Genomic DNA, 45,267 nt, shown 5'->3' on the forward strand with positions numbered 1-45,267 from the left:
TTACGCATATCTATTTGCTTATTAGCCATTGTCTTTTTAACAAAAAAAGACCTTTGACTTTTTACAAATAGAATCGACTTTTTTAGTGGTTCACTTTCACCCGTTTTAGGTGGCTCACTTTAGTCCGTTTTGGGTGGTTCACTTTAATCCGTTTTTAGTGGTATACTATGACCGTTTTTTGCAATACTATTATTGTAATGAAACCAAATAAAACGAACAAGTACTTCCATGGTACTAGGTCCACAATAAACTTTCCAAATGTAGGTGAAACAGTTGGAGTTAAAATATAGACTACCATAATATATGACACTATTTTTGCCATACTGTTTCCTGAGAACTTATCCCTTACTATTGATAAGGTAAGTACCCTGGGGGCTCCCAGTCCCAAGCCTTGAATTATCTGTCCAATCAACAAAAAGTTGAACTTTGTCGCTAATGTAGAAATCAAGCATCCGAATAAGAACGTAAGGAGCCCTAAAGCCATAACTTTTTTCCTTCCCCAAGCATCTGAAAGAGGACCTAAAAAAAGTTGACCAATAGCCAATCCTAAGTAAAGAAATGAAACTACTTTATGTACTTCACTAGAGTCAGACAGATTAAAGGACTGTTTTATTTTTATGTAGGCAGGAAGCATCATATTAATCACTAATGAAACGAGGGCCATCAACATCGATATTATTACTATAAAAGACGCTTTTTTCATAGAATTATAAGACATGGCACAATATTATTGTTACCATGAACAATAGTTCTTGATGTAGATTAAGAAATTAGTTTTTTAGTAGATTTTTCTTTATTCTACTCAGATGTTCGGGAGTAATACTTAGGTATGATGCTATAATGTATTGAGGTACTTTTGATTCAATATCTCCATATTTTACCTTAAATTCAATATAGCGACTTTCCGCTGTGCTATTAATTTGATTTAAGGTACGATCTTGTAGTGCCAGATAAGCCCGCTCTATTTTCAACCTGAAAAAAGTCTCCATACTTCCTATCGTCTCATAAAGTCTTTCTAGTTGTCTTTTCTGTATTAAGTATATTGTAGAGTTTTCAAGTGCTTGGATGTAAACATTAGAAGGTTTTTCTGAAATAAATGCGTACAAGTTATTTACCCACATATCATCCATACCAATATGAATGGTAATCTCTATACCCTGGTTGTCCAAATAATAAACTCTGACCAAACCATTTTCAATAAAAAGCAGGTCTAAGGATTTTGTCCCGGAATATTGAATGAACTCGTTTTTTGAAAAGTTTCTACACTTGAAAGAAGTGATGACAGTTCTCAATTCTTCAGGTGAGAGTTCAATATGACTTTGTATATGATTTTTTAATCGTTCCAAGAATCAGGGCTGAAATTAAATACAGTATAAATTATAATTTATGAATCTTTATTAATCTGGATTAAGATTTTTTTCTAAAATGAAGATTTACTTTGAAAAATGGATATAGTGTATAATGATATTGGCAAATCATACAATAATACAAGGAAACCCGACCGGGAAATATTCAAACAACTTAGTGAATTGCTAGAACCTGAAGTTGATAAATATTACTTGGATATTGGTTGCGGAACTGGAAATTACACTGGTCTGTTCTTAAAAGAAAATTTAAATATAATAGGAATGGACCCATCAGTACTTATGATAAATGAAGCCAAAAACTTGTATCCGAAAGGAGTTTGGAAAACTGGTTATGCGGAAAGTACAGGTTTAGAAAAAGAATCAATACATGGAATCGTTGCCACTTTGACCATACACCATTGGGAAGATTTAAATTTATCCTTTAACGAACTAAGCCGGGTATTGAAAGTAGGTGGAAAGCTTGTAATCTTTACATCCACTCCTTTTCAAATGAAAAAATATTGGTTGAACCATTATTTTCCCAAAATGATGGAAAAATCAATACTTCAAATGCCTTCTCTTGATGCTATTGTAAATGCTTTATCGGAGACAAACTTAAGAGTTAATCAATTGGAAAAGTATTTTGTGACTCCTGATTTACAAGATTATTTTCTGTATTCTGGTAAGCAAAGGCCGGCCCTATACCTAAATCCCAATGTTAGGAGTGGTATTTCTTCGTTCTCATTGTTAAGTTTAAGACAAGAAGTTGAAGAAGGCCTTTCAACTTTAAAAAGTGATATTGCCAACGGTAACATTCAACAGATTATTGATGACTATAAAAATGATTATGGCGACTATCTTTTTATTGTATTGTCTAAAGATCAATAGCTAAAGGGAATGAAATACTTGTTCGAGTATAATTGGAAAGTTAGAGATGAATGGCTGAATTATTTAATTCAAGTGCCAAAAGAAGAATTAATTAAAAAGAGAATTGGCGGTTTAGGGAGTATTCAAGAAACCTTGTTTCATATTGTCAAAGTTGAGCACAATTGGATTCGAGATTTAAAGAACGAACCCATAAGCAGTTTAACTTATGATGCTAAAACCTATGATCTAGATACTTTAAAAAAACTATCCGAAGAGTTTCGACAAGAGGTGAAGGGTTATATTGACTCTTGGGATGGGAGCAAAGAATTTAAATCGTTACATTTGTTAGTAGGCGCAAATGAAATAAGATGTACCTATGGGGAAGCTTTAATGCATATCATTGCACATGAAATACATCATATGGGGCAGTTATCTATTTGGTCAAGAGAACTGGGTTTGCGACCAATCTCTAGTAACCTAATTCATAAAAACATAATGCTAAAGCATTGATTTAAAATAGGATGGAAAGTGATAAAAAAGTGAAATCAACAATGACGTTTAAGATAGGTAGAATTTTGGCTCTTTATTTAATTGTAACCGGGAGTGGATTCTTGTTATCTCCCGATTTTTTCACGAGTTTAATTGTAAAAGAAGGGTCAGATCCGGTACTTATCAACTTGTCAGGTATGGTTCATTTTTTTATTGGGGCTACAATACTTGTCAATCACTTTTTTTGGAAGGGCTTACATCAAATTTTGGTTTCTGTTGTTGGGGTATTATTTTTCCTTAAGGGAGTATTTTTAATTGCATTACCGGAGTTGACATTGCAATCAGGAAATAATGAGCTGCAAGTACCAATGGCTATGGGAATAGGATTTGTATCCTTAGGTTTATTAATTGGGATATTATGCTTTAAAGTAAGCGGATGAAGGGTAATTGAAAAGGTGTGTTTCGAACTAATTTAAAGAATTAGGTAAGATTCAGTTTTAAAATTAGTATAATCTTTTGTTTTTAGAATTATTTAATACATATTTTTAGATATCAGAAAGTAAGTCATCTTACTCTAAGTTCATTTAAAATACCGTCAACAAATCGGTCAACAGTTAAGTTTTTGAATTCGTAACTAATTGATATATAATTGATTATGTGGTAAGGTTGTAATCCTGCCACCCCGACAAAAAGGGTATCAAATTAAAATTTTTGACACCTAAACAAACGAAAACCAGTAAAATACATTTTTACTGGTTTTTTTGTGTGTATTTGAGAACATTTAGCTTAGCTCAAAACATCTGTAACTCCTGGTGTAGGAATAGGATATGATCCATCGGGTCCTGGAACGCTAGGCGGAGTCGAATCCCAAGTGATCTCACTAGGCATCAGTAATTTTTCCGAAGCTAAGGCATCGTCCCATGAAATAACTTTTCCGGAGTACGTTGCCATTCGTCCCATAATTGCTGTCATGGTACTTTTTGCACCGTTTTCGGTATCACTGATAACCTCATTGTTTCGTATGGAAGCAAAAAGACGATCATGCTCCACTTGATATGGGTTAGGGTCATTTCGGTTGCGATAATCGAACAGTTTCTCCCCGTTCAAACCGGTAATGCTTGCAGCACCGGCATCGTTCATTTCAATACTGCCCTTTGTACCTTGAAAATTCTCGCCCACTTTGGACCAAGTGTCCGGTTGGTGACGGCATTGACTGGCGATGACCGCCCCACTAGGGTAGGTGAACTCGACAAAATGATGGTCAAAGATCTCGCCATGGTCCTTGCCGGTTCGTACCAGTCTGCCCCCCATTCCTTGTGCAGAAACTGGATACTCACCAATAAACCAGTTGGCCACATCGATATTGTGTATATGTTGTTCCAAAATATGGTCCCCGCAGAGCCAGTTGAAATAATACCAATTTCGCATTTGGTATTCCAGTTCTGTTTGTCCTTCTTTACGTGGACGTACCCAAACCCCGGCACTGTTCCAATAAACCTGGCCAGAAACTATCTTGCCCACGCTACCTTCTTTTATTTTATCGGCAATCGCTAAATAATTGTTTTGATAGTGACGCTGTAGTCCCACGACCACGTTCAATTTTTTTTCTTTGGCAACCTTGGCCATTTCCAAGACCTTACGGATTCCTGGGGCATCAACCGCCACCGGTTTCTCCATAAATACATGTTTACCCGCATTTATGGCATACTCAAAGTGGTATGGCCTAAAGCCTGGCGTCGTTGCCAAAATGACCACATCTGCCATGTCTATTGCCTTTTTATAGGCATCCAGACCCACATATTTATGGGCTTCCTTAACATTCACTTTTTTGGTGCCTTCAAATTCTTTTTGAAGGTTCATCAGGCTATTGTCCAATTGGTCCTGGAAGGCATCGGCCATAGCAACCAATTCTATATTTTCATCGGCCTTTAAGGCTTGGTTGGCAGCACCGGTGCCACGTCCGCCACAGCCGACCACGGCAAGTTTTAACTTCTTATCGTTTAAAACGTTTACCATAGCACTCATTTCCAATACGGGTAGGAGCATGCCTGCGCCCACCAGCGCTGTGTTTTTACAAAACCCCCTTCTGGAGGTATTCGTGTTTACATCGGTTTTGTTCTTTGAACTTTTCATGAATCATTTATTTAATTTATGGGCTATTGGCCCCAATAGTTATTTATTTCATTTTTATTGGGCACGTTGGGATCACGAACTATACGGAAGCCTACAAAAGGGGCATCGGTATTCCACCACTTACTTTTTGGAAATTGAGGGTCGCGCATTTTCCAATTTTCATTGGATCCCAAACGGGCGGCACTTCTTAGATAATCTGGATCGTCATTATAGGACCCTCCCCTTACGGAACGAGGGTAGGTTTTTATGGCCATTTCAAAGGGTGATGTGGTGGTCCCTTTCCTGTCTTCATAAGCATCGGGTAAATATTGGTCCAAGGTCCATTCCGCAACGTTGCCATACATATCATATAATCCCCAGGGATTTGGTTTTTTTTGCCCAACTTGATGATACGTATTCCCACTATTTTCATAGTACCAGGCGTAGTCATTCAATGCGTTGGGATCATCCCCAAAATGATAGGCGGTTGATGTACCGGCACGGGCGCAGTATTCCCATTCTGCCTCTGTGGGTAATCTATAAAAATGGCCGGTTTTTGCGGAAAGCCATTTACAGAATTGCGATGCCGCATGGTGGGTAACATTGCCCACGGGCAAACCTTCACTGGTTCCCATGCCCAAACTCATATCTACATAGGGAATGGTGGCCCCGGAAATGGCGTCAATATCAATATCAACCTCTTTGGAGGTGGTAGGATTTTCTGCATCATCGATGGCCCGATTCACAAAAAGGTTGTATACCTCCCAGGTAATTTCATATTTCGAAATCCAAAAGGAGTTAAGGGCTACCTCATGAACGGGCCCTTCATCAGTATTTCTATTTTTTTCAGATTCTGGGCTACCCATGCGAAAACTGCCCGATGGTATCGCAGCCATTTCTATTTCCAATTTGGAACCTCCAATGGTCTGTGTGAAGTCTTCCAATGCCTCTTCTTGTGCGCCTACGGGAGTACTTACTACAATCGTAATGAAAAAAAGTAATAAAAGATTGAATTTATCCATGAACTAAAAAAATAAGGAAACGCCCGATTCTCAAACCACCCAATACATGGCTTAAATTCATCATCGTGTTGGTTTGCTTTGTCCAACATAGAAATTAAATATAAGCAAAACAAAAATTAGTGAAAGTTCTGTAATTCCCAAAGTATTTGATAAACATCAATTTTTACTGCAATGAACCAATGAAGTTGAATAGGTCATTCTTATTATTTTCAAGAAATTCCTTACGTTGGTTGCATATATCTTATCATGTATTTCTTTTGGCAAGGAATGCCCTACGTTGGCTTGTCCCTGGATAAAAAACGTAGAATACTGAACCTTACCGATGATTCAGAAAACCCTTTGGGAGCATGGAATCAAATGGTAATTGAATGTCTCAATAATGAAATCAAAGTGTGGGAAAACGGCGATTTGGTCAATTACGGATATAACGCTACCGCCAGTAGTGGACAAATTGCCTTACAGGCAGAAGGTGCAGAAGTGGAATTTAGAAAAGTAGTTCTTACCCCCATACGTTCGTTTTCCGAGTAGGGTAAGGCAGATGAAGCACACCTCTTCACGATAGTGCCACATGAATAGGTAATTCCTCTTTTTTACCCTCATGTGGATCGTAGTTCGAAGACCCGGTATGAGGTACCTTTTTGAAATTGTAAAGCGCTGAGGTATAATTATGGAGTTAGGATATTAAATTGCAAAGGCAACGTAAACAATTTTGAGCTGATAGTCCATTGATTATAAGCTTCTTGATTTCTGAATACTAAATGAAAACAGATATGGATTTAATGTAGACCTTTTATCCTCTTGGGGTGCCTTGTAATTGCATAATGAAATCACCCAAAATATATAATGATTGTCAACTACTGAACTACCAAAATGACCCTTTGATATCTGGTCAATGCAGGAAAACCGGTATCCGTACCTTCAATGATTATATGGAATTGATTTCCTTTTTTCGCAGCTGAAGGTATTTCTACGGTAGCCATATCCTGTTTTATTTCTACCCGTGCATGTCCGTCCCCGGCTTCATCATAGCACCAAGCTTTTATGTAAACAGGATGATCGTCAATATCATTTGAAGAAACTTGAAGGTTAACTATTTCACCGGCTTTGGCAGTAATGGAAAGCCCTTCTTTTACAATAATTTCCGGGGCATGGTTGGCCTCCTCGAAGGGTTTTATACACCAATCTGCACGCGCTGCAAAATCCAATTGCATGGCCTTTATCCATCGGGTTTGAGGGTAGCTTTTATCCATTTTTCCAGTTTCAGGGTTGAGGTCGGAAGCATTTTCTCCATCCTCATAACGAAATGGGTTTTCTTCGGAAAGCACAAATCGCCCGCTCCATCCACCTCTAGAGGGATCTTCATAATTGTTCAGCCCAACATCCACCAAATGAAGAAAAGCGGGACTGTCCCCTTCGGATATAAAATCATATTTTGAAAAACTTCCTCTTTCAGTATTGATTATTTTAGAGATATCGCCTTCAAAATGGTTGGGGTCTCCTTCTTGTTTTTGTCCATCGCCATAGGAATAATATTTTTTGAGTAGTGGTCCATGGTCGTTAATAATGTTAGCGCCCATAAAACTTCCCTCTAGAAAAGGTTGCTGAGTTTTGGGAACCACTTGTTTCCAAGGATAGGCAAAACACCAGAATTGGTTGGCGTTGTAGAAAACCCTAATCTCCGGCCAATTGGGACCGATATACTTTTTGTAGGTAGCATCCTGGTCCATTATGGTGTAGATGATGGCTTTTTTGGAAACTTTTTCCTTAACGGCTTTCCAATCCTTGGTTCCTTTGTAGTCTTCCTCAATGGATTTAAGGGCCCTGGCTATAGTATTGGTGCCTCCCCATGCTTGTAAAAATAGCTCTCTATCGTCATCATCAAGCAACTTTTCTTGTATCAATTTTGAACCTTCTGTGCGTTGGGCCATTTCCCCTTCAAAATCAATATTTCCTACTTTGACCAAACCCAATAGCTTCTGGGGCGCTGGGTAGTTCTTATCATGTACGATCAAGTTTGGGTAGACCTTGGCATATTCTTCAAGCAATTCCTCTATCCATTGGGTTCCTGGCCATCGTAGGTCCGTAAGATCCTTCCCGTAGATTTTTTTGGTCATTTCCATTTCCGAGGTAAATTTGGTACCCTTGCCGTCACCCTTCCAATGCCACATGGAGCTGGAATATACCAAACCCTGGGTTTCGAACTCATTGGAGTAGAGAAGGTACCTGATGAAGGTATCTACGTCATCTATCTCACCATCGGTAGTCACGATGGTGCGTTTAGGGAGGTCTTGGGATACTATAGGAGCAAGTATCGGTAGAAATAATATAATTGTTAAAAGTCGTTTCATTTTTAAAAATTTGAAAGCTTAGATTACGAAAGCGGTATCGCATTAATTTATTCAAGTTTAAGCATAACTTTTTAAATATAACCCGATAAGATAAACCAATAAACCAAGGGGATGGGAACTTAGCTGTATCCAATATTGTATCTTAGTTTAAAAATTGACCCATGCCTACTTCAGACAAAATCTATAAGGCTTTTGAACTGTTTGATGAAGCGAACAAAAAAGACCCCAACAGGGAAACCTATCTTGGCAAGGAATATCCCAAGGAGGTTTTGTATGCGATTCGCATGACCGAAAAGCTGAACGAATTTGCCCCGGATGCCTCCGAAGCCTTACGTTTAACGGTAAGGGCGCAACACATTTGTAGATGGGAAATTCCTAGGGAATCCTGTGAAATGAATCGGACAGGTTATTTGAAGTGGAGACAGGACCTTAAAAAGTTTCATGCCGAAAAAGCCTCGAAAATACTGGAGAAAGTTGGGTATGATTCGGAGACGATCGACAAGGTGAAATTTCTGTTGGAAAAAAGGCAACTGAAACGAAACGCCGAAACCCAAACCTTGGAGGATGTCATTTGTTTGGTCTTTTTGGAATTTTACTTTGAACCGTTCGCCAAGGAACATCCGCAGGAAAAGGTGGTGGATATTTTACAAAAGACCTGGCGAAAAATGTCCAAAAAAGGACAGGAGGCCGCATTGAAACTCCCTTTGTCACAAACATCCAAGGAGTTCGTGGAAAAGGCCTTGTTATAAAAAGGAATTTAATCTTTGTTTAAATGAAATGTCAGGTCGAGCTGTCTTATCGTTTATTTCGGCTTCGCTCAACATACACTAATATCGAGATGCGAGACCTAAATTTGTTTTTTCAATTCTAAAACCTCTCGACTCCGCTCGAGGAGACAGAAAAGTTGGATTGAAGTCAACATTAAAAATGAATATAGAAAACCGAACAACATAGAACACATGGAGCGAAATGAACTATATCCTATTTTTTTAAAAGTTTCCAACCTCAAAATACTGATTGTAGGTGGAGGCAATGTCGCCTTGGAGAAATTGACCTTTTTGCTGAAATCGAGCCCCAATGCGCAGGTGGAAATGGTTTCCCCCATGTTTAGGGAGGAAACCGTACAATTGGCCAAAAGTGCAAACATAATCATGCATGAGGACAGTTATAATCCCAATTATTTGAAGGGCAAGCATTTGGTCGTTGCTACGACGGATAATGTTGCCGTGAACGAGCAAGTATACCATGATTGCCGTGAACGAAGTATCTTGGTGAATGTGGCGGACAATCCGCCGTTTTGTGATTTTTATATGGGAGGTATTGTCACCAAGGGGAACGTAAAAGTGGCGATTTCCACGAATGGAAAATCCCCCACGACCGCCAAAAGACTCCGACAGTTTTTTGAGGACGTCATCCCCGAGAATATTGATGATTTGGTCAAGAACCTCAATGAATTCAGAAAGACCATCAAAGGCGATTTTGAGGAGAAAGTGGAGACCTTAAATGAATTCACCAAAGGATTGGTTGAAAAGAAGAATAAATGAACACATGAAAATTAGAATCAAAGGGAATACGGTGCGTTACCGACTCACAAAAAGTGAAGTCGAAACCTTGGCACAAACGGGATATTACAAAGAGGAGACCCCTTTTGGCAAAAGGACCTTTGTATACGCGATTAAGGTGGACGCGGCCACACCGGAATTGCATGCGGACTTTGTAAACGACACCATTACCCTGTACCTGAACGAGCGAAAAGCCGTGTCATGGGCAAACAATGACCTAGTAGGTTTCAGCTCTGAAATAAAAATGGCAAAGGGCACCACCTTGTCGCTTTTGCTGGAAAAGGATTTTGTCTGTATGGACAATACCGATGAGGACCAATCGGACAATTATCCAAACCCGAAATTGTCAAAATAAGACTTGATTACCTATTTTTACCCCCGCTAGACCGTCAAGCGGACAGTCAATTCAATTACGTTATGAGCGAACAGACCTGGGTAACCAATAACATTCCCTATTTGGAGGTACCAACCATTGCCATTGATATAGAGAGAGAAGTAGGGGCAAAGGGTGTCAATTATCTGAAATCCAAAATTGCTTTGGGGCAGCACCCGGTAAAGGTCACCGAACGCCTACAATATTGGGCACATACAACACCCGATGCCATTTTCTTGGCGCAGCGCGCAGAAGATGGAGACTGGAGAACGCTTACCTATGTGGAAGCCTGGCAGAAAATTCAGGGAATCGCGCAGTATCTATTGGATACCGTGACTTCAAAACACAGGCCGATTGCCCTGCTTTCCGGCAATAGTATTGAACATGGACTATTGGCAACGGCCGCTATGCATATTGGTATTCCTTATGCGCCCATTAGTCCCGCGTACTCCTTGAAATCGGATAGTTTTGAAAAACTGAAGCATTGTTTGGATGTTCTGGACCCCGAATTGATTTTTGTTCAGGATGGAAATGCCTATAAAAAGGCACTGGAAGGCGTGGCCAGAAATACCAAGAATACCCGATTTATTTTTGTTGAAAATGGGATGCCGGATACGGACCGTTTCGAGGATATCGTAAAAACCAAACCGACACCTAACGTTGCCGAAGCCTACGATAAAATAGGTAGGGAAACCTTGGCAAAGGTATTGTTCACAAGTGGTTCCACTGGGCTGCCCAAGGGGGTCATGAATACCCATGGAAACCTTACGGCCAATTGGCAACAGATTACCCAGACCTTTCCTTTTGTAGAAAATGGTGCCTTGCAGTTAATGGATTGGTTGCCTTGGAACCATACCTTTGGTAGCAACCATAATTTTGGGTTGGTCATGTACAATGGAGGCTCCCTGTATATTGATGAGGGCAGCCCAACCCCAACGGGAATGGTGCAATCCATTAAAAATCTAAAGGAGTTTGCCCCAACGGTTTATTTCAACGTACCTAAAGGGTTTGAGGAGCTCATTCCCTTTTTAAATACCGATGAAGGTTTGCGCCGGACATTCTTCTCCAGACTGAAGATGCTTTTTTATGCCGGAGCCAGTATTTCACAAAAAGTCTGGGACCAACTTGAAAGACTTTCCATACGGACTACGGGCAAGCGGATATTGATTTCATCCGGTTTTGGGATGACGGAATCTAGCCCGTCTGCCATGTTCTGCACCGCCTATGACAGCAAGGCCGGATTTTTGGGGGTCCCGGTTCCGGGCTTGGAAATGAAACTGGTCCCTATGGGGGATAGGTGGGAAGCCAGGTTCAAGGGCCCCAATATCACGCCGGGGTATTGGAAAAATGAGGTAGCCACTGCCAATGCTTTTGACCGGGAAGGGTTTTATAAAACCTCGGAAGCTTTAAAATTCATAGATGAGCATGACCCCAATATAGGCATGCGGTACGATGGTAGGATAGCCGAAGATTTTAAATTAAGTACGGGAACCTGGGTAAATGTGGGGAATCTTCGCAATAACATTATAGCCCAAGGCAATGGTTTGGTAAAGGATGTTGTCATCACGGGGCATGACCAGGATTTTGTGGGGGCCGTTTTATTTCTGAATCTTGGATATTGTGCGGATTTCTTGGGTGGCGGACTTCAAACGACCGACTTTAATGCCGCACATTCCCTCCCCATACGGGACTGTTTACAGGAAATGCTGGATACCCTTGCCCAAAATAGTACCGGCAGTTCCACAAAGGTTAAGCGTGCCCTCATTGCCGACTTTGAACTTTCACCCGAAAAGGGAGAAGTAACGGAAAAGGGATCCATCAATCAGTATGCCTTCTTAAAGCACAGAAGTTCCTTGGTGGCCAAACTGTATGGGCACCACTTGGAACCCGGTATTTTTGAAACGAACTACTAGTGGGCCAAGAATGTACCGTAGGTCCTTTATGCCACCCCAAAGTTTTTGGTATGGCCGTTCGCATGGTTTTCGATAGCAAATTTGTATCGGGAACCGCCTGCTGAAACGTAACATTTGATTCTCAATACTTGCCCGAAAGGAGGGCTAATTTTACGGGCCGGACCCACAAAATTCACTCGAATTGACAAATGTTACGTTTAACAACCAACAACTGCACACTGAGCGTGGACACTGAGCGGCTAGTGCTGAGCGTAGCCGAAGCAAGCCGAAGTGTAGCCGAAGGGAACAACCAAGAACCAAAAGTCAAAGTCAAAATCCCCCTAGTGCAATACCCAAACGCTTTTCAGGTAAAGAAACAGTAACGAGGTTACTTCAGTTTTGTTAACTTTAGCATCCATTGATAAAAACTAGACCAACTTAATCAAGACAAAAATGGTGTGCATTTTCACGTGCTACACCGTTAACCTTAATCCTATGAAGACATTTTTATACTTAATTTCCCTTTGTTTGCTTGTCAGCAATTCATCCCTCGCCCAAACACCTCAAAAACAAAGAGTTGTCATCTTAACAGATATTGAGGCCGATCCAGATGATACGCAGTCCTTGGTGCGCTTGCTGCTCTATGCCAATCAAATCGATATCCAAGGACTGGTGGCCACCACCTCGTGCTGGATGCAAAACAAAATAAATCCGGAGTCCATTGCAAGAGTACTTCGCGCGTATGGCAAAGTACAACCCAACCTTTTAAAACACGAATCCGGCTATCCGGAATCGGCAGCCTTGTTGTCCCTGATCAAAAAGGGACTTCCGGTGTACGGCATGGACGGTGTAGGCGACGGTAAAGATTCCGAAGGTTCGGATTGGATCATTAAGGTCTTGGAAGAAAAGGATGATCGTCCGTTGTGGATTTCGGTCTGGGGCGGGGTAAATACCTTGGCGCAATCCCTCCATAAAATAAAACAGACGAAAAGTAAAAGCGAAGCCAAGCGATTGATCTCCAAACTACGGGTGCATACCATTTCTGATCAGGATGACAGCGGCCTTTGGATACGCAATACGTTTCCGGAGCTATTCTATATCGTTTCCCCGGGAGATCACTATGCCTCGGCCACTTGGACAGGAATCAATACGTATATCAACGGAATCGATAACAGTACCATTAGCAATACGTGGATCGCTAAAAATATTCAGCAGGACCATGGGCCCTTAGGTGCGGAATATCCCGATGTGGCTTGGGGCGTAGAAGGGGATACCCCAGCATTTTTGTCCCTGATACCCAACGGACTCAACGCACCCCAACATCCGGACTGGGGTGCTTGGGGCGGCCGATACGCCCTCTACAAACCGGAATTTGACAAGACCAAAAAAGGAAGTTCCATCGTAACCATAGGGCCGGAAACCCGAGCTATTTGGACGAATGTTGATGATGCATACACCCCTTATGTGCCCCAAGAATATGGGCGGAACGTAAAAAGGGACACCCTAACCTTCAAGGATAACAAGGCCACCTTATGGCGGTGGCGGGATGATTTTCAAAATGATTTTGCCGCCCGTATGGACTGGTGTTTCATGACCTATGAAGAGGCGAACCACCCACCGGTGCCCGGGTTGACGCATCCGGAGGAGTTTATGGTGAAATCGGGCGAAGCTTTTAGTCTGGATGCTTTTAATTCCACCGACCCTGATGGGGATAACCTGAGTTATCTATGGTTTTACTATCCGGAGGAAAGTACGTATAAAAACGAAGTCAATTTGGGCGCGGAGAACGTTCATATCGTAAACCTTACGGCACCCAAAGTCGATAAAAAGGAGACCCTGCATTTTATTTTGAAGCTCACGGATAAAGGCAGCCCTTCCTTAACTAGATACAAGCGGGTTATCGTTACGGTGGTGCCTAAATAGCAGATGCGGCCACCTTGGCAATGGAGTAGGAGGTGTTCAAAAGGTATTTTTGCCTCTGTTGTCATGTAAAGCATGTACAATTATGGATACCTAGTGATGTGTTACGTCTTACCAATGAAACATAAAACTAGTATTGTCTCATATTTTTGAATAGTTGAGAAACAAATTTAGTTGTAATGCATACACAGTACGATAGATGAAAATCGCAAAGCAATAAACCAAAAATTAAGTTCTGGAATTGACAAAAAAAATTCCTTTTGGTCAAACCAAGGTACATTGGATTTTATTTCAACCGATACAAATTTATACATGAGGATTGTTTTATTTTTTTAAAATTTTAATGCATCCATTTGTTAAAATATAGAAGTTAAGCACGCATATTTCCCATGCTATTTGTCAGTAATTTAGTGGTCTAGCCTATCCTATCTTTTGGACGTCTTTAGATCTTGTTTCTTTCTTGAGGTTCAGGATATTGATGAACCAAAAAGAAGTACCAAAAGATAATTCATAACTTTATTTGTTGAATTTCAAATAACTGTAATACAGCTAATTGTGTGTTTATTTTTAATTTTGGATTTTAGCTTGAATTTTTCATTGTTGATAAAACTGTTGAAAAACTAAAACGTTCGACCTACCATTTAAGGGCTAAAAATTTGACCTTTATACCTCTCGAAAACAGTTTCATTTTTAACCTTTTATTAACATGGAGATAACGGAAGTCATCAAAAGGGACTTTACTACCAAACCCTTTCAATTAGAGAAGATCACGAATGCAATTTTGAAGGCCATGACCGCTGTGGAATTGGGTGGCCCTGGTGATGCCGAAAAAATTTCCGAAATGGTCTACTCGGCATTGTTGGAACGGAAACAGGCGGATGACGCTTACAAGCCTACCGTAGAGGAAGTCCAGGACTTTGTGGAGAAGAAATTAATGGAGGGTGGCTTTTTTGAAGTGGCCAAGGCCTACATCCTGTATAGGAACGAACAGGCGCAAAAAAGGAAATCAAATATTTTCGAGAAGCGTATCAATCTAAAGCCCTATGAATATCCTGCTTTGTACGAATATGTGCCGGCAATCAGACATTCGTATTGGATCCATACGGAATTTAATTTTACAAGTGATATTCAGGATTTTAAGACCCGTCTTACGGATACGGAGCGCAGTGCCATAAAGAATACCATGCTGGCCATTTCCCAAATTGAAGTTGCCGTAAAAAGTTTTTGGGGCGATATCTACCACAAGATGCCCAAACCTGAAATTGGTTCCGTAGGGGCCACTTTTGCCGAAAGTGAGGTAAGACACCACGATGCTTATTCCCATCTTTTGGAAATCCTTGGCTTGAACCAAGAGTTCAAGAACCTAAAGAAAAAGCCGGTCATCATGAAGCGCGTCCATTATTTGGAAACCGCCTTGAAAAATGCAAAAAGTGAGGATAATAAGGAGTATGCGGAGTCCATATTGCTTTTCTCCCTATTTATTGAGCATGTATCCTTGTTTTCGCAGTTCTTGATCATCATGGCCTTCAACAAATACAAGAACATGCTGAAAGGTATTTCCAATGTAGTGGAGGCTACCTCCAAGGAGGAGCAGATCCACGGGGATTTTGGTATCGATATCATCAACATCATCAAAGATGAGAACCCAGATTGGTTCGATGTGGAATATCATTCTACCGTACAGGACATGTGCAAGGATGCCTTTGAGGCCGAAAGCGATATCATCGATTGGATTTTTGAAGCTGGAGAAATTGACTTTTTACCGAAGGTTCTGGTAAAAGAGTTCATTAAAAAGAGATTTAACGATTCCTTGGACAGTATAGGCATCGACAAAATATTTGAGGTAGACGAAAGTTTGTTGGCTCAGACCGAGTGGTTTGACGATGAGATTATCGGTACCAAACATGGGGACTTTTTTGTAAAGAGATCCATTAACTACAGTAAAAGAACACAAAGTATAACCAGCGACGACTTATTTTAACATGAACGAGACAAAACTAAACCTACAAAACGAAGTAGTACAAGAAGGAAAAGTATTAAAGGGTTCTGACCAACTGGTGCAAGCCAGAAAGGAGGCAATAAAGAACTTGGCCGAAGGTAAGGGGCAAGGAAAGGGATTTGCCTGGTTGAACGACCATAGCCGAAATTTCTTGGCATCGGGTTACCTGACTAAAGGAGTTACCCCGGAGGAACGAATCCGTGAAATTGCGGATAGGGCAGAGGCTATCTTGAAGATTCCAGGATTTTCCGATAAGTTCTACGGCTACATGAGCGAAGGCTTTTTCTCGTTGGCCTCCCCGGTGTGGTCGAACTTTGGAAAACAGAGAGGCCTTCCCATTAGTTGCTTTGGGTCGCACATCGATGACGATATGGGCAACATCCTTTACACCCAGTCAGAAGTGGGCATGATGTCCAAATTAGGTGGAGGAACTTCAGGTTATTTTGGAAAAATAAGACATCGTGGTGCGGAGGTGAAGAATAACGGTCAGGCTTCGGGTGCCGTTCATATCATGCAGCTTTTTGAGAGTATGGTGGATGTGGTAAGCCAAGGGTCCGTGCGTCGCGGTAGGTTCTCCCCGTATTTACCTGTGGAACATCCGGATATTAAGGAATTTTTGGAAATAGGAACGGAAGGAAACCCCATTCAAGAGTTGACCCACGGTGTAACGGTCACCAACGAATGGATGCAGGAGATGGTAGACGGTGATACCGATAAACGCGCCATATGGGCTAAAGTACTGCAACGTAGGGGAGAAATGGGATATCCCTATATTTTCTTCAAGGACAACGCCAACAATGGTGCAGCGGATGTATTCAAGGATAAAAACCTACCGATCTACGCCAGTAACCTATGTACGGAAATCATGTTGCCATCCAATGACAATTGGTCCTTTGTATGTGTATTGTCCTCAGTGAACCTATTACACTATGATCAATGGAAAAATACCGATGCCGTGGAAACCATGGTGTATTTCTTGGATGCCGTGATTACGGAGTTCTGTGAAAAATTGGAGGTATACCGAGATTCCGATAGTAGGGAAGACCGTCAAACATTTCTGTTTATGGAACGTGCCTATAACTTTGCCAAGGAGAACCGTGCCTTGGGTCTTGGGGTGTTAGGCTGGCACTCCTTATTGCAGTCCAAAATGTTAGCGTTCGATAGCCAGGATGCATACAATCTAAACAGTGAAATATTCAAGACCATTAAGGAAAAGTCCTATAAGGCTTCCGAGGAATTGGCACAAAAATTTGGTGAGCCCCAAGTATTGAAAGGGTACGGTAGACGAAACGCTACATTGAACGCAATCGCTCCAACAACCTCTTCAGCGTTCATATTGGGTCAAGTATCCCAAGGAATAGAGCCCATTTGGTCCAACACCTATGTAAAGGATATTGCCAAGGTGAAAACGACGATTAGAAATCCTTATTTGGAGGCCTTGTTGGAGGAAAAAGGCAAGAATACGACCGAAGTTTGGAGAAGTATCCGGGATTTTGATGGTTCCGTACAACACCTGGATTTCTTGACCCAAGAAGAGAAGGATGTATTCAAGACCTATTCTGAAATAGACCAAATGGATATCATCTATCAGGCGGCCAATAGGCAAAACCATATTGACCAGGGGCAGTCCGTGAACATCATCGTCCACCCGGAAATGCCCGTCAAGGAAATCAACAAAATCCATGTAACCGCTTGGAAGCTGGGATTGAAGTCACTATACTATCAGCATAGTATGAACGCCGCCCAGAAATTCAAACAGAAAAAGGATTGTGCAAGCTGCGAAGCATAGTCAATGATCTATCAAAATAAAAAGGCCCGCGAACTCGCGGGCCTTTTCTTATTAATACCAAAGTAATTAAAATCAATTCGTCAAAAATTCGAACTTCGCAGAGGGGAAGACTTAATCCTATAAAATCTTGGAAAATATCGAGATGTATATTTTATCCGGGTTGCTTCCCGTAACTTTGTAAAAAGCAAAATTAGCTCTTGAAGAAAGCTATCCTGTACATGGTAATAAGTACCTTCTCGTTCACTTTGATGAATGCGTTCGTAAAATACTTAAGCCATTTCCCAACCTTTGAAATCGTTTTTTTTAGATCCATAGGTTCTCTGGTCCTAGCCACTTCCTACATACTGGTAATGGGCATCCCCATATTTGGGAATAACAAAAAATTAATGGTGTACCGTTCGTTTGCCGGTATCATTGCAATGAGCTTATTTTTTATGTCCTTGAAGTTTATCCCTGTGGGTACTGCCGTCTCCTTACGGTATATTGCCCCCATTTTTGCCACTTTTTTTGCCGTATTGTGGCTCAAGGAAAGATTGAGGGCGGTGCAATGGTTGTTGTTTCTGATCGCCTTTTGTGGGGTATTGGTTATAAAGGGATTTGGGGATGCATTGGATACCACAGGGTTGTTACTCGTCTTAACGGCTTCGGTCTTCAGTGGGATGGTCTATGTGCTCATTCGTAAAATAGGCAAGGGAGACCATCCCCTGGTGGTTGTAAACTATTTTATGTTTACGGGTACCGTGGTTGGGGGCGTGTTGAGTATTCAAAATTTCACCCTGCCCCATGATGATGAATGGTTTTTGTTATTGAGCCTCGGATTTTTTGGTTTTTTTGGACAATTATTTATGACCAAAGCATTTCAAGTGGCCAAAACCAGCTTGGTAGCCCCTTTAAAATATATTGAGGTTATTTTTACGCTGACCGTGGGTGTATTCTGGTTCGGGGATTATTATTCCTTTTTTAGCCTCTTGGGAATATTGATGATCATTGGCGCGTTGGTGGCCAATGTATTTGTTGGAAAACGATAGTCTATTAAGGAAAACTTATCTACCGGTCCTTGTATTTACAATACTGTTGTTGATATCACTCATAGAATTCAATACAGCGGTGGTAATTTCATTTTCTATTTCATGGTAATACTGAAGGAACAGCATAGCGGATACTATAAGCATGCATAGTACGATGACGTCCGTCATCAATTTTAAGTCGAGGCTATTTTTTGAGGAAGTGTTCATCTGTTTAAAGGTTTGGTTCCTAGTAGGTCAATTTACAAATCTTTAACATAATTAACAAATAATTAAGAAAAATATCCCGTGCTATATTGATGATTACTTCCGATGAAATGAATTTCTAGGATGAACGGACAGAATTTTTCGATGAAATACCTAAAATTTTAAGAAAAAAGCCAAAAACCTGTGAAAACCTATTAATTTTTAATAAGTGTCTCGTGGTAAGCAATTGGGAACTTTGTCATGTTGAACCCCAAAACCAAGTATTATGAGAAATACTCTAGCTTACAAAATGGTAATCGGGTGTAGCCTAATCATAGGTTCTTATACACTAAATGCCCAGGATGGTTTGGTGGTTTCCAATGGAACCCATCAATTGACCGAAACAGAAAAACGCCTCCAGAATTATGAGGACCTAAAGTCCTTGGGTTATTCTGAAGAGGAAATCTATCAAGATTTGGGCAATGCCCATTTTTTGTCACACAATTATGAAACCGCCTTGTTCTGGTATCAGAAATTGATTGAAATCAGCCCGGATGGTCATTTGGATGCTTCTTACCAGAAGCGCTACGATTATGCCCTATCAAAACTTGGAGAAGCGGCAAAATCTGCGGAAGAGGACGAGAATTGGACGGAGCTTGTAAAGTCCGACTACCATATGACCGATGCTTCATCCAAATCCGTAAACAAGATGTCTAGAAGGAAAAACTTTAAAGCATTATCCATTAACCCAGAATATAGCACGGCTTCCTTGGGCAATGAAATGTCCTACTTTTTGGAGGTACAGGACAAACCCAAGGTAAAGGAGTTTACCTATGAAAGCCCTGCAGTGTTGACCAAGGACGGTAAAACGGCCTACTTCAGCAAAGAGGTTTGGATAAAACCAACCACTGGCATATTTTCTAAAAAGCAAAAAGTCCACCGGATTTTTAGGGCAGATAAGGTCAACGGGGAATGGAAATCCATTAAGGAATTGGCATTGTGTCCCAAGGAATACTCCGCCTTGCATCCAGCAATTTCCAAGGACGGCACGAGGCTATTCTTTGCTTCCAATATGCCAGGAACCTTTGGAGCGTTTGACATTTATGTCACTACCATAAAATCCAATGGTATCGTTGGAGTCGCCAAAAACTTGGGTACTAAAGTGAATACCCTAAAAAATGAAATGTATCCCAAGGTTATGGAAGGAAATACTTTGGTTTTTGCCTCGGAAGGCCATCAAGGATATGGCGGATTGGATGTCTTTATGGTAGAGGTCGAAAAAAGAAACGTAGGCTTGGCCATGAATATGGGAAGCACCATAAACAGTCCTAAAGATGATTTTTCCATTCAATTTTCGAATGAGCAGGGTATGGGCTACGTTATGTCCAACAGAGGTGGAAATGGCACCGCCCTAGAAATGGTCGCATTCTCCTACTTTGGTGAAAACAATACCAAGAATGTTAGGGATTTCCACTTGATGGAAGCCATGAACACGGAAACAAGGACCCAGTACTCAACATCGGTTTTTGAGGATGAAAATTAAATAGATGAAATTTCCCCCCGAATCTTTTCTATGATGAACCATACAAAGGAAGTTAACCCACATCCCTAGAATGTGATGTTAACACCCCCAATCCTTTGAAGATAATTTTACTCGAACGTTAAACTCTACTCAAATGAAAAATATTCTTAAAATATCGGCAAAAATAGGACTCCCCCTTATCCTGTTCATGTTTATGGGAAGCCTAAATGTACTTGGACAAGAGACTGGAACCAATTTAAACTCCAGCAGTACGTATCGTAACCAGTTGTTCTTCAATAGATATTTGATCAATCCAACATTTTCCTTGGTGAGGGAGAACAAATCCTATCTAAATATTTTACATAGAAACCAGTATGCCACTTTTGATGACAACAGTCAGAACTACTTTTTAGGTTTCAGTAACATGCTAAACGATAGAACTGCCATAGGAATTGGTATTTACAGCCAATGGTCAGGTGTAGTACAGGAATTCGGTTTTAATGCCAATTACGCCACCGCGGTAAAACTTGGAAATAAAAGCACACTTACTTTTGGTACGAATGTTACTTATTTCAATCAAGGATTGGATAAAAACCGAGTGGTAACTTCTGAAACCGATCCAGAAATTACAGAATCCAGAAAGGAAAGCAAGATTGCGGTTCAACCGGGCATCAACCTTTCCATAGGAAAATTTGACTTTGGACTGTATGCAGAGGATTTATTGCGCTACAACCAAACCACGGACGAGTTCCTGACCAATCTTTCCACACGAAGTGTTAAGGCATCCATGCAGTACACGCATTCCTTTAATGCTGGCAGGGGACTGTTTGAAAATGCCCGTTTGATGCCCTTGGGACAAGTAGGTAAAAACGAGGAAGGAAGCATATACTATTTAGGTTCCCTTTTGTTGGACCTACCAAATTATGGATGGTTGCAAACAACGATAGACCAAGAGTATGGCATGTCTGCCGGAGTAGGGTTCAATTTCAGTAAAAAAATGTCCTTGGGATATTTAATAGAGAAGGACCTTTCCCAAAATGAATCGAACCTAGGTTGGAACCACGAGGTATCCTTGGCCTATAAGTTCAAGGACGAGGATATGTCCATCACCATTGCGGATCGTTCCAATGACAGTAAGATAGATGCCATTGTGCGCAACTATGAGGAGCAGATTGCCGATTTAATATCGGAAAGGGACAAAACAAGGAAAAAGGAAAAAAGGGAGGCGGAAAAAGAAGCGGCCAATAGAAACATTGCTTCGGAACCCATTGAAAATGTAGACCCCAACGACTTGGCCTATCAAAACCGATTAATTCTGGATGAACTCATTCTAAGACAGGATTCCATTGAGGAAGCGCGAACCTTGGCCTTTGAAAAAAAGTTTGAGACCATTGTGAGACTGTTACGGAACGATATCAAAAATAGTGTGGATTCCAACATTCAAAACTTCAAGTTGGAGGAAAGGACCATGATGGCCGCCAAGAAGATGGAGGAGGAGCATGCCCGTATGGCCGCTGAGGAGGATTTTGAAAAATATAACAAACTGCCCATTAAAATGTTGGGAAGCTCAGATATCCTAGGGGTAAAATCCGGGTATTATGTAATCGCCAATGTATACAGCAACAAAAAGTATTTGAACGCCTTCATGCAAAAATTAAAGGACCAAGGACTGGATGCCAAGCAGTTTTACAATAAGGAAAACGGCTTGTATTATGTCTATCTGGCGGATTACGATTACAAAAGCGAAGCACATAATGCTTATGTATCCAATTTGGGTGGCAAATACAATGATGAAAAGTGGATCATGCAGGTGGACGAGCATACAGCTACTGTATCCAACACTTTTGAAGATGGAGATACATATTAAAGAAATTAACAAAAATATAGCAGGGTTTGCACACTATAATCGGCATATAAAAGTTTGAGTATTTCTAAGTTTGAGTAAATTGTCGACAGAAGGAGGGGTAGTATCCGGGGGGATAACTGGGGCCCCTCCTTTTTATTTTTAACATCATATTTCGATGAAATACATCCAAATTGTGCATTTTAACGAAAAAATGCAGGAGTTTATCAGGTCTAGTTGTTAAAAGGGTATATTTCGAACACAAACCTATTAGAAACCATTGTTTAACCCCAAATCCCCCAGATTATGGATAATTTTTACCTACAGCTTGTTACCCACAAGCAATCCTTCTTAACGACAAGCCCAAAGCATTTGCTCAACAAGCTTTATTTTTTGAAATTTATTCTTAAGCCCATTTTGCACAGACCGTTCCTTGAGCCGGAACAACATCCTTTCTAGGACAATTTTCGCCCTACACCATTATTTTTTTATTTTTTTCCGGATGTACCCAGTTTGGACAGGAAGCTCATTTATAGGCTATCCCAAAATAAAAAAGTAAATAACGGCCGTAGGCTACCCAGATTTTACCCAATTATTAACCCCCGGATTTGGTTTCCCCAAAAGAAACCGAACAGGACAATTTAACTTACTTATGAAAACTCAGGATTTAAAATTCATTATTGTAGAAAAAAATGAACATTTACATGTTAGCTATCTAAACTACCTAAAAGGAGTGGATGGTTTTCAACTTATGGGCATTTATACCACTGCTAATAAGGCCCTAAAGGATTTTAACAGAACCAGGCCCGATATCGTTTTAACGGAGGTCGATTTGCCTGAAACCAACGGTTTGGATACCATTCAGCTATATCGCAAAAAGGACTGGAACGTGAAGGTCGTGATGATCAGTGAAAACAATGACTTCGAACTTATTAAAAAAAGTTTCAAAAAAGGAGCAAATGGCTATTTGACCAAACCCATGTCCGCAGATAAGTTTAGCCATGCACTGACCAGCGTTAGGGAGGAAGGAGCAACCATCAGTAACGACATCGTTAAACAGGTTGTGTCCAATTTCAATAGGAAATCCTATAGTTTCTTTTCGGAAAGAGAGAATCAAATCGTAGACTATTTATGCAATGGGGCAACCTATAAAATGATAGCGGACAAACTATTTGTTACTACCAGTGCCGTCAATTTTCATATTCAGAATATCTATTTAAAGTTGGACGTAAATTCAAAGTCCGAAGCTTTGAGTAAACTAGAAAGCCTATAATACCTACTTATGCTTTGGGTAAAGGTCCTTGGGAACCCATTTGGTTTCCTTGGGCCTTTTTCTTTACGAAAAGGGTTTCGGGTTATTTTCGTAATTCACGAAAAAAATATATATATCTAAAAATCAAACTTATAATCTTGTAAAATACGGGATTTTCAAGGTCTTCAATTGATGTATTGTTAACTAAACTTCCTCCCTATATTCTTTAAGAAGCTAACTTTATAGTACTTTTAGGAGGCAAAAAATCACGTAAAGCACTGTCTGTATATGTACTATTTAGGTTTGGATATTGGTAGTTCCTCAATAAAGATTGCATTGGTGGCATCCAACACTGGCAAAAGTGTAGCCGTTGTTCAGGAGCCGGAGGTGGAAATGTCCATGCTGGCAATAAAAAATGGGTGGGCTGAGCAAAATCCGGAGGATTGGTGGGGCCATGCCTGCCATGGTATCAAAAGACTGATCAAAACGCACGGTATTTCTTCCGAAGAAATTATCGGGATAGGTATTTCCTATCAAATGCACGGGTTGGTGGTTGTGGACGCGGACCAAAAGGTGCTGCGCAATTCCATTATCTGGTGCGATAGCCGGGCTGTGCCAATCGGTCAGAAAGCCTTTGAAGAAATAGGGGAGGAAAAATGCTCGGAGTACTTATTGAATTCACCTTCCAATTTTACGGCCAGTAAATTAAAATGGGTAAAGGACAACGAGCCGGAAATTTTTGCAAAAATCCATAAGTTCATGTTGCCTGGCGATTACATAGCCATGCGGTTTTCAGGAAAAATAAATACGACGGTATCCGGACTTTCAGAAGGTATTTTTTGGGACTTTAAGAAAAAGGATATCGCTTCTTTTTTGATGGACTATTACGGCTTGGATGCCAGTCTGGTCCCTGATATTGTGGAGACTTTCGGTATACAATCACGCGTTGATGCAAAAGGGGCTTCTGAAAGTGGTTTACAGGTTGGGACTCCAATTTTATACAGAGCTGGGGACCAACCCAACAATGCCTTGTCCTTAAATGTCTTTAATCCGGGCGAAGTAGCCGCTACTGGAGGTACCTCCGGAGTAGTTTATGCCGTTACCGATAGTCTTTCTGTCAAAGAAAGCGCCAGGGTAAATAACTTCGCGCACGTAAATTATACTCCCGGAAACGACTCAAGGATAGGAAAGCTACTTTGTATCAATGGCTCTGGGATTCAGTACCGATGGTTGCTTAATAATTTGGATGTAGCGTCCTATGACGAAATGAACAAACTGGCCGAAGAAGTTTCTGTAGGTTCTGATGGTGTGGTAATCATACCTTTTGGAAACGGTGCGGAACGGATGCTTAATAATCAGGAAGTTGGTACGCGGCTGGTGAACATTAACTTGAACAACCATGGCAAGGGCCATTTGTGTAGGGCGGCTCTTGAGGGCATTGCCTTTTCATTTGTTTACGGGATGGAAATTATGGAATCTGACGGTATACGGGTCAATGTGATGCGGGCAGGAAACGACAACCTTTTTAGGTCGGATATTTTTTCTGAAACCGTAGCCACGCTCATTGGATATGATATTGAAATTTATAATACCACGGGTGCCATAGGAGCGGCTAGGGCAGGACTTTTACAGGATGGTGATTACCAAGTTTTTGGAAAGGCCATCATGGAAAACGATTACATATTGACATTTAAGCCTTTGGAGAATAAGGCAGAATACCAAAGGGCATATCAACTTTGGAAGAAGGAATTGGAAACAATAATAAACAACTTATAAAATAATTATAATGGCGGACAAGCAGTATTTTAAAGGTATAGATACCATCAAGTTTGAAGGAAAGGATTCGGATAATCCTTTGGCGTTCAAATATTATAATCCGGATCAAGTGGTGGCGGGAAAAACCATGCGAGAGCATTTTAAGTTTGCCATAGCCTATTGGCATACCTTCTGTGGCCAAGGCTCCGATCCATTTGGACCTGGTACCCAGAATTTTGAGTGGGACCAATCTTCAGATCCGGTCCAGGCAGCAAAGGACAAGGCAGATGCGGCTTTCGAGTTTTTTGAGAAAATCGGTTTTGACTATTTCTGTTTTCATGATTTTGATCTTATTCAGGAGGGTCCCACGTTCTTGGAATCGGAAAAAAGATTGAATACCATTGTAGACTACATCAAGGAAAAGCAGAAGGCTAGCGGCAAAAAATTACTTTGGGGAACGGCAAATTGCTTTTCAAATCCGCGCTATATGAATGGTGCGGCGACCAACCCTGAATTCAATGTAGTGGCAAGGGCAGGTGCGCAAATAAAAATGGCTTTGGACGCTACCATGGAACTCAATGGTGAAAACTACGTGTTCTGGGGCGGTAGGGAAGGTTATATGTCGCTTTTGAATTCCGATATGGGCCGCGAATTGGACCACATGGGGCAGTTCTTGATCATGTGCAGGGATTACGCCCGTGGGAAAGGATTTAAAGGGAATTTCTTTATAGAACCGAAGCCGATGGAACCCATGAAGCATCAATATGACTTTGATTCCGCAACTGCTATTGGTTTCCTACGTGAATATGGATTGGAAAAGGATTTCAAGATCAATATAGAGGTAAACCATGCAACCTTGGCGCAACACACCTTCCAACATGAATTGGCCGTAGCAGGTAAGGCAGGTATGTTGGGAAGTTTGGATGCCAATAGGGGCGACTATCAAAATGGCTGGGACACGGACCAATTCCCCAACAACATTTTGGAAACGACCGAAGCCATGTTGGTATTCCTGGAGGCTGGAGGCCTTCAAGGGGGCGGTATAAATTTCGATGCCAAGATCAGGCGAAACTCCACGGATTTGGAAGATATATTCCTAGCCCATATTGGTGGTGCGGATACCTTTGCCCGTGCACTTTTGACTGCGGACAAAATAATAACTTCCTCTGCCTATTCAAGTTTGAGAAAAAAGAGGTATAGTTCCTTCGATTCAGGAAAAGGGAAGGATTTTGAGAACGGTAAATTGGACCTGAACGATTTGTATGCCATTGCCAAGGAGAACGGAGAATTACCTTTAATAAGCGGTAAGCAGGAGCTGTTTGAAAATATTATCAATCAGTATATATAATTCAAGGAATTTTTAACATAAAAAGGTCTTGATTTTGCTCAAGGCCTTTTTAGTTTAAAGTGAACTAACTCGGGGCTGGCTAGCGAGGCATTTAAGAAACATGTACTTAGTTTTTTAAGCATGCATCGTAGCATCCAAACCTCGATTATCGAGTAATGAAGAAGATTACCCTAAAGGACATAGCGCTATATTTTCACGTCTCTATTTCTACGGTGTCCAAGGCTGTTAACGACAGTCATGAGATAAGTAGGGAGTTAAAACAACGCATTCAGGAGTACGCAAAGGCGAATCATTACAAACCCAACAAGCTTGCCTTAAATCTTCTGAATCGTAGTACCAAGACCATTGGGGTCATTGTTCCCAATATCTTGAACTATTTTTTTGTTCAGGTTTTGTATGGTATTGAAAAGGTGGCCAATGAAAACGGCTATAATATTATCAGTTGTATAAGTGATGAATCCTATGAAAAGGAGTCTAAGACCTTGGAGTTTTTGGATTCCGGAACCGTAGATGGCTTGATCATTTCTTTGGCCGAGGAAACCCAGGTAAAGGAACGGATGGAAGGGCTCAGGGAAATCATGGAAAGTCAAATTCCTTTGGTGTTGTTCGATAGGGTTTCCGATCTAATTGACTGTGACAAGGTAATCGTGGACGATTTTGAAGCTGGGTATAAAACGACCAAATACTTTTTTAATCTTGGCTGCAAAAATGTCGCCTTCGTCTCTCCCATTGGCAACTCCAGTGTAGGCAAATTAAGGCTAGCAGGATATAAAAAAGCATTGGATGAGGCGGGAAGACCTTATGATGATAGGTTGGTAGTAAACTTTACCGCCAAGGATGATTTGGATTTGATCATGTCCTTCTTGTTAAATTATAAGACCATAGACGGAATCTTAGGTCTTGATGAAATCACCGCGGTGAAAATTCTGCATATCGTAAAATCCCGGGGCTATAATGTTCCCAAGGACGTTTCCATTGTTGGTTTTACCAATGGCCAATTATCGCAATACGTAACCCCGTCGTTGACCATGGTGAGTCAGCACGGGAAATTCATAGGGGAAAAGGCCGCGGAATTATTAATAAAACGCATCCAAAACCCTGATATACCCTTCGAGACCAAAGTGGTAAAAACGAGCCTTTTGGTCAGGGACTCCACAAAAAAGTTGCAATAGCTATACCGTATCTGGATGTGGATGCTTCCATTCACCTCTATAGGCGCGCTGCAATTTATCGGTCGCCTCTTGGTCGTCCACCACAGACATGCTGCTTGGGTCATAAATCAATGGTCTCCCTAAATCCATGGAAAGATTGGCCAAAATACAGCTTGCCGTAGAAATATGACCTTCCTCAATATCGGCAACAGGTCTGGTTCCATTGGCAATAGCTTCTAAAAAGTTGATCATATGCCGTCTTGTGGCGGGTGCTGCATTTAATTCATTGTCCTTTTCAACCAAATCTTCTGGATACTTTTCTTTTTCAAAGAGAACATCAAAATGTACGGGTTCACCTTCTTTACCATAGGGAATAAAATCAGCCTTCATGGTACTTCCTTTTAAAACACCTTTTTCCCCATAAATGATAAAGGCCCAAGGGTATTCCGGATCCGCAGGATTTCCCCAACTTCGATGCTGCCATACGCAGTTTATGCCATCGTATTCAAAAACGGCAGTTTGGGTGTCCGATATGTTTGACTTTCCATCTTTTTGTACATAAATACCTCCTTCGGAACTAATTCGTTTGGGCCATCCCAAGTCCAACATCCACCGAACGGTATCCAGCATATGGACACACATATCACCCATAATACCGTTACCATATTCCCTAAAGGTTCTCCACCACCTTCTGTGCGGAATTCCATCATAAGGTCGCCAAGGTGCAGGGCCTGTCCACATTTCATAATCCAAAAACTCAGGAACAGGTTGTACGGGAGGGTTTCCATTGGCCCGCATGTGATAATAACAGCACATTTCAACATGGCCTATTTTTCCCAATAGTCCTTTATCCACAATTTGTTTCTTGGCATCTATCAAATGTGGTGTGCTTTTTCGTTGGGTGCCAACTTGTACTACTTTGTTATATTTTCTAGCAGCGGCCACCATTGCTTCTCCTTCAATGACATCCACACTTATTGGTTTTTGAACATAGACATGTGCACCCGCCTTTATGGCATCTATACACATAAGGGCATGCCAGTGGTCAGGAGTTCCAATCAGTACAATATCCAGTTTTTCTTTTTTGAGCATTTCCCTGTAATCAGAGTATAACTTTGGGACTTTCCCGTTTTTTTGCCTCTGTGAAACCAATTCCCCAACTTCATTTAAAAAATTGGAATCCACATCACACAATGAAACAACTTCTACGTTGGCGACCTGTATGAGTTTGAACAAATCACTGGTACCATACCAACCCGTTCCTATCAATGCCACTTTTTTTGGTTTTCCATTGGCAAAGAACTCAAATCCGTAACTACCCATGGATGTCAGAAGGAGGGAAGCGGCTGAGGCGCTTTTGATAAAATTTCTTCTCGCTAAAAATTGTTTATCGGTATTCATAATTAGTTGCTTAATAACATTATGGAGTGAAAAAGTTTTTCGTAAGTTATCAGTTTAAACTTATAAATTGTATCATGTTGGTATAAAAATAATCTGTACATTATTAAATATTTATATTTGGGTGATTTAAACTGATAAATTATGAAGCACTTGTTTTTGGTATTGTTTCTGTTCTGTCTTACCGTTGTAAAGGCGGAAATTTCCCTTCCCAAAATATTCTCCAGCAACATGGTCTTACAAAGGGAATCTTCCGTGGACCTTTTTGGATGGGCCCATCCCGGTGAGGAATTTACGATTATTACGAGTTGGGTCTACCAAGAATATCCTGTAAAAACGCCCGTTACGGGAAAATGGAAATTATCCATAGAAACACCAGGCGCGGGTGGGCCTTACAACATTGTTTTTAATGGCGGCTCAAACCAAATTGTTTTGGACAATATTTTAATGGGTGAAGTTTGGCTGTGCTCTGGACAATCCAATATGGAATGGAGCGCCAACAGTGGTTTGGACAATAAGGAAGAGGCCATTGCAAAATCCGATAAACCAACGATTAGACTCTTTACCGTCGAAAAAAGAACATCGGAACATCCTCAGGACGATTTGGTGGGAAAATGGGAGGTCTGTACACCGGAAACCATGCCGGATTTTAGCGCGGTCGCTTATTTTTTCGCCCAAAGAATGCAGGAAGAAATGGATGTGCCCATTGGCTTGATAGATTCTTCATGGGGTGCTTCCTGTGCCGAGGTGTGGACTCATTCGGAAGCATTCGAAAATAATCCCGCTTTGCAACAATCCTACGAGCTTATTAAGCCCAACCCTTGGGTACCCATTGAAAAATCCATTTTATACAACGCTATGATAGCGCCTTTGACAAATTTTAAAATAAGTGGAACCTTATGGTACCAAGGAGAGTCCAATACGGCCAATGCCGAAACCTATGAAAACACTTTTGGCACTTTGATAGAATCTTGGCGGACCCAATGGGGGTATGATTTCCCATTTTATTACGTGCAGATAGCACCCTTTAAATACGGAAGGGAATATGAAGGGGGTATCGTTAGGGACCAACAAAGAAGAACCCTGTCCCTACCAAATACGGGCATGGCAATGACTAGTGATATTTGCACCATAGAGGATATCCATCCAAGAAATAAATTGGATGTGGGCATAAGATTGGGAAATATTGCCTTAAAACAACATTATAATAAAATAGATCAAGAAGTATATGGTCCTTTGTTTAAAGGAGCCGAAGTTGTAAAAAATAAAGTTGAGGTAACTTTTGAACATAACGAAGGCTTAAACATTAAAGGAAAGAACCTGGAGCACTTTGAAGTATTGGCATCGGATGGAAATTGGTATCCGGCCAAGGCAAAAATCAAGAATGGCAAAGTGACGGTAAGTTCAAAGGAAGTAAAAGAACCAAGGAAGGTAAGATATGCCTTTAAAAGTACGGACATTGCCAATTTATTCAATTCCGCGGGTTTGCCGGCTTCCACTTTTATAAGTGAAGAACTATAATTAAATAATTTTTAAAGTATACGATAATTCGGGTATTGGCATACTTCAACACCATGATTCATGAATTTGTGAATTCCTATGGGTTGAATGTCCAATAATTTTTGAATTAATTTTTAAATTGTACCATAAACCAAAGACCAAATTATGCAGATAAAAGAATCCTCCGAAGTGTATGATGTTATTATTGTAGGCTCAGGAGCTGGTGGCGGAATGGCTACCAAACAGTTAGCGGATGCGGGCTTGAATGTGGCCGTAGTAGAAGCAGGTCCGTTCTTTGATCCGGCGGACCCTAAAACCATGACCCAATTAAAATGGCCTTATGATTCTCCTCGTAGGGGAGCAGGCACGGATAGGGCTTTTGGCGAATGGGATCAGTCTTGGGGAGATTGGGAAGTAGAAGGTGAACCTTACACTCATGAAGAAGGGACAGATTTCAAATGGTGGAGAGCCAGAATGCTCGGTGGACGTACCAATCACTGGGGGCGTATTTCACTTCGATTTGGACCCAAGGATTTTAAAGGCAAATCCAGGGATGGTCTTGGTGACGATTGGCCTATAGGCTATGAGGATATTAAACCATATTACGATAAGTTGGATAAACTGATCGGGGTTTTTGGGACTAAGGAAGGTAGGGAAAATGATCCGGACGGATTTTTTCTTCCACCTCCTAAACCAAGATTGCACGAATTATTCTATATCAATGGAGCCAAAAAGACAGGAATCCCTGTAATACCTGGAAGGTTGTCCATGTTGACCAAAAGAATCAATAATGAGCGTGGCGTCTGTTTTTATTGTGGTCAATGTGGTCGTTCCTGTCAGGTCTATGCCGATTTCTCCGCAGGAAGCTGCTTAATTTTCCCAGCGCAGAAGAATGGTGGAAAGGTTAAGCTGTTTGTCAATTGTATGGTGAGAGAGGTTACCACGAATGAAGAAGGTAAAGCTACTGGGGTATCCTACATCAATAAAGAGGATAGAAAGGAATATAAGTTAAAGGGTAAGGTCGTCGTTTTGGGAGCTTCCGCCTGTAGTTCCGCACGAATTTTATTGAATAGCAAAAGTAAACAACACCCAAATGGATTGGGCAATAGCAGTGATGTCGTTGGAAGATATTTGCATGATTCCACAGGTGCCAGTGCTTCTGGGGTCATTCCAGGTTTATTGAACCGGAAAACGTCCTATAATGAAGATGGCGTGGGAGGTATGCACGTCTATTCTCCCTGGTGGGGCGATAATTCCAAATTGGATTTCCCAAGAGGATACCATATCGAAGTTTGGGGCGGAATGGGTCAGCCGAACTATGGTTTTGGATTTGACCCCAATGGCATGAACAAGTTCTTTGGGCTTAAAGTGGGCGGATATGGAGATAGTTTACGAGATGATGTAAAGAAATATTATGGATCGGTTATTGGCTTTGGTGGCCGTGGAGAAGCTATTGCCTTTAGGGAAAACCGATGCGAAATTGATCCAACAACTGTAGACAAATACGGTATTCCGGTCTTGAAGTTCAATTACAAACATTCACAGTATGAAATCAATCAGGCCAAGCACATGCAGGATACCTTTGAAGAACTTATACATAATATGGGAGGTATACCTTTAAGTGAAAAACCTGGAAAGGACCAAAACTATGGATTGTTGGCCCCCGGACAGATTATTCATGAGGTGGGAACGACCCGAATGGGAGATGACCCAAAGACTTCCGTGACCAACAAATACCAACAGTTACACGACTGTGATAATGTGTTCATAGTGGATGCAGGGCCTTTTGTTTCCCAAGCGGACAAGAACTGTACCTGGACCATTATGGCCTTGTCTTGGAGGGCATCGGACTATATCATTGATCAATTGAAGAAACAAAATATTTAAGAGGATGGATAGAAGAAAAAGTTTACAGACCTTACTACTTGGAGGGGCCGCAGCTGGTTCTGGTTTGGTTTTCAATGCATGTAAATCGGAAAATACGGAAATCATTGACCAGGCCATTACGGAAAGCAGCGATAAATATTTTGGAAGGACACCCGCAGAGCTGGAGCGCTTGGAAAAGCTTCAGGCAGAGCAATTGTTCAACGAACATGAAATGGAGACTATTGCTGCCTTAAGCGTAGTGATACTTCCCCCAAAAGAACCCCATGGCGGGCCTATTGAGGCCGGCGTGCCGGACTTGGTGGAATTTATGGGCAAGGATATCCCTGAAATGGCTCCCACACTTTTGGGAGGTCTGATGTGGCTGGACCATAAAAGCAATACCGAGTTTGGAACCGAATTTAAATCGGCAACCTTGGAACAAAAAAAACAGATCTGTGATGCCATTTGTTGGCATGATACGGAGATACCTTTGGACGAGCAACCTTTGGAAATCCAGTTCTTCTACATGATGCGTGGCTTAACCGTAACGGGCTACTATACTTCAAAAGTGGGAATAGAAGATTTAGGCTACAAGGGCAACCAGCCCAATGTATGGGATGGGGTTCCCCAAGATGTATTGGATCAGCACGGCGTGGCCTACGACCCAGAATGGATAGCGAAATGCGTGGACCAAAGCAAACGAAATGTCATCGCAGAATGGGACGATGAAGGCAATCTACTCACGTAAATAAAAGAATATGAAAAAGTATCTTACGCTACTGGTAATTGGGTGTTTAGCTATCACTACGAATGCTCAGGAAGTCGGGTTGCAATTGTATAGTTTAAGGAACCAATTCAAAGACGATGTCCCAAGAACTTTGAAGCTTATCAATTCTTGGGGTATTTCAAAAATTGAAGGAGGTGGTACCTATGGGATGCCCATGGAAGACTTTCAAAAGCTTATGAAAGACAACGGATTACAGGTAGTTAGCGTAGGTTCGGATTTTAATGATTTGGAAAACAATGTGGAAAAAGTCATACAGAACGCCAAGGATTTTGGTGCTAAATATGTGATGTGCGCATGGGTTCCCCATGATGGAAATAATTGGGGATTGGAAGAAACCATACATGCCACGGATATTTTCAATAGTGCCGGAAAGCGATTGAAGGAAGAAGGGCTTACTTTGGCCTATCATGCCCACGGGTATGAATTCAGGCCCTATGAAGAGGCTACTTTCTTTGATTATATGGCCAAAAATGCCACGGACTTCACTTTTGAGCTTGATGTATATTGGGCAAAACATGGTGGCGCGGATCCCGTGGCCCTAATGAAAAAATATCCCGGTAAGATGACCTTATTGCATTTAAAGGACATGGAGCATGGGGTAAAGGGTAACAATACAGGCCATGAAGATGTGGAGACAAATGTGGTTTTGGGCACTGGTCAGGTGGATATTGCTGGCGTTGTTGCCGAAGCTAAGAAACTTGGTTTGGAGTATATGTTCATTGAGGATGAATCAAGCCGAGTAGTGGAACAGGTTCCAGAAAGTTTAGAGTATTTGAAAAGTTTAAAGTAGTTCAAAATTGATAGATTGATTTAAAGCCGTTCAATGGAAAGTTTGAACGGCTTTTTGTTTATAAATACCATATATTTATGGGAACATCTTTTAAATTTTATGTCTCCTAAATATCTGATTTCTGGATTAGTAGCTTTTTTCCTGTTTGGTTGTACCAATAAGGAAAAGGAAGGCCAAAATATGGGTTCCCAAGATTTACCCAATATTGTTTGGTTGGTGGCGGAGGATCAATCTCCTGAATGGTTTCCCATGTATGGGGATTCCACGATTCCCTTGCCTAATTTGGAATCCCTTGCAGCCGATGGGGTGGTCTTTACCAATGCGGTAGCACCGGTTCCTGTGTGTGCCCCAGCCAGAAGTGCCATTATTACGGGCATGTATCCTACGACCTTGGGAACTCATAATATGAGAACGCATAAACCTTGGGCGCCGATCAATGAACCGTTATTGGACAGTCTGCCCAGTTACTCCCCAGTAGTTCCGGAAGGAGTTAAAATGTTTACGGAATACCTACGGAAAATAGGATATTACACGTCCAATGGCCCCAAAGAGGATTATAATTTTGAAAAGACGGATGCGGCTTGGGATGAAAGTAGCAATAAGGCCCATTGGAGAAAACTGAAAAGGGACCAGCCATTTTTTGCCGTCTTCAATTATTCGGTTTGTCATGAGTCCCAAATTTGGGCCAGGGGCAAGGATTCCCTTTTTGTCGACCCAAATGCATTGAAAGTGCCACCCTACTTTCCGGATACCGATGTGGTACGTCATGACTTGGCCGTTAACTACAGCAATCTCAAAAGATTGGATAATCAGGCGGGAAAAATTTTAGACCAATTAAAGGAGGACGAACTTTATGAAAACACGATCATTTTCTTTTACGGGGACCATGGAGGACCCTTTCCACGTCATAAAAGGGCATTGTACGATACTGGGGTAAAAGTGCCTTTGATCATTAAATTCCCTAAAAATAAAAATGCGGGTAGCTATGATGATCGTTTGATAAGTTTTATAGATTATGCCCCAACACTACTTTCGCTAGCAGGTATTGAACCGCCCAAGGTGATGCAGGGCGTGGCACAATTTGGGAAGTATGAGGTCAAAAGGAAACCCAAATATACGTTCCATACTTCGGATAGATTCGATGAGATTTATGACCGTTTAAGGGCGGTCCGTAGCAAGCGTTTCAAATATATCAAAAGCTATAACACCCAATTGAGTCATGCCTTACCAGTTTCGTATCGGGAGCAAATGCCTATGATGCAAGAATTACGGAAACTATTTGATGCCGATAAATTAAACGAAGAGCAAGCGGCTTGGTTACAACCGAATAAACCTGAGGAAGAACTGTACGATTTGCAAAAAGATCCATACGAATTGAACAACCTGGCGGACCGTCCCGAAATGAAGGACACCCTAGTTTTTTATCGCAATATTTTGACCGACTGGATAAAGGATACCAAGGATTTAGGAGGGGTTCCTGAGCGCGACTTAATCAGAAACTGGCTTCCTAATGGAGAGATACAAAAATTACCGGCCTTGGAAGTTGAGGTACAGGATTCCGTAATCGAATTAATTTCACCTAAAAGGGATGCTACGATTGTTTGGAAAAGCCCGAAGGATTCCATTTGGAACGTCTACACACAGCCTTTGCCAACAGGAATGCCCATAGAAGCCAAGGCAGAACGAATTGGATATCAGGATAGTGAAATAATCAGTTTGGAATAGAGGTTTTTACCTTAATTGGTACAAGTCTAGAAAGGAAAATATACCATAATCCATTCTTTTCGACCATATTAATAAAGCCCAGCTTTCTGTAATGCCGAGCTAAGGACCAAAACAGAACTTTCAAAACTCTTTTTCAATAAGGTATCAACATCCATGGATTCCCAATAGCCCTTATTGAAAAGCTCTACCGAAAATGCACCTCTAAAACCGGCTTCATAAAGCTTTGGGACCACATAGTCAAAAGGACAAACCCCTTCTCCGGGTAGAACACGGTCTGCATCGGTCAATTTGTCGTACGTAGGTTCTGCCGGATAATCGTTCATGTGCATCACAGGTAATTTGGCCCCATTGAGCACATCAACGGTGTCCCAAGAGTTTCCACCTCGGTGTACGTGATAAAAATCCAAAAGTATGGAAGCTTTAGGGTGACCGGTTGCTATGACTATTTGTGCACAGTCCGAAATTTTACGAAGGGCACCCATGCCCCAAAGTTCAAGTACGGGAATGACACCCGTTTCTTCTTCCAAATCTAGGATAGCCTTATATCGGTCTGCATATTCCTGCATTTTTGATGGTTCCAGTCTTGAAAGTCCCATTATGGGGGCAGCGATATGGCTTCCACCCAAATCCTTGATGATATTCATTTCCTCTCGGAGTTGATTGATGGCCTTTTCCCTTTTTTCGGGTTCATCGCTACACCATTCCGAAAAACCGATGATATTTTCCAGTTTAAGATTTCCCTCCTCTAACTTCCTTTTTAAGGATTCTGTACTTCCTCCTTGCTCTAGATAGGTCATGATGTCCCGCATCCAAAGTTCAATACCGTCGAACCCTGCTGCTGCAACCTTTTCAATTTGCACATCAACCGGTAACTTATAAGCCATTAGAGTTGAAGTATTTAGGCTTATCCTAAAGGGTAGCGTATGGGTTTGTTCCTCGGTTTTCAAAATGGATTTAGGTGCCTTTGTGAATCCCAAAGCCATACCCGATGTAGCCGAAACAGCAAATAAGGTTCCTGTTTTTAATAGGTTTCTTCGAGAAATATTTTTTGTTGACATATTTGGTGTATTAAGGGGTTGCAAAATATGAAAAAGGAATCAGTCCACGCGCTCAAATTGTAGTAGACGGACCTCAGGGCCGTTACTTTTCATTTGGTTTGCCTTTAAAACAAGGGGTGTTCTTTTGGCATCAAGACTAATTATTCCCATATCTACGGGTTTAAAATCCTTAATGTAGGATTCCATGCGCACTACCCGGTCGTTTTCCATGCCTTCTAGCGGTGGGTCATGTGCCGTATCCAGTGTTTTGGTGAGGCTGTTTTTTCCTTGGCTTAAAATGAGCTCGATTCCCTCATTTTCATTCTTTAAGGTGTAATAGAGGGTTACCCTGTACTTTCCTTTTTGCAATACGTCCACATCCCAAAAAATGGAATCATTGGCCTGGGTCCATTGGGTGAAAAAGGTGTTATTGGGAAAACGGTTACTGCGCTTTATTTTACCCGATGGAACTCCATCACGTGCAGGCAATTGGGTAAATTTGTACTTGGGATGTCCCAAGGTAAAAGGACGGGTATCCGATGTATTGGTTAACCGTGGGTATCGGGTCAACCACTTTTCCCGTTCTCGTATTAACGAGTCTTGCAGTCCTTGCAATTTATCCGAAACTTCTTGTTTTTGTTCAGGATCGCTATTCATTTCAAATAATCTGTCCTCATTGTCCAAGCGAAAATCTTGTGTCCTGAGACTGGTACGTCCTTCCCAATGGTTATAAATAATTCGGTCTTCAAAAGGAGCACTCGGGTCCTGAATCAAGGGAGCTAAATTTTTTCCATCCATCTCCAAATCATTTTTCGGAATTTCCAAAAGACCAAGCAGGGTAGGGGTTATATCAATAGCTCCCCCAATGGTCTGTACCTCTGTTCCCATTTTTATGTGATCTTTCCATTGAATGAAAAAGGGTGCTTTGACGCCTCCTTCATCGGTAGAACCTTTTTTTCCTCGCATACCTCCATTCCATCGCCAGCCATTGGGTCCGTTGTCCGAAAGATAGATTACTATAGTATTTTCTTCTAAATCCAATCTTTCCAAGCTCTCTAGAATACGGCCTACATTATCATCGATATTTTCTACCATGGCCAAGGCCGCACGTGTAAACGGCAGATTTTCTTCCTCCGGATTTTGGTACATCATCTTTAGCTCTTTGTCCTTGAACTTGTTCCAATACCTATCCGGTACTTGCATAGGACTATGAGGTGTATTGAATGGGAGATAAATAAAAAAAGGTCCCTCTTTGTAATCTTCCATAAATTGAATGGTGTGGTCGGTAAGGTCATCCGCTAAAAAACCGCTACCCTTAACGAGTTCGCCGTTGTGCTCCAATAGGGGACTAAAATAGTTGCCCCAGTGGCCCGAGGCGAATCCGTAGAACTCATCGAAACCTCTGGTATTGGGATGATAGGGAGGTTGCATACCGTTGTGCCATTTTCCAAAAGCAGCGGTTTGGTATCCATTGTCCTGGAGAATTTCCGCTATCGTTGGTACGCTAAAGTCCATGCGCTCCCCACCTGCAGAGGTACCATGCACGCCGAGACGGGTAAAATATTTTCCAGTTAATAGTTCGGCCCTGGTAGGGGAACATACAGGTTGAACAAAGAAATTGGTAAACGACACCCCATTTTTGGCGATGCCATCGATATTTGGCGTGCTTAGATTCGTATTTCCATGAAAACTAAGGTCTCCCCATCCTTGATCATCGGCCATGATTAGCACAATGTTCGGTTTAACTTCATCATTTTTTTTTGCCTCTTGAATCTGTTCTTTGCAGGACCCTAAAAGTCCGAAACAGAAATACCAAATAATAATAATTGGACGCATACATCAATTTTTTCATTCCTAGTTAGACAAGATTAAGATACCATTTATTAGATATAAGGTATAAGGTACAATGTTCAAGGTACGAGTTATTTGAGATTAGATTCAATATGAAAAATTGGACATATAAAATGCTTATCACTAACAACTAATAACTAATAACTAATAACTGTTTATCACTTAATCGCTAATCCCACCATGGAATCGGCTGTTCCATAATATAAAAACCATTGGTCCTTAAAATAGACCAATCCTTGAATAAAAGTTGTCCCGGCCTTATATTGTCCGCTTACTTCATGGGGTAGACTTGGGCAAATAAAAGGGGTTTCCAGTCTGGAAATCATTTTGGATGGATTATCCTTGTCGAACAAGACTTGTCCGCCGCAGTAGGTGCCTTCCGGATATTTATCCGTTGCACCTTCCCCAGATAGGTTTTTCCCATTATATAACAATAGAATTCCATTTTCCGTGTATAGCGCCGGAGGCCCCGGTTCCGTTAAATGGCTATCAAACTCGTTTAAAGTGGGTATAAAAACATGGAGCAGCTCCCCGTTTTCTTTCAGTAAGGGAGTCCAGTCGATTCCGTTTTCACTTTCTGCCAGGTTTACAAAAAGTTCCCCCCAATACATGAGGTATTTACCATTGAATTTTTTGGCAATCAATCGGCCATCCGTCAATTCGGTAACCACGGAACCGGATTTACTCCAGATATCCAAGAATTTACCATCATAGGCTTTTTGAAAAATGGGCCCGTGGTTGGTCCAAGTTTTCAAGTCCTTTGAGGAAGCAACAGACAATCTTGCCACATCTTGGTTCCAACTGGTATAGTACATCAAGTAAGTGCCATCAGGGGTTTCAATAATCCTGGGATCTTCCATTCCTCCTGGGTAATCCCATTCTTTGAATTCATCATCTTGTGGAAAAAAAACGGGTTCCGGATATTTGGTAAAGTCGATTCCGTTGGTGCTATAAGCCAAGCCTATCCGGGAAGTGCGCCCCCCGAGAATGGCATCGGGATTGTCCTCTGCCCTAAAAAGAAGGAAAACGGTATCGTTTCTAACAATGGCACCCGGATTGAATACATCGGCTTTTTGCCATCGGACTTCATTACGGGTAATTGGGTCGATAAACGTATAGGTGGAATCTGGAACCATAATCGGATTTTTATCGGTCTTTTCAAAACCTAGCATCCATTTGGATACGGGTTCCGGTTCCTCTTGTTTAGTTTCGGTGGTTTTGTTTTTACAACAGGTTAGTAAAGTAAGCAGTACCACGGCGAGAATTCTTGAAGACATGTTTTTGGTTTTTGTTTGACTGTGAGTTGTTAAGGTACTAATAATTCGATGTAGGCCGAAGGAACAATTTGGAAATCGGTTTTGAATCCTTTGACCCTCTAGGAAGTTGATCTAAATAAATGTATTTTAAACGCCTCAAAACCGAAGATGAAATATTTTTTTTACAGCTTTGTCCTACTCTCTTTTTTATCCTGTAAAAATGGTGTAAAGGCCGAAAAGGAAGAAACATCCAACATAGTGGAAAAGAAGGAGGAGAAGAAAATCTTCCAGGACGAAAAAACGGAATCTCCAAAAGTATATTTAAAGTCCTTTGATGGATTGGCGGATACCACCTTTATACGATTGGCGGATTACAGTGCAGATTTTGCATATGATATGCGTTATGCCACGGAAAACAACTTTTTGAAGGCCAAAGTTTATGATTGTGCGGAATGCTACACAAGGGTTAAAACGGCCAAGGCTTTGATTGCCGCTAACAAGGACTTTATGGAAAAGGGCGTGAAAATAAAGTTTTACGATTGCTATCGGCCAAACTCCGTACAGTACAAAATGTGGAAGATTGTTCCCAATCCCCAATATGTGGCGAATCCGGTAAAAGGATCCATCCATAACAAAGGAGGGGCTGTGGATATAACCTTGGTGAATATGGATGGTGAAGAACTGAACATGGGTACCGATTTCGATTTTTTTGGGAAAAGGGCCTATCATGATACTTCGGATCTTCCCCAAGAAATATTGGACAACAGAAAATTATTAAAGGAAACGATGGAAAAACACGGATTTTGGTCTATACGGACCGAGTGGTGGCATTATAATCTTTCATCCGCATCCAACGAAAAAATAGCCGACTTTACATGGGACTGCGAATAAATAATTCTAAAAACTATTCGACAAGACGGACAATAATCAATTTTAAACACATGAAAAACATAACCTTTATCATCTTACTGATTATGGCCATAACAGTACAATCACAAGACACCATAATGCCCTTATGGCCCGATGGCAAAATTCCGAATCAGCTAAAAACGGATGAAAAGGAAATCCATAAAAATGAAGGGATATTAATAATCAGTAAGGTACAGAAACCTACCATTGAAGTGTATTTGCCTTCACAAAGGAATGCTACGGGAGAAGCTTTACTGATATTCCCAGGTGGGGGTTATGGTGTTTTGGCCTATGACTGGGAAGGTACTGATATCGCAAAATTCCTGAATAGTAAGGGAATCGCTGGCATCGTTGTTAAATATAGACTTCCATCTGATGCTACCCAGACGGATAAGCAAAATGTTCCCCTAATAGATGCGCAAAGAGCCCTGCGACTTGTTCGTTCTAAGGCCGAAGGATGGAACATACAACCGGATAAAATAGGCATAATAGGATTTTCTGCAGGAGGTCATTTGGCCTCTACCCTAGGGACACATTTCAACGAAAAAGTGTATGAACCTTTAGATAGTGCGGATAGTTTAAGTGCCAGACCAGATTTTATGGCGTTGGGGTATCCTGTGATTACTTTTGGATTGAACACCCACGGTGGATCTAGGAAAAACTTGATTGGAGAAAGTCCTTCAGAAGCTATGCTCGAACACTTTTCAAATGAAAAACAGGTAACTGCAAAAACACCTCCCACATTTTTAATGCATGCTACGGATGATGGGGCGGTACCTGTAGAAAACAGCTTACTGTTCTTTCAAGCCCTGAAGGATAACGGTGTTTCGGCTACCATGCATATCTATCCGAAAGGGGGACATGGTTTCTCCTTGGCCGGAAAGGATGAACACCTGAGAGGCTGGACGGAAAGAATGTTTGAATGGATAGAAAGCCTTCGCAAGTAAATTTTATAAAAAGATAGGGGGTAATCTATTTTACTTTTTTATTTTTGCCATCCGAATTCGGGATGTAGCCCTTCGACACTTCGTCTGCGCTCAGTGCAGGCGAGCTCAGGATAAACTGTACTACAGGTTGTTCTGGGGAGGTCTAAAAACTACGAGGCCAACACTTAGTTGGTCCTTATATTGAAGTTTCGGGATGTAGCCCTTCGACTACGCTCAGGATAAACTGCAGTACAGGATGTTCTGGGGAGGTCTAAAAACTACGAGGCCAACACTTAGTTGGTCCTTATATTGAAGTTTCGGGATGTAGCGCAGTCCGGTAGCGCACTCGGCTGGGGGTCGAGTGGTCGCAGGTTCAAATCCTGTCATCCCGACTTAACTATTTTCATATAGTTGCATGACGTTGCAAATCACCTGATTTGCAACGTTTTATGTTTTTAGGGGTATCAAAAGAAACCCAAAGAAAGCATAAGAAAACACCGCGTTGGTGTCCTAATCGGGAATTGGAACCCATCTAATTTTTTGTACATTGAAGTAGCTTTAGAAGGTATTTAACCCTGTGTTTTTTGCCATTTTATTTATGAACTAAAAGCTATGTATTATGTTGGAAAACAGTAGATTATCAGTCGTATTTGTTGTAAGGAAGCTCACTTCCAAAATGGATACTATTAAGGTTTACGCGCGTGTCACCGTTGACGGTAAAAGAGCGGAATTCAGTCTAAATCGGGAATTGGCGGTGTCCCTTTGGGACGAAAAACGCAAGCGAGGCAAAGGCCATTCGAAGTATGTTATCTCCCTCAACAAGTACTTAGATCAAGTATTTACAGGGCTTCACGAAGCGCATAGGCAATTATTACAAGAAGATGTTGACATTAGTTCAAAGGCGGTAAAGGCCCGATTCTTAAAAGAAGATGAACGCGGCAAGACCTTATTGGACTTGATTGCTTATCATAATTCAACTATGGCCACTGTTCTTAGACCTGGTACCATGAAGAACTATTATAGTACCGAAAAGTGCATCAAAAAATTTCTAAAAGAGGATTTGAACATTGAGGATATACTGCTCAAAAAATTGAAGTATGGTTTTATCGTCGATTTTGAACAGTACGTTAGAAGATACAAGCCATCTACCCGAATGAACTGTACCAACAATGGAGCGATGAAGCATATAGAGCGGTTAAAAAAAATGTCAAGGTTGGCCGTTCGATTGGAGTGGTTGGACAAAGACCCCTTTGTCAATTATAAACTGAAATTCAAAAAAACGGAACGGCAGTATTTAACGGAACGAGAAATAAAGCTTATCGAAGAGACTGCGTTTCAAGTCCCCAGTTATCGCAAGATAAAAGACCTGTTCATTTTTGCCTGTTATACTGGACTTTCCTATGTGGATGTTCGAGAATTAAAGGCTAACCATCTCGTAAAAGGTATGGATGGAAATGATTGGTTGTACACGAAGCGAACAAAAACAGATGAATCTCTAAAGATTCCCTTATTGCCTAAGGCAAAGGAAATCATAGAAAAGTATAAAGATGACCCGGACATCAATGCAAATGAAAGACTACTGCCAATTTATACGAATCATATGATAAATCGTACGCTGAAAGATATTGCAGATACTTGTGGTATTCGAAAGAGATTGACATTCCACGTAGCACGGCATACATTTGCCACCGCTGTTACCCTATCTAATGGCGTGCCTATAGAAACGGTTTCTAAGTTATTAGGGCATACCAAACTTTCGACAACTCAAATTTATGCCAAAGTAGTGGAAAAGAAAGTGGGTGAGGATATGCAGAATTTGATGGCCACTATGAAGCGAAAGAATTATGGGGCAGAGGAGGCCTATTAGGGTGTATTATAATTTGTCGTTATGTAAAACTAAACAAGGAATAATCGAGTCATTAGCCGCCAAGCCCCTGCGGAAGTCTCACAACCCTTCCACTCCAATCCTCCCCGTACGGACACGCTCCGCTGGTCCGCACGGTAAGTCTTTCCGTTCCAGTTTTGCCCGACAACCTCGGGGCCGCGCAAAAGCACAAGCGGCGAAAAAGCCGCTTGACCTTTTTTCACCCTACCCACAAATAGTTGGGTAGAGCTTAATCTCATCGTTTAAAGCTTGCATTATAGCATAAAATCATGATTTTTCTTTGTGAAAACAATACCTTGAAAGGATGGGCGTTCTTATAAAATATCTACTGTACGTATGTTTTGCCTATGTCTATATACGGCTACTTATTCCATATTCAGGCTTTTTTGCCCGATTTATGTTCAACGAACGTGTTGGATGGGACAAGTATATAGAGAAGCCACGACTGGTTTTTTACGGTACGGGGCTTATCCTAATGCATACTAGCTACTTCGGTGTATTTGAATTTCTTCATAGACCTACAAGCTTTTACTTTATTGCGAACTGCTTTATTTTTTTCGGAGGAATCGTCATGAGCCAACTAACTTGGTCGAAGAAGTTTAAAAGGGTTTTCATACCTAAAATCAAAGAAAGATTAAAGAACCAAAAAAACTTCAATGTTTCAGCTACCGAAAGCCAACTAAAAAAATTATACCATGGTCTCGTCCGCTATGATATGATTATTACCGAACGAACAGAAATGGATGATTTTATCAAAGTGTTCAAAGAAGATTGGAATATCCATGAATCCAAAATCTATTTTAAATTGGACTCTCCTAGTTGTCGCGAGTTTTATGAATTATTTAAAGTCCATTTTCCAATAAATTCTTTAACCCTAATCAATTTCTTTAAAAGGTCGGATACTATACGGAGAGAAGACGGTAACCGTTATACCTACAACACCGTTAAGGATGCCAAATCAAGAACTCCAATTTCCAAGCGAAGCGATGATTTGAAGGATATCTTCTCCGGTCTTTAGTGTCATTTGTTTGCTTTATGTACCAGAATGTATGCATTGCCTACAAAGCACACATTTCCTTTGCTTTCACTTTCTAGATTAGTTCAAGAATTCTACCAAAAAGAACAAAAGCTTTTGTCCATTGTTAAACTAGAAAATAAAACAAAATGGATTATTTAAAAATCGAGGAACGGCTTGACCGAATTGAACGGTTATTGACCAATAGCAAGGATGTATTAACGTTTGAGGAGGCTTGCGAATATATGGGTATATCTAGAAGTTTTCTCTATAAGCTTACCTCAAGAAGACAAATCCCCCATTCAAAACCAAACGGTAAAATGATATTTTTTGAGAAGGAAGTGGTTTAAACTTTTATTTTTTTCTTTTTCTTGAATTTTTTCAACGCTATCGCAATGAATGCCAAATAGTTGAATCCTTTCCAGCTTTCGGTGGTCGTATCGAACCTGTTGAGCAGGGAACGGTAGCTGTCCATCCATGCATTCGCCCTTTCCACGGCATATCTTTCATCGTATAGGTCT

Annotated in this window: 39 protein-coding genes, 1 tRNA gene and 1 pseudogene; 30 read left to right on the forward strand and 11 right to left on the reverse strand. The window is 41.2% G+C overall.

Features of this window, described 5'->3' with window-relative positions; genetic code table 11:
- Positions 1–154 precede the first annotated feature (154 nt).
- Complete coding sequence (locus BFP75_RS21225) at positions 155–703, reverse strand: MFS transporter (RefSeq protein WP_165776658.1); 549 nt, start codon at positions 701–703, stop codon at positions 155–157.
- 67 nt (positions 704–770) lie between these two features.
- Positions 771–1,346 (reverse strand): Crp/Fnr family transcriptional regulator, encoded by a 576-nt coding sequence (locus BFP75_RS21230; RefSeq protein ID WP_099547327.1) that lies wholly within the window; start codon positions 1,344–1,346, stop codon positions 771–773.
- A 99-nt stretch (positions 1,347–1,445) separates the two neighbouring features.
- Between BFP75_RS21230 and BFP75_RS21235 the strand changes: the two genes are divergently transcribed.
- The 3 genes from BFP75_RS21235 to BFP75_RS21245 are packed head-to-tail and all read left to right on the forward strand — an operon-like array spanning position 1,446 to position 3,142.
- Complete coding sequence (locus BFP75_RS21235; protein ID WP_099547328.1) at positions 1,446–2,234, forward strand: class I SAM-dependent methyltransferase; 789 nt, start codon at positions 1,446–1,448, stop codon at positions 2,232–2,234.
- 9 nt (positions 2,235–2,243) lie between these two features.
- Positions 2,244–2,723, forward strand: a complete 480-nt coding sequence (locus BFP75_RS21240) for a DinB family protein (RefSeq protein ID WP_099547329.1) — start codon at positions 2,244–2,246, stop codon at positions 2,721–2,723.
- Positions 2,724–2,734: 11 nt separating this feature from the next.
- Positions 2,735–3,142: a hypothetical protein gene (locus tag BFP75_RS21245; RefSeq protein WP_099547330.1), complete on the forward strand. Its 408-nt coding sequence runs from the start codon at positions 2,735–2,737 to the stop codon at positions 3,140–3,142.
- Between the two features lie 346 nt (positions 3,143–3,488).
- Here BFP75_RS21245 and BFP75_RS21250 read toward each other — a convergent pair whose 3' ends face one another.
- Positions 3,489–4,835: a Gfo/Idh/MocA family protein gene (locus BFP75_RS21250; protein ID WP_099547331.1), complete on the reverse strand. Its 1,347-nt coding sequence runs from the start codon at positions 4,833–4,835 to the stop codon at positions 3,489–3,491.
- A 23-nt stretch (positions 4,836–4,858) separates the two neighbouring features.
- A complete protein-coding gene (locus BFP75_RS21255) occupies positions 4,859–5,836 on the reverse strand; it encodes a formylglycine-generating enzyme family protein (RefSeq protein WP_099547332.1) in 978 nt (325 codons plus the stop codon).
- A 246-nt stretch (positions 5,837–6,082) separates the two neighbouring features.
- Between BFP75_RS21255 and BFP75_RS21260 the strand changes: the two genes are divergently transcribed.
- A complete protein-coding gene (locus tag BFP75_RS21260) occupies positions 6,083–6,364 on the forward strand; it encodes a family 16 glycoside hydrolase (RefSeq protein WP_099547333.1) in 282 nt (93 codons plus the stop codon).
- 326 nt (positions 6,365–6,690) lie between these two features.
- Here the strand turns inward: BFP75_RS21260 and BFP75_RS21265 are convergent, their stop codons facing one another.
- Positions 6,691–8,184 carry a DUF1593 domain-containing protein gene (locus BFP75_RS21265; RefSeq protein ID WP_099547334.1) on the reverse strand — a complete coding sequence of 498 codons (1,494 nt, stop codon included), beginning with the start codon at positions 8,182–8,184 and terminating at the stop codon, positions 6,691–6,693.
- A gap of 161 nt (positions 8,185–8,345) precedes the next feature.
- Here BFP75_RS21265 and BFP75_RS21270 point away from each other — a divergent pair, with 161 nt between their 5' ends.
- From BFP75_RS21270 to BFP75_RS21305, 9 genes are all read left to right on the forward strand, one after another.
- Positions 8,346–8,933 carry a DUF4202 domain-containing protein gene (locus tag BFP75_RS21270; RefSeq protein ID WP_099547335.1) on the forward strand — a complete coding sequence of 196 codons (588 nt, stop codon included), beginning with the start codon at positions 8,346–8,348 and terminating at the stop codon, positions 8,931–8,933.
- Positions 8,934–9,143: 210 nt separating this feature from the next.
- Positions 9,144–9,728, forward strand: coding sequence for a bifunctional precorrin-2 dehydrogenase/sirohydrochlorin ferrochelatase (locus BFP75_RS21275; RefSeq protein WP_099547336.1), 585 nt, complete (start codon positions 9,144–9,146; stop codon positions 9,726–9,728).
- Positions 9,729–9,732: 4 nt separating this feature from the next.
- On the forward strand, positions 9,733–10,101 hold the full coding sequence (locus tag BFP75_RS21280) for a DUF7009 family protein (protein WP_099547362.1): 369 nt from the start codon (positions 9,733–9,735) through the stop codon (positions 10,099–10,101).
- 62 nt (positions 10,102–10,163) lie between these two features.
- Positions 10,164–12,032, forward strand: coding sequence for a feruloyl-CoA synthase (locus tag BFP75_RS21285; RefSeq protein WP_099547337.1), 1,869 nt, complete (start codon positions 10,164–10,166; stop codon positions 12,030–12,032).
- Between the two features lie 188 nt (positions 12,033–12,220).
- A complete protein-coding gene (locus BFP75_RS22035) occupies positions 12,221–12,394 on the forward strand; it encodes a hypothetical protein (RefSeq protein WP_165776659.1) in 174 nt (57 codons plus the stop codon).
- A 112-nt stretch (positions 12,395–12,506) separates the two neighbouring features.
- Positions 12,507–13,934, forward strand: a complete 1,428-nt coding sequence (locus tag BFP75_RS21290) for a DUF1593 domain-containing protein (RefSeq protein ID WP_099547338.1) — start codon at positions 12,507–12,509, stop codon at positions 13,932–13,934.
- Positions 13,935–14,637: 703 nt separating this feature from the next.
- Complete coding sequence (locus BFP75_RS21295) at positions 14,638–15,912, forward strand: ribonucleotide-diphosphate reductase subunit beta (protein ID WP_099547339.1); 1,275 nt, start codon at positions 14,638–14,640, stop codon at positions 15,910–15,912.
- A 1-nt stretch (position 15,913) separates the two neighbouring features.
- The gene (locus BFP75_RS21300; RefSeq protein WP_099547340.1) at positions 15,914–17,719 is read left to right on the forward strand and encodes a ribonucleoside-diphosphate reductase subunit alpha; all 1,806 of its coding nucleotides are present in this window, start codon (positions 15,914–15,916) and stop codon (positions 17,717–17,719) included.
- 197 nt (positions 17,720–17,916) lie between these two features.
- Positions 17,917–18,747 carry a DMT family transporter gene (locus BFP75_RS21305; protein ID WP_262497634.1) on the forward strand — a complete coding sequence of 277 codons (831 nt, stop codon included), beginning with the start codon at positions 17,917–17,919 and terminating at the stop codon, positions 18,745–18,747.
- Between the two features lie 15 nt (positions 18,748–18,762).
- Here the strand turns inward: BFP75_RS21305 and BFP75_RS21310 are convergent, their stop codons facing one another.
- Positions 18,763–18,954 carry a hypothetical protein gene (locus BFP75_RS21310; RefSeq protein ID WP_099547341.1) on the reverse strand — a complete coding sequence of 64 codons (192 nt, stop codon included), beginning with the start codon at positions 18,952–18,954 and terminating at the stop codon, positions 18,763–18,765.
- 262 nt (positions 18,955–19,216) lie between these two features.
- Between BFP75_RS21310 and BFP75_RS21315 the strand changes: the two genes are divergently transcribed.
- The 6 genes from BFP75_RS21315 to BFP75_RS21340 all read left to right on the forward strand — a co-directional run bounded on the left by BFP75_RS21315 (position 19,217) and on the right by BFP75_RS21340 (position 27,822).
- The gene (locus tag BFP75_RS21315) at positions 19,217–20,473 is read left to right on the forward strand and encodes a tetratricopeptide repeat protein (protein ID WP_099547342.1); all 1,257 of its coding nucleotides are present in this window, start codon (positions 19,217–19,219) and stop codon (positions 20,471–20,473) included.
- Positions 20,474–20,606: 133 nt separating this feature from the next.
- Complete coding sequence (locus BFP75_RS21320) at positions 20,607–22,319, forward strand: PorP/SprF family type IX secretion system membrane protein (RefSeq protein WP_099547343.1); 1,713 nt, start codon at positions 20,607–20,609, stop codon at positions 22,317–22,319.
- A gap of 628 nt (positions 22,320–22,947) precedes the next feature.
- Positions 22,948–23,568, forward strand: coding sequence for a response regulator transcription factor (locus tag BFP75_RS21325; RefSeq protein ID WP_099547344.1), 621 nt, complete (start codon positions 22,948–22,950; stop codon positions 23,566–23,568).
- A 267-nt stretch (positions 23,569–23,835) separates the two neighbouring features.
- Complete coding sequence (locus BFP75_RS21330) at positions 23,836–25,323, forward strand: xylulokinase (protein ID WP_099547345.1); 1,488 nt, start codon at positions 23,836–23,838, stop codon at positions 25,321–25,323.
- A gap of 10 nt (positions 25,324–25,333) precedes the next feature.
- Positions 25,334–26,650: a xylose isomerase gene (xylA, locus tag BFP75_RS21335; protein WP_410504103.1), complete on the forward strand. Its 1,317-nt coding sequence runs from the start codon at positions 25,334–25,336 to the stop codon at positions 26,648–26,650.
- A 155-nt stretch (positions 26,651–26,805) separates the two neighbouring features.
- Positions 26,806–27,822 carry a LacI family DNA-binding transcriptional regulator gene (locus tag BFP75_RS21340; protein ID WP_099547347.1) on the forward strand — a complete coding sequence of 339 codons (1,017 nt, stop codon included), beginning with the start codon at positions 26,806–26,808 and terminating at the stop codon, positions 27,820–27,822.
- On the opposite strand, the gene BFP75_RS21345 is transcribed toward BFP75_RS21340, so the two are convergent.
- Positions 27,823–29,202 carry a Gfo/Idh/MocA family protein gene (locus tag BFP75_RS21345; RefSeq protein ID WP_099547348.1) on the reverse strand — a complete coding sequence of 460 codons (1,380 nt, stop codon included), beginning with the start codon at positions 29,200–29,202 and terminating at the stop codon, positions 27,823–27,825. It lies immediately after the preceding gene.
- Positions 29,203–29,343: 141 nt separating this feature from the next.
- On the opposite strand from BFP75_RS21345, the gene BFP75_RS21350 reads away from it, so the two are divergent.
- The 5 genes from BFP75_RS21350 (at position 29,344) to BFP75_RS21370 (ending at position 35,867) form a co-directional block, all read left to right on the forward strand.
- Positions 29,344–30,720, forward strand: a complete 1,377-nt coding sequence (locus BFP75_RS21350; protein ID WP_099547349.1) for a sialate O-acetylesterase — start codon at positions 29,344–29,346, stop codon at positions 30,718–30,720.
- Between the two features lie 144 nt (positions 30,721–30,864).
- Positions 30,865–32,586: a GMC family oxidoreductase gene (locus BFP75_RS21355; RefSeq protein ID WP_099547350.1), complete on the forward strand. Its 1,722-nt coding sequence runs from the start codon at positions 30,865–30,867 to the stop codon at positions 32,584–32,586.
- A 4-nt stretch (positions 32,587–32,590) separates the two neighbouring features.
- Positions 32,591–33,313, forward strand: a complete 723-nt coding sequence (locus tag BFP75_RS21360; RefSeq protein WP_099547351.1) for a gluconate 2-dehydrogenase subunit 3 family protein — start codon at positions 32,591–32,593, stop codon at positions 33,311–33,313.
- 10 nt (positions 33,314–33,323) lie between these two features.
- Positions 33,324–34,142, forward strand: a complete 819-nt coding sequence (locus BFP75_RS21365) for a sugar phosphate isomerase/epimerase family protein (protein ID WP_099547352.1) — start codon at positions 33,324–33,326, stop codon at positions 34,140–34,142.
- 33 nt (positions 34,143–34,175) lie between these two features.
- Positions 34,176–35,867, forward strand: coding sequence for a sulfatase (locus BFP75_RS21370; RefSeq protein ID WP_240531866.1), 1,692 nt, complete (start codon positions 34,176–34,178; stop codon positions 35,865–35,867).
- Between the two features lie 68 nt (positions 35,868–35,935).
- Here the strand turns inward: BFP75_RS21370 and BFP75_RS21375 are convergent, their stop codons facing one another.
- From BFP75_RS21375 to BFP75_RS21385, 3 genes are all read right to left on the reverse strand, one after another.
- On the reverse strand, positions 35,936–36,925 hold the full coding sequence (locus tag BFP75_RS21375; protein WP_099547353.1) for a sugar phosphate isomerase/epimerase family protein: 990 nt from the start codon (positions 36,923–36,925) through the stop codon (positions 35,936–35,938).
- Between the two features lie 39 nt (positions 36,926–36,964).
- On the reverse strand, positions 36,965–38,740 hold the full coding sequence (locus tag BFP75_RS21380; RefSeq protein ID WP_099547354.1) for an arylsulfatase: 1,776 nt from the start codon (positions 38,738–38,740) through the stop codon (positions 36,965–36,967).
- A 173-nt stretch (positions 38,741–38,913) separates the two neighbouring features.
- The gene (locus BFP75_RS21385; protein WP_099547355.1) at positions 38,914–40,032 is read right to left on the reverse strand and encodes a glycoside hydrolase family 130 protein; all 1,119 of its coding nucleotides are present in this window, start codon (positions 40,030–40,032) and stop codon (positions 38,914–38,916) included.
- A gap of 147 nt (positions 40,033–40,179) precedes the next feature.
- Between BFP75_RS21385 and BFP75_RS21390 the strand changes: the two genes are divergently transcribed.
- The 6 genes from BFP75_RS21390 (at position 40,180) to BFP75_RS21420 (ending at position 45,096) form a co-directional block, all read left to right on the forward strand.
- Positions 40,180–40,902: a M15 family metallopeptidase gene (locus BFP75_RS21390; protein WP_099547356.1), complete on the forward strand. Its 723-nt coding sequence runs from the start codon at positions 40,180–40,182 to the stop codon at positions 40,900–40,902.
- Positions 40,903–40,952: 50 nt separating this feature from the next.
- Complete coding sequence (locus BFP75_RS21395) at positions 40,953–41,867, forward strand: alpha/beta hydrolase (RefSeq protein ID WP_099547357.1); 915 nt, start codon at positions 40,953–40,955, stop codon at positions 41,865–41,867.
- Between the two features lie 297 nt (positions 41,868–42,164).
- Positions 42,165–42,238: transfer RNA gene (locus BFP75_RS21400), tRNA-Pro, on the forward strand.
- Positions 42,239–42,465: 227 nt separating this feature from the next.
- Positions 42,466–43,713, forward strand: a complete 1,248-nt coding sequence (locus tag BFP75_RS21405; RefSeq protein ID WP_099547358.1) for a site-specific integrase — start codon at positions 42,466–42,468, stop codon at positions 43,711–43,713.
- 322 nt (positions 43,714–44,035) lie between these two features.
- Complete coding sequence (locus BFP75_RS21415; protein ID WP_099547360.1) at positions 44,036–44,749, forward strand: hypothetical protein; 714 nt, start codon at positions 44,036–44,038, stop codon at positions 44,747–44,749.
- Positions 44,750–44,895: 146 nt separating this feature from the next.
- Positions 44,896–45,096, forward strand: coding sequence for a helix-turn-helix domain-containing protein (locus BFP75_RS21420; RefSeq protein WP_099547361.1), 201 nt, complete (start codon positions 44,896–44,898; stop codon positions 45,094–45,096).
- On the opposite strand, the pseudogene BFP75_RS21425 reads toward BFP75_RS21420, so the two are convergent.
- Positions 45,093–45,267, reverse strand: a pseudogene (locus BFP75_RS21425) (IS5 family transposase); the annotation flags it as partial. The gene BFP75_RS21420 and the pseudogene BFP75_RS21425 sit on opposite strands and share 4 nt — an antisense overlap.

This window comes from Maribacter sp. 4G9 (genome assembly GCF_002742265.1).
Lineage (GTDB): Bacteria > Bacteroidota > Bacteroidia > Flavobacteriales > Flavobacteriaceae > Maribacter.

Excerpts from the sequence above, each read along its gene's own strand:
- BFP75_RS21260 (WP_099547333.1), top strand. The coding sequence starts at position 6,083 with ATGTATTTCTTTTGGCAAGGAATGCCCTACGTTGGCTTGTCCCTGGAT.
- BFP75_RS21385 (WP_099547355.1), bottom strand. The coding sequence starts at position 40,032 with ATGTCTTCAAGAATTCTCGCCGTGGTACTGCTTACTTTACTAACCTGT.
- BFP75_RS21355 (WP_099547350.1), top strand. The coding sequence starts at position 30,865 with ATGCAGATAAAAGAATCCTCCGAAGTGTATGATGTTATTATTGTAGGC.
- BFP75_RS21310 (WP_099547341.1), bottom strand. The coding sequence starts at position 18,954 with ATGAACACTTCCTCAAAAAATAGCCTCGACTTAAAATTGATGACGGAC.
- BFP75_RS21345 (WP_099547348.1), bottom strand. The coding sequence starts at position 29,202 with ATGAATACCGATAAACAATTTTTAGCGAGAAGAAATTTTATCAAAAGC.
- BFP75_RS21265 (WP_099547334.1), bottom strand. The coding sequence starts at position 8,184 with ATGAAACGACTTTTAACAATTATATTATTTCTACCGATACTTGCTCCT.
- BFP75_RS21320 (WP_099547343.1), top strand. The coding sequence starts at position 20,607 with ATGAAAAATATTCTTAAAATATCGGCAAAAATAGGACTCCCCCTTATC.
- BFP75_RS21395 (WP_099547357.1), top strand. The coding sequence starts at position 40,953 with ATGAAAAACATAACCTTTATCATCTTACTGATTATGGCCATAACAGTA.
- BFP75_RS21390 (WP_099547356.1), top strand. The coding sequence starts at position 40,180 with ATGAAATATTTTTTTTACAGCTTTGTCCTACTCTCTTTTTTATCCTGT.
- BFP75_RS21285 (WP_099547337.1), top strand. The coding sequence starts at position 10,164 with ATGAGCGAACAGACCTGGGTAACCAATAACATTCCCTATTTGGAGGTA.
- BFP75_RS21375 (WP_099547353.1), bottom strand. The coding sequence starts at position 36,925 with ATGTCAACAAAAAATATTTCTCGAAGAAACCTATTAAAAACAGGAACC.
- BFP75_RS21300 (WP_099547340.1), top strand. The coding sequence starts at position 15,914 with ATGAACGAGACAAAACTAAACCTACAAAACGAAGTAGTACAAGAAGGA.
- BFP75_RS21350 (WP_099547349.1), top strand. The coding sequence starts at position 29,344 with ATGAAGCACTTGTTTTTGGTATTGTTTCTGTTCTGTCTTACCGTTGTA.
- BFP75_RS21405 (WP_099547358.1), top strand. The coding sequence starts at position 42,466 with ATGTTGGAAAACAGTAGATTATCAGTCGTATTTGTTGTAAGGAAGCTC.
- BFP75_RS21240 (WP_099547329.1), top strand. The coding sequence starts at position 2,244 with ATGAAATACTTGTTCGAGTATAATTGGAAAGTTAGAGATGAATGGCTG.
- BFP75_RS21360 (WP_099547351.1), top strand. The coding sequence starts at position 32,591 with ATGGATAGAAGAAAAAGTTTACAGACCTTACTACTTGGAGGGGCCGCA.
- BFP75_RS21250 (WP_099547331.1), bottom strand. The coding sequence starts at position 4,835 with ATGAAAAGTTCAAAGAACAAAACCGATGTAAACACGAATACCTCCAGA.
- BFP75_RS21370 (WP_240531866.1), top strand. The coding sequence starts at position 34,176 with ATGGAAAGTTTGAACGGCTTTTTGTTTATAAATACCATATATTTATGG.
- BFP75_RS21275 (WP_099547336.1), top strand. The coding sequence starts at position 9,144 with ATGGAGCGAAATGAACTATATCCTATTTTTTTAAAAGTTTCCAACCTC.
- BFP75_RS21315 (WP_099547342.1), top strand. The coding sequence starts at position 19,217 with ATGAGAAATACTCTAGCTTACAAAATGGTAATCGGGTGTAGCCTAATC.
- BFP75_RS21255 (WP_099547332.1), bottom strand. The coding sequence starts at position 5,836 with ATGGATAAATTCAATCTTTTATTACTTTTTTTCATTACGATTGTAGTA.
- BFP75_RS21280 (WP_099547362.1), top strand. The coding sequence starts at position 9,733 with ATGAAAATTAGAATCAAAGGGAATACGGTGCGTTACCGACTCACAAAA.
- BFP75_RS21420 (WP_099547361.1), top strand. The coding sequence starts at position 44,896 with ATGGATTATTTAAAAATCGAGGAACGGCTTGACCGAATTGAACGGTTA.
- BFP75_RS21365 (WP_099547352.1), top strand. The coding sequence starts at position 33,324 with ATGAAAAAGTATCTTACGCTACTGGTAATTGGGTGTTTAGCTATCACT.
- BFP75_RS21225 (WP_165776658.1), bottom strand. The coding sequence starts at position 703 with ATGAAAAAAGCGTCTTTTATAGTAATAATATCGATGTTGATGGCCCTC.
- BFP75_RS21245 (WP_099547330.1), top strand. The coding sequence starts at position 2,735 with ATGGAAAGTGATAAAAAAGTGAAATCAACAATGACGTTTAAGATAGGT.
- BFP75_RS21340 (WP_099547347.1), top strand. The coding sequence starts at position 26,806 with ATGAAGAAGATTACCCTAAAGGACATAGCGCTATATTTTCACGTCTCT.
- xylA (WP_410504103.1), top strand. The coding sequence starts at position 25,334 with ATGGCGGACAAGCAGTATTTTAAAGGTATAGATACCATCAAGTTTGAA.
- BFP75_RS21270 (WP_099547335.1), top strand. The coding sequence starts at position 8,346 with ATGCCTACTTCAGACAAAATCTATAAGGCTTTTGAACTGTTTGATGAA.
- BFP75_RS21295 (WP_099547339.1), top strand. The coding sequence starts at position 14,638 with ATGGAGATAACGGAAGTCATCAAAAGGGACTTTACTACCAAACCCTTT.
- BFP75_RS21415 (WP_099547360.1), top strand. The coding sequence starts at position 44,036 with ATGGGCGTTCTTATAAAATATCTACTGTACGTATGTTTTGCCTATGTC.
- BFP75_RS21290 (WP_099547338.1), top strand. The coding sequence starts at position 12,507 with ATGAAGACATTTTTATACTTAATTTCCCTTTGTTTGCTTGTCAGCAAT.
- BFP75_RS22035 (WP_165776659.1), top strand. The coding sequence starts at position 12,221 with ATGTTACGTTTAACAACCAACAACTGCACACTGAGCGTGGACACTGAG.
- BFP75_RS21380 (WP_099547354.1), bottom strand. The coding sequence starts at position 38,740 with ATGCGTCCAATTATTATTATTTGGTATTTCTGTTTCGGACTTTTAGGG.
- BFP75_RS21235 (WP_099547328.1), top strand. The coding sequence starts at position 1,446 with ATGGATATAGTGTATAATGATATTGGCAAATCATACAATAATACAAGG.
- BFP75_RS21330 (WP_099547345.1), top strand. The coding sequence starts at position 23,836 with ATGTACTATTTAGGTTTGGATATTGGTAGTTCCTCAATAAAGATTGCA.
- BFP75_RS21325 (WP_099547344.1), top strand. The coding sequence starts at position 22,948 with ATGAAAACTCAGGATTTAAAATTCATTATTGTAGAAAAAAATGAACAT.